This is a genomic window from Lacimonas salitolerans (assembly GCF_042677865.1).
Lineage (GTDB): Bacteria > Pseudomonadota > Alphaproteobacteria > Rhodobacterales > Rhodobacteraceae > Lutimaribacter > Lutimaribacter salitolerans.
Genome location: NZ_JBHUDD010000058.1, coordinates 1 through 55,714, shown reverse-complemented (window position 1 = coordinate 55,714; position 55,714 = coordinate 1). Strand labels below are relative to the sequence as shown.

At 65.3% G+C, this 55,714-nt stretch carries 54 protein-coding genes, 1 tRNA gene and 1 other RNA gene (1 of these 56 cut by a window edge); 26 read left to right on the top strand and 30 right to left on the bottom strand.

Features of this window, described 5'->3' with window-relative positions:
* From ACFTOW_RS11545 to ACFTOW_RS11520, 6 genes are all read left to right on the top strand, one after another.
* Positions 1 to 596, top strand: partial view of a LacI family DNA-binding transcriptional regulator gene (locus tag ACFTOW_RS11545; RefSeq protein WP_379915795.1) — the 3' portion only. Its footprint begins 493 nt before the window's first position; the window shows 596 of its 1,089 coding nt (coding positions 494-1,089); the start codon falls outside the window, past its left edge; it ends in the stop codon at positions 594 to 596.
* A 4-nt stretch (positions 597 to 600) separates the two neighbouring features.
* Entirely contained in the window at positions 601 to 1,596 is a 996-nt protein-coding gene (locus ACFTOW_RS11540; protein WP_379915793.1) for an ABC transporter substrate-binding protein, read from the top strand.
* Positions 1,597 to 1,686: 90 nt separating this feature from the next.
* Positions 1,687 to 2,490 carry an ABC transporter permease gene (locus ACFTOW_RS11535; protein WP_379915790.1) on the top strand — a complete coding sequence of 268 codons (804 nt, stop codon included), beginning with the start codon at positions 1,687 to 1,689 and terminating at the stop codon, positions 2,488 to 2,490.
* Positions 2,491 to 2,494: 4 nt separating this feature from the next.
* A complete protein-coding gene (locus ACFTOW_RS11530; RefSeq protein ID WP_379915788.1) occupies positions 2,495 to 3,283 on the top strand; it encodes an ABC transporter permease in 789 nt (262 codons plus the stop codon).
* Positions 3,280 to 4,314: an ABC transporter ATP-binding protein gene (locus tag ACFTOW_RS11525; protein ID WP_379915786.1), complete on the top strand. Its 1,035-nt coding sequence runs from the start codon at positions 3,280 to 3,282 to the stop codon at positions 4,312 to 4,314. Before ACFTOW_RS11530 ends, ACFTOW_RS11525 begins: the two co-directional genes overlap by 4 nt.
* Positions 4,315 to 5,130, top strand: a complete 816-nt coding sequence (locus ACFTOW_RS11520; RefSeq protein WP_379915784.1) for a phosphodiesterase — start codon at positions 4,315 to 4,317, stop codon at positions 5,128 to 5,130. It abuts the gene before it with no gap.
* 125 nt (positions 5,131 to 5,255) lie between these two features.
* Here the strand turns inward: ACFTOW_RS11520 and ACFTOW_RS11515 are convergent, their stop codons facing one another.
* The 4 genes from ACFTOW_RS11515 to ACFTOW_RS11500 form a co-directional block, all read right to left on the bottom strand.
* Entirely contained in the window at positions 5,256 to 5,441 is a 186-nt protein-coding gene (locus ACFTOW_RS11515) for a Trm112 family protein (protein ID WP_379915782.1), read from the bottom strand.
* On the bottom strand, positions 5,438 to 6,085 hold the full coding sequence (locus ACFTOW_RS11510; protein ID WP_379915780.1) for an LON peptidase substrate-binding domain-containing protein: 648 nt from the start codon (positions 6,083 to 6,085) through the stop codon (positions 5,438 to 5,440). Before ACFTOW_RS11510 ends, ACFTOW_RS11515 begins: the two co-directional genes overlap by 4 nt.
* Positions 6,086 to 6,111: 26 nt before the next feature.
* Complete coding sequence (locus tag ACFTOW_RS11505) at positions 6,112 to 7,035, bottom strand: tetratricopeptide repeat protein (RefSeq protein WP_379915778.1); 924 nt, start codon at positions 7,033 to 7,035, stop codon at positions 6,112 to 6,114.
* 456 nt (positions 7,036 to 7,491) lie between these two features.
* Positions 7,492 to 8,274, bottom strand: coding sequence for an exodeoxyribonuclease III (locus ACFTOW_RS11500; protein ID WP_379915776.1), 783 nt, complete (start codon positions 8,272 to 8,274; stop codon positions 7,492 to 7,494).
* A 161-nt stretch (positions 8,275 to 8,435) separates the two neighbouring features.
* On the opposite strand from ACFTOW_RS11500, the gene ACFTOW_RS11495 reads away from it, so the two are divergent.
* From ACFTOW_RS11495 to speD, 3 genes are all read left to right on the top strand, one after another.
* Complete coding sequence (locus tag ACFTOW_RS11495; protein WP_379915774.1) at positions 8,436 to 10,205, top strand: bifunctional helix-turn-helix transcriptional regulator/alpha/beta hydrolase; 1,770 nt, start codon at positions 8,436 to 8,438, stop codon at positions 10,203 to 10,205.
* 85 nt (positions 10,206 to 10,290) lie between these two features.
* Positions 10,291 to 10,851, top strand: a complete 561-nt coding sequence (locus ACFTOW_RS11490) for a PACE efflux transporter (protein ID WP_379915772.1) — start codon at positions 10,291 to 10,293, stop codon at positions 10,849 to 10,851.
* Positions 10,848 to 11,267, top strand: coding sequence for an adenosylmethionine decarboxylase (gene speD, locus ACFTOW_RS11485; protein ID WP_379915770.1), 420 nt, complete (start codon positions 10,848 to 10,850; stop codon positions 11,265 to 11,267). Before ACFTOW_RS11490 ends, speD begins: the two co-directional genes overlap by 4 nt.
* A 42-nt stretch (positions 11,268 to 11,309) precedes the next feature.
* On the opposite strand, the gene ACFTOW_RS11480 is transcribed toward speD, so the two are convergent.
* Positions 11,310 to 11,385, bottom strand: a tRNA-Ala gene (locus ACFTOW_RS11480).
* Between the two features lie 84 nt (positions 11,386 to 11,469).
* Positions 11,470 to 11,799, bottom strand: a complete 330-nt coding sequence (locus ACFTOW_RS11475) for a TIGR02300 family protein (protein WP_379915768.1) — start codon at positions 11,797 to 11,799, stop codon at positions 11,470 to 11,472.
* A 108-nt stretch (positions 11,800 to 11,907) separates the two neighbouring features.
* On the opposite strand from ACFTOW_RS11475, the gene ACFTOW_RS11470 reads away from it, so the two are divergent.
* The gene (locus ACFTOW_RS11470) at positions 11,908 to 12,600 is read left to right on the top strand and encodes a M48 family metallopeptidase (protein ID WP_379915766.1); all 693 of its coding nucleotides are present in this window, start codon (positions 11,908 to 11,910) and stop codon (positions 12,598 to 12,600) included.
* 31 nt (positions 12,601 to 12,631) lie between these two features.
* Positions 12,632 to 13,279 (top strand): GntR family transcriptional regulator, encoded by a 648-nt coding sequence (locus ACFTOW_RS11465; RefSeq protein ID WP_379915764.1) that lies wholly within the window; start codon positions 12,632 to 12,634, stop codon positions 13,277 to 13,279.
* Here ACFTOW_RS11465 and lpxK read toward each other — a convergent pair.
* The 5 genes from lpxK to ACFTOW_RS11440 form a co-directional block, all read right to left on the bottom strand.
* Positions 13,276 to 14,265 (bottom strand): tetraacyldisaccharide 4'-kinase, encoded by a 990-nt coding sequence (gene lpxK, locus ACFTOW_RS11460; RefSeq protein ID WP_379915876.1) that lies wholly within the window; start codon positions 14,263 to 14,265, stop codon positions 13,276 to 13,278. The two genes, ACFTOW_RS11465 and lpxK, sit on opposite strands and share 4 nt — an antisense overlap.
* On the bottom strand, positions 14,265 to 15,485 hold the full coding sequence (locus tag ACFTOW_RS11455; protein WP_379915762.1) for a 3-deoxy-D-manno-octulosonic acid transferase: 1,221 nt from the start codon (positions 15,483 to 15,485) through the stop codon (positions 14,265 to 14,267). The genes lpxK and ACFTOW_RS11455 overlap by 1 nt, the downstream gene beginning before the upstream one ends.
* Before the next feature lie 146 nt (positions 15,486 to 15,631).
* On the bottom strand, positions 15,632 to 16,417 hold the full coding sequence (locus ACFTOW_RS11450; protein WP_379915760.1) for an inositol monophosphatase family protein: 786 nt from the start codon (positions 16,415 to 16,417) through the stop codon (positions 15,632 to 15,634).
* Entirely contained in the window at positions 16,404 to 17,750 is a 1,347-nt protein-coding gene (locus ACFTOW_RS11445) for a TldD/PmbA family protein (protein WP_379915758.1), read from the bottom strand. The genes ACFTOW_RS11450 and ACFTOW_RS11445 overlap by 14 nt, the downstream gene beginning before the upstream one ends.
* Positions 17,751 to 17,912: 162 nt before the next feature.
* Entirely contained in the window at positions 17,913 to 19,451 is a 1,539-nt protein-coding gene (locus ACFTOW_RS11440; protein ID WP_379915756.1) for a DUF2125 domain-containing protein, read from the bottom strand.
* 105 nt (positions 19,452 to 19,556) lie between these two features.
* On the opposite strand from ACFTOW_RS11440, the gene ACFTOW_RS11435 reads away from it, so the two are divergent.
* On the top strand, positions 19,557 to 20,312 hold the full coding sequence (locus tag ACFTOW_RS11435; protein ID WP_379915753.1) for an SDR family oxidoreductase: 756 nt from the start codon (positions 19,557 to 19,559) through the stop codon (positions 20,310 to 20,312).
* Complete coding sequence (locus ACFTOW_RS11430; RefSeq protein WP_379915751.1) at positions 20,309 to 20,923, top strand: enoyl-CoA hydratase/isomerase family protein; 615 nt, start codon at positions 20,309 to 20,311, stop codon at positions 20,921 to 20,923. The genes ACFTOW_RS11435 and ACFTOW_RS11430 overlap by 4 nt, the downstream gene beginning before the upstream one ends.
* A gap of 29 nt (positions 20,924 to 20,952) precedes the next feature.
* Here the strand turns inward: ACFTOW_RS11430 and ACFTOW_RS11425 are convergent, their stop codons facing one another.
* Positions 20,953 to 21,276: an HNH endonuclease gene (locus ACFTOW_RS11425; RefSeq protein WP_379915749.1), complete on the bottom strand. Its 324-nt coding sequence runs from the start codon at positions 21,274 to 21,276 to the stop codon at positions 20,953 to 20,955.
* A 109-nt stretch (positions 21,277 to 21,385) separates the two neighbouring features.
* Between ACFTOW_RS11425 and ACFTOW_RS11420 the strand changes: the two genes are divergently transcribed.
* Complete coding sequence (locus ACFTOW_RS11420; protein ID WP_379915747.1) at positions 21,386 to 22,549, top strand: TIGR03862 family flavoprotein; 1,164 nt, start codon at positions 21,386 to 21,388, stop codon at positions 22,547 to 22,549.
* Between the two features lie 2 nt (positions 22,550 to 22,551).
* On the opposite strand, the gene rnr is transcribed toward ACFTOW_RS11420, so the two are convergent.
* Entirely contained in the window at positions 22,552 to 24,825 is a 2,274-nt protein-coding gene (gene rnr / locus ACFTOW_RS11415) for a ribonuclease R (protein ID WP_379915745.1), read from the bottom strand.
* Between the two features lie 57 nt (positions 24,826 to 24,882).
* Positions 24,883 to 26,046, bottom strand: coding sequence for a succinyl-diaminopimelate desuccinylase (gene dapE / locus ACFTOW_RS11410; protein WP_379915743.1), 1,164 nt, complete (start codon positions 26,044 to 26,046; stop codon positions 24,883 to 24,885).
* Between the two features lie 296 nt (positions 26,047 to 26,342).
* Here dapE and ACFTOW_RS11405 point away from each other — a divergent pair, with 296 nt between their 5' ends.
* Positions 26,343 to 27,938, top strand: coding sequence for a Hint domain-containing protein (locus tag ACFTOW_RS11405; RefSeq protein WP_379915741.1), 1,596 nt, complete (start codon positions 26,343 to 26,345; stop codon positions 27,936 to 27,938).
* On the top strand, positions 27,938 to 29,032 hold the full coding sequence (locus ACFTOW_RS11400) for a Hint domain-containing protein (RefSeq protein WP_379915739.1): 1,095 nt from the start codon (positions 27,938 to 27,940) through the stop codon (positions 29,030 to 29,032). Before ACFTOW_RS11405 ends, ACFTOW_RS11400 begins: the two co-directional genes overlap by 1 nt.
* On the opposite strand, the gene ACFTOW_RS11395 is transcribed toward ACFTOW_RS11400, so the two are convergent.
* Genes ACFTOW_RS11395 through dapD form a run of 3 tightly spaced genes read right to left on the bottom strand, consistent with a single transcriptional unit; the run spans position 29,029 to position 30,620 of the window.
* Positions 29,029 to 29,352: a hypothetical protein gene (locus ACFTOW_RS11395; protein ID WP_379915737.1), complete on the bottom strand. Its 324-nt coding sequence runs from the start codon at positions 29,350 to 29,352 to the stop codon at positions 29,029 to 29,031. The two genes, ACFTOW_RS11400 and ACFTOW_RS11395, sit on opposite strands and share 4 nt — an antisense overlap.
* Before the next feature lie 10 nt (positions 29,353 to 29,362).
* Positions 29,363 to 29,758, bottom strand: coding sequence for a rhodanese-like domain-containing protein (locus tag ACFTOW_RS11390; protein WP_379915735.1), 396 nt, complete (start codon positions 29,756 to 29,758; stop codon positions 29,363 to 29,365).
* Positions 29,759 to 29,792: 34 nt separating this feature from the next.
* A complete protein-coding gene (gene dapD / locus ACFTOW_RS11385; protein ID WP_379915733.1) occupies positions 29,793 to 30,620 on the bottom strand; it encodes a 2,3,4,5-tetrahydropyridine-2,6-dicarboxylate N-succinyltransferase in 828 nt (275 codons plus the stop codon).
* Positions 30,621 to 30,788: 168 nt separating this feature from the next.
* Between dapD and ACFTOW_RS11380 the strand changes: the two genes are divergently transcribed.
* Positions 30,789 to 31,631 carry an LOG family protein gene (locus ACFTOW_RS11380; RefSeq protein WP_379915730.1) on the top strand — a complete coding sequence of 281 codons (843 nt, stop codon included), beginning with the start codon at positions 30,789 to 30,791 and terminating at the stop codon, positions 31,629 to 31,631.
* A gap of 24 nt (positions 31,632 to 31,655) precedes the next feature.
* Here the strand turns inward: ACFTOW_RS11380 and ACFTOW_RS11375 are convergent, their stop codons facing one another.
* The 5 genes from ACFTOW_RS11375 to ACFTOW_RS11355 form a co-directional block, all read right to left on the bottom strand.
* On the bottom strand, positions 31,656 to 31,865 hold the full coding sequence (locus tag ACFTOW_RS11375; RefSeq protein WP_379915728.1) for a hypothetical protein: 210 nt from the start codon (positions 31,863 to 31,865) through the stop codon (positions 31,656 to 31,658).
* Positions 31,866 to 31,977: 112 nt separating this feature from the next.
* Positions 31,978 to 32,697 carry a gamma-glutamyl-gamma-aminobutyrate hydrolase family protein gene (locus ACFTOW_RS11370; protein WP_379915726.1) on the bottom strand — a complete coding sequence of 240 codons (720 nt, stop codon included), beginning with the start codon at positions 32,695 to 32,697 and terminating at the stop codon, positions 31,978 to 31,980.
* Complete coding sequence (locus ACFTOW_RS11365) at positions 32,694 to 33,623, bottom strand: amidoligase family protein (protein ID WP_379915724.1); 930 nt, start codon at positions 33,621 to 33,623, stop codon at positions 32,694 to 32,696. Before ACFTOW_RS11365 ends, ACFTOW_RS11370 begins: the two co-directional genes overlap by 4 nt.
* A gap of 22 nt (positions 33,624 to 33,645) precedes the next feature.
* Complete coding sequence (gene rlmN / locus ACFTOW_RS11360) at positions 33,646 to 34,842, bottom strand: dual-specificity RNA methyltransferase RlmN (protein WP_379915722.1); 1,197 nt, start codon at positions 34,840 to 34,842, stop codon at positions 33,646 to 33,648.
* A gap of 239 nt (positions 34,843 to 35,081) precedes the next feature.
* Entirely contained in the window at positions 35,082 to 36,410 is a 1,329-nt protein-coding gene (locus tag ACFTOW_RS11355) for an amidase (RefSeq protein ID WP_379915720.1), read from the bottom strand.
* A 90-nt stretch (positions 36,411 to 36,500) separates the two neighbouring features.
* Here ACFTOW_RS11355 and ACFTOW_RS11350 point away from each other — a divergent pair, with 90 nt between their 5' ends.
* From ACFTOW_RS11350 to rpsO, 4 genes are all read left to right on the top strand, one after another.
* Positions 36,501 to 37,721 carry an FAD-dependent monooxygenase gene (locus ACFTOW_RS11350; protein ID WP_379915717.1) on the top strand — a complete coding sequence of 407 codons (1,221 nt, stop codon included), beginning with the start codon at positions 36,501 to 36,503 and terminating at the stop codon, positions 37,719 to 37,721.
* Between the two features lie 86 nt (positions 37,722 to 37,807).
* Positions 37,808 to 38,392 carry a glutathione S-transferase family protein gene (locus ACFTOW_RS11345; RefSeq protein ID WP_379915715.1) on the top strand — a complete coding sequence of 195 codons (585 nt, stop codon included), beginning with the start codon at positions 37,808 to 37,810 and terminating at the stop codon, positions 38,390 to 38,392.
* 125 nt (positions 38,393 to 38,517) lie between these two features.
* Entirely contained in the window at positions 38,518 to 39,822 is a 1,305-nt protein-coding gene (locus ACFTOW_RS11340) for a lytic murein transglycosylase (protein WP_379915713.1), read from the top strand.
* A 136-nt stretch (positions 39,823 to 39,958) separates the two neighbouring features.
* The gene (gene rpsO, locus ACFTOW_RS11335; RefSeq protein WP_379915711.1) at positions 39,959 to 40,228 is read left to right on the top strand and encodes a 30S ribosomal protein S15; all 270 of its coding nucleotides are present in this window, start codon (positions 39,959 to 39,961) and stop codon (positions 40,226 to 40,228) included.
* Between the two features lie 52 nt (positions 40,229 to 40,280).
* Here the strand turns inward: rpsO and ACFTOW_RS11330 are convergent, their stop codons facing one another.
* A complete protein-coding gene (locus ACFTOW_RS11330; RefSeq protein ID WP_379915709.1) occupies positions 40,281 to 40,778 on the bottom strand; it encodes a GNAT family N-acetyltransferase in 498 nt (165 codons plus the stop codon).
* 46 nt (positions 40,779 to 40,824) lie between these two features.
* The gene (locus ACFTOW_RS11325; protein WP_379915707.1) at positions 40,825 to 41,952 is read right to left on the bottom strand and encodes an S-(hydroxymethyl)glutathione dehydrogenase/class III alcohol dehydrogenase; all 1,128 of its coding nucleotides are present in this window, start codon (positions 41,950 to 41,952) and stop codon (positions 40,825 to 40,827) included.
* Positions 41,953 to 42,212: 260 nt separating this feature from the next.
* Between ACFTOW_RS11325 and ACFTOW_RS11320 the strand changes: the two genes are divergently transcribed.
* A complete protein-coding gene (locus ACFTOW_RS11320; RefSeq protein ID WP_379915705.1) occupies positions 42,213 to 43,874 on the top strand; it encodes a Y-family DNA polymerase in 1,662 nt (553 codons plus the stop codon).
* 101 nt (positions 43,875 to 43,975) lie between these two features.
* Here ACFTOW_RS11320 and ACFTOW_RS11315 read toward each other — a convergent pair whose 3' ends face one another.
* Positions 43,976 to 44,449: an SRPBCC family protein gene (locus ACFTOW_RS11315; RefSeq protein ID WP_379915703.1), complete on the bottom strand. Its 474-nt coding sequence runs from the start codon at positions 44,447 to 44,449 to the stop codon at positions 43,976 to 43,978.
* A gap of 80 nt (positions 44,450 to 44,529) precedes the next feature.
* A complete protein-coding gene (nudC, locus tag ACFTOW_RS11310) occupies positions 44,530 to 45,522 on the bottom strand; it encodes an NAD(+) diphosphatase (RefSeq protein ID WP_379915701.1) in 993 nt (330 codons plus the stop codon).
* Between nudC and ACFTOW_RS11305 the strand changes: the two genes are divergently transcribed.
* From ACFTOW_RS11305 to ACFTOW_RS11290, 4 genes are all read left to right on the top strand, one after another.
* On the top strand, positions 45,515 to 47,581 hold the full coding sequence (locus ACFTOW_RS11305; protein ID WP_379915874.1) for a bifunctional 2',3'-cyclic-nucleotide 2'-phosphodiesterase/3'-nucleotidase: 2,067 nt from the start codon (positions 45,515 to 45,517) through the stop codon (positions 47,579 to 47,581). The two genes, nudC and ACFTOW_RS11305, sit on opposite strands and share 8 nt — an antisense overlap.
* Before the next feature lie 43 nt (positions 47,582 to 47,624).
* Positions 47,625 to 47,723: signal recognition particle sRNA small type (gene ffs, locus ACFTOW_RS11300), an RNA gene on the top strand.
* A 382-nt stretch (positions 47,724 to 48,105) separates the two neighbouring features.
* The gene (locus ACFTOW_RS11295; RefSeq protein ID WP_379915700.1) at positions 48,106 to 48,570 is read left to right on the top strand and encodes a putative pterin-binding protein; all 465 of its coding nucleotides are present in this window, start codon (positions 48,106 to 48,108) and stop codon (positions 48,568 to 48,570) included.
* 505 nt (positions 48,571 to 49,075) lie between these two features.
* The gene (locus ACFTOW_RS11290; protein WP_379915698.1) at positions 49,076 to 51,220 is read left to right on the top strand and encodes a PAS domain-containing hybrid sensor histidine kinase/response regulator; all 2,145 of its coding nucleotides are present in this window, start codon (positions 49,076 to 49,078) and stop codon (positions 51,218 to 51,220) included.
* Positions 51,221 to 51,465: 245 nt separating this feature from the next.
* Here ACFTOW_RS11290 and ACFTOW_RS11285 read toward each other — a convergent pair whose 3' ends face one another.
* The 4 genes from ACFTOW_RS11285 to ACFTOW_RS11270 form a co-directional block, all read right to left on the bottom strand.
* The gene (locus ACFTOW_RS11285) at positions 51,466 to 51,975 is read right to left on the bottom strand and encodes a hypothetical protein (protein WP_379915696.1); all 510 of its coding nucleotides are present in this window, start codon (positions 51,973 to 51,975) and stop codon (positions 51,466 to 51,468) included.
* A gap of 213 nt (positions 51,976 to 52,188) precedes the next feature.
* Positions 52,189 to 53,145 carry a hypothetical protein gene (locus ACFTOW_RS11280; protein ID WP_379915694.1) on the bottom strand — a complete coding sequence of 319 codons (957 nt, stop codon included), beginning with the start codon at positions 53,143 to 53,145 and terminating at the stop codon, positions 52,189 to 52,191.
* 136 nt (positions 53,146 to 53,281) lie between these two features.
* The gene (locus ACFTOW_RS11275; protein ID WP_379915692.1) at positions 53,282 to 54,619 is read right to left on the bottom strand and encodes a CsgG/HfaB family protein; all 1,338 of its coding nucleotides are present in this window, start codon (positions 54,617 to 54,619) and stop codon (positions 53,282 to 53,284) included.
* 89 nt (positions 54,620 to 54,708) lie between these two features.
* The gene (locus ACFTOW_RS11270) at positions 54,709 to 55,362 is read right to left on the bottom strand and encodes a hypothetical protein (RefSeq protein ID WP_379915690.1); all 654 of its coding nucleotides are present in this window, start codon (positions 55,360 to 55,362) and stop codon (positions 54,709 to 54,711) included.
* Between the last annotated feature and the right edge of the window lie 352 nt (positions 55,363 to 55,714).

The following is a 55,714-nucleotide window of genomic DNA, read 5'->3' as shown; positions in this document are numbered from 1 at the left end:
ATTTTCAGGCGGCCCGAGAGGTCGCACGACGGTTTGCCGATCTTGGCCACAGGCACACGGCTTTCTTGTCCTTGCGGTTCTCAAGCTCGGACCGGTCGCGCAACCGCTATGCCGGGTTTCATGCCGAATGCCGCGCGCGGGATCTTCCGGACCCCGCCCTGATCGAACTGGGCGAGGCCGAGGCCAATACGCCCGAGCTTTTGGCGGAAATCCTTGCCTCTCTCGGGGAACTGACCGCCATCTTTGCATCGAATGACTTTCTTGCCATCGCGGTCCAGAAGGCGGCGCGCCTGATGGGCAAGAGCGTGCCGCATGACCTGTCTGTCATAGGGTTCGACGGGATCGAGATCGGCCGCCTGCTCGACGCGCCGCTGGCCACGATCGAGACCGCACCGAATGCCATAGGCCGTCAGGCCGCGCAGACACTTTTGGAAATGATGCAAGGAAAGGCCTGCATGCAGCGACCGCCTTTGCCCTTCGATTTCCGTGCAGGTGCCACGCTTGCTCGCCCCCGCACGGAAAGCTGCGACGACGACCAGGGTGCCACCTGGCCGCCGTCCGTTCACTCGCTCAAGACCGATCTCAAACAAGGATGAACCCATGAAACATACTGTTCTTTCGGCGCTTTTCGCAACCGCGATCGCCGCGCCCGCGTTCGCCGAAGATGCCATCTGCTACAATTGCCCGCCGCAATGGGCCGACTGGGCTTCGATGCTCAAAGCCATCGACGAAAAGCTCGACATCCAGATGCCCCATGACAACAAGAACTCCGGCCAGACCCTGAGCCAGCTTCTGGCCGAGCGCGCCGCGCCCGTGGCCGATGTGGCCTATTTCGGCGTGACCACCGGCATCAAGGCCGGCAACGAAGGCGTCGTGACGCCCTACAAGCCCGCAGGTTTTGACGAAATTCCCGATGGTCTGAAGGATGCTGACGGCAACTGGTTCGCGATCCACTATGGCACGCTGGGCTTTTTCGTGAATGTCGACGCGCTTGCCGGGGCACCCGTGCCGCAGTGTTTTGCGGATCTGACCAAGCCCGAGTATCGCGGCATGGTCGGCTACCTCGATCCGTCCTCGGCCTTTGTCGGCTATGCCGGTGCGGTGGCGGTCAACATGGCATTCGGTGGCGATCTGGGCAATTTCGACCCCGCAATCGAGTATTTCAACGAACTGGCAGAAAACGACCCGATCGTGCCCAAGCAGACGTCCTACGCGCGCGTGGTTTCGGGCGAAATCCCGATCCTGTTCGACTATGACTTCAACGCCTATCGCGGCAAATACGAAGAGGACGGGAATTTCGAATTTGTCCTTCCCTGCGAAGGCTCGGTCCGCGTTCCCTATGTCATGAGCCTTGTGGCGAATGCGCCGAACGAGGATGCAGGCAAGCGCGTTCTCGATTTCATCCTGTCGGATGAGGGTCAGGCGATCTGGACCAACGCCTATCTTCAGCCCGCGCGCCCGGTAGACCTGCCCGCCGAGGTGGCCGAGAAGTTCCTGCCGGCCTCTGACTACGAGCGCGCGGTTGCGGTGGATTACGCCGAAATGGAGCGTGTGCAGGCCGCCTTCGGGGATCGTTATCTGAACGAGGTAGACTGATACCCGGTTTGCCATCGGGGCGGCGCGCCATCCGCGCCGCCCGTCTCGCCCCTCCGCCTCCATCCCCCAAACTTCTAGGGTATCGGTGCCGTGACAACACGCCAATTCGTCCTGCTGTGCCTATTGCCACTGGCGATTTTCACCCTGGCCTTTCTGGCCATCCCTCTTGCGCGTCTCATCCTTGCATCCGGCGAAGGCAAGGACGGGTGGGCGATCTACCTGACAATTCTTCAAACGCCGCGCTACCTGTCGACCTTGATCCAGACGGTCGTCGTGTCGCTGTCCGTCACGGCGGCTGCCCTTGCGATTTCGACCACGGCGGGTCTGTTTCTGGTGCGCAACCGCTTTGTCGGGCGCAGCGTGGTCTTGTCGGTGCTGACGCTGCCGCTGGCCTTTCCCGGCGTGGTCGTGGGCTTCATGATCATCCTGCTGGGCGGGCGGCAGGGCCTCGTCAACCAGATGCTTCCGGGCCATTGGGTCTTTGCCTATTCCGTGTTCGGCCTGTTTCTGGGGTATCTCTACTTTTCGATCCCGCGCGTCCTGCTGACGGTCATGGCCTCGGCGGAAAAGATCGACCCCGCGCTGGAAGAGGCCGCCCGGACGCTGGGTGCGCCGCCGCACCGGATTCTGCTCGACGTGCTTCTTCCGGCGCTGTCCCCCGCGCTGATTGCGGCCGGGGCCATCGCCTTTGCCACGGCGATGGGGGCCTTTGGAACCGCCTTCACGCTGGCGACCGATATCGACGTGCTGCCGATGGTGATCTACACCGAGTTCACCCTGTCCGCGAACATCGCCATGGCCTCGGCCCTGTCGGTAATCCTGGGTCTCGTGACATGGGCGATGCTGTTGATCGCGCGCAGCTTTTCGGGTGATGCCGTGGCGGCGGGGGGTTGAGACGATGAAATCCCTCACCAAGGTCCTCCCGCTTGCCGTCACCTTGCTGGCCTGTGCGTTCCTGTTCGTGCCCATCGTGTTGTCGGTGCTGGCGGGCGTGACCGTAAACTATTTTCAGGGCCTGTCGTCGGGTCTGACCCTGAAATGGGTGGGCCAAGTCTGGGATCTGTATTCCGGCAGTATCTTTCTGTCGATCTGGCTGGCGGTGGCCTGTCTGGTGGTGACGCTCGTGCTTGGGGTGCCGGCGGCCTATGCCTTGGCGCGCAATCCCGGCCGGGCGTCGCGCATCCTCGAAGAATTCATCTCCCTGCCACTGGCCATCCCCGGTCTGGCAATCGCGTTGGCACTGCTGCAACTCTACGGCACCTATCACGGCTTTCGCACCCATTGGAGCTTCATCCTCGTCGGGCATGTTCTTTACACATTGCCTTTCATGGTGCGGTCGGTCCTGTCGGTGCTGGCGGCCATCGACCTGAAAACGCTCGAGGAAGGGGCCGCATCGCTGGGGGCTGGCCCGGCGCGACGCTTTGTCGATGTCGTGGTGCCCAATGCGATGCCGGGAATCTTGGCCGGTGCGCTGACCGTCGTCACGCTCTCGATCGGGGAATTCAACCTGACCTGGATGCTGCACACGCCGCTCATGAAAACCCTGCCCGTGGGGCTGGCCGACAGCTATGCCTCGATGCGGCTCGAAGTCGCCTCGGCCTACACGCTGGTCTTTTTCCTGATGATCGTGCCGCTTTTGATGGCCATGCAATGGGCCAGCGCCCGCGCCCAGAGGATTATGCAATGACACTGCTGCTGACCAACGTCGCCAAGACCTTTCCCGGTGGGACCAGGGCGCTCTTGTCCACCGATCTCGACATCGAACAGGGCGAGATTGTCTCGCTTCTGGGGCCATCGGGCTGTGGCAAGACCACCCTGCTCAGGATTGTCGCAGGGCTCGAGGCCGCCGATGCGGGCGGGCGCGTCCTGTTCGACGGCGAGGATGTGACGGCCCTGCCGGTCGAGCGTCGCAAGATCGGCATGGTGTTTCAATCCTACGCCCTGTTTCCCAACATGTCGGTGCGCGGCAATATCGGCTACGGGCTGAAAATGCAGAAGCTGCCCAGGGCCGATATCGCCGCGCGGGTGGATGAGGTGATCGCGCTGTGCCAGTTGCAACCCTATGCCGACCGGTCGATCGGAGCGCTCTCCGGGGGGCAGCGACAGCGCGTGGCGCTTGCCCGCGCCATTGCACCGCGCCCGCGCGTCCTGCTTCTGGACGAGCCGCTGTCGGCGCTGGATGCGTCGCTCCGCAACCAGTTGCGCGATGAGCTGGCCCTGCTGTTGCGGCAGTTCGGCATCACGGTCATCTTCGTCACGCATGATCAGAACGAGGCCATGGCCATCGCCGACCGCGTGGCTGTCATGAGCCAGGGCAAGGTGGCCCAGATCGGAACGCCAGAGGCGCTATACCGCAATCCGGCCACCGGGTTCGTGGCCCGCTTTGTCGGTGATGCGATGCCGCTGACGGGACGCATCACCGCAGATCGACTGCATCTTGATGGCGGCACCCTTGCCCTGCCGAAAGCAGCCGAGGGATACCAAGCCTTCGTCCGCGCCGAGGATGTGCGGATCGACAATGACGGGCCGATTTCGGCCCGCGTCGAGACTGTCACCTTTCTGGGCACGCATTACCGCATTGCCCTGTCGGGCGTCGTCCCCGGCACGCTTTTTGCTCTGCACGGCGGGCTGAGCGCGCCGAAACCGGGCGAGACCGTGCGCCTGTCCATTGCGCCGGGGGCCATCCTGACCCTGCCCCCAGAAGACGTGGACGCCTGAATGGCCTGCTTCATCCAAATCACCGACACGCACGTCGTCGCGCCGGGCGCCTTGGTCTGCGGCCAGTCCGACACGGCAACGGCCCTGCAACGGGCCATTGCCACGATCAATGCAAAACGCCCCCGGCTTGGCGATGTCGATTGCGTCATCGTCACGGGCGACCTTACCGATCACGGCACGCCCGAGGAATACGCGCATTTCTCGGCGCTAATGGGCGCGCTCGATCTGCCCTGGCTGGCGGTGCCCGGAAATCACGACCAGCGTGACGCAATGCGCACGGCCTTTCTAGGTGAACCATGGATGCCGGACGGCGGACCGATTCACTGGGTGCGGAATTTCGGCCCGTTTTCCGTCATCGGTCTGGATACGCTGCTGGAGGGCGCCCATCACGGCGACCTGGCGCCAGAGGGGCTGGCCTTTCTCGACGCAGCGCTGACGCAGATGGGCGATCAGCCGGCCATTGTTGCCACGCATCACCCCTGGATGCACGCCGGCATCCCCGCGATGGATGCCGACAACCTGCGCAACGGCGCGACGCTGATGAAGCGGCTCGAGGCCCATCCCGCCCCCGTGCGCATGATCTCGGGTCATGTCCACCGCTCGGTGACCGGCCAGATTGGCCGTGTGACCTGCCAGATCGCGCCCGCGACCTGCCATGCCGTTCTGACCGATCACCGTGCAGGGCACGATCCACAGCTGATCCTGGAGCCGGGCGGTATCACGGTCTGCCGCTGGATCGCAGACCCCGGTCCCGGTCTGGTGTCCGACATCATCCCAACGGGCACCTACCCCGGCCCATGGTCGTTTGCGGATTGACCCGTGTGGGTTGGCCCTGACCCGGCATCAACGTTGCGCTTAGGGGCATATCTGCAAGGCAGCTTTCGTTTTTCCGAAAAGCAAGCTCGCCGTTTAAAGGGTGTCCTCGCGCCCATGCATGCCGCTCAGTCCAGCCGCCGCGCCTCGTCGATCAACATGACAGGGATGCCGTCCCGGATCGGAAAGGCCAGATGCGCGGATTTCGACACCAGTTCCTGCCGGTCGGCGTCATAGGTCAGCCGCGCGCCGGTCTTGGGGCAGATCAGCGCCTCCAGCATGCGGCGGTCAAAAGGCTGTGCCTCGTCGGTCATTGCATCACCTCGTCGCCATCGCCACCGCGCAGGGCGTATTCCAGCAGCCCCATCATCGTCTCGCGCCGCGTGGTCAGGCAAGGGGCTTCCAGCAGCGCCTGCTTGTCCTCGGGGTCGAAATCCAGCAGCATCGACAGCGAATTGATCAGCAATTCGTCATCCGCCTCGCGCAGGGAATCCCAGTCGGTGTTCAGGCTGCGCGCCGCGAAATACCGCGCCAGCAGGTCCATCAGAGCATCGCGGTTGAACCCCTCGTCGGTCTCATCCCCGCCCTTGTCGCGCTCGAACCCCTGCCAGTTGACCCGGATGCGTCGGTAGGGGGTAAAGCCTTCGATCTCTTCCACCACGCGGAACCGCGAGATTCCGGTCAGGGTGATCATGTAGCGCCCGTCCTCGGTCTCGGACAATTGCGTCACCCGGCCCGCACAACCGATCTGGTACAGGCCCGGCCCCTTGTCCGTGCCGCGCCCCTTGGAGGGCTGCACCATCCCGATCAACCGGTCCGGCACTTTCAGCGCGTCGTCCAGCATCGCCAGATAGCGCGGCTCGAAAATATGCAGCGGCAACCGCGCACGCGGCAGCAGCAGGGCCCCCGGCAAGGGGAACACCGGGATCATGTCGGGAAGGTCGAACCGTTTTGTCATACCCCAGACCTAGCCTGCCGGATCGGTCAGGCAAATATCATCGAGCTGAGTTTTCGACGTCCGTTCAGAACCACCGGATCATTGGGTTTTAGAGCCTCGAAAATCGTGAACAACTGCGTCTTGGCCGCCCCGTCATTCCACTCGCGGTCGCGCCGGAAAATCTCCAGCAGTTCGTCCACCGCGCCCTGCGCATCGCCCGCGGCATAGAGCGCCTGCGCATAGTCGAACCGCGCCTGATGATCGTCGGGTGCGGCCTCGACGGCGGCGCGCAGGTCGTCCAGCGGCCCTGCCCCCGCAGCCTGCCGCGCCAGTTCCAGTTGCGCGCGCGCCGCCTCGATGGGGGCGCTGGTGGCGATTTCGGCAGGCGCCCCGTTCAGCGTGGCCTCGGCCTCGTCCAAGTGACCGGCGGCGATATGGCAGCGCACCATCCCCGAATAGGCCACCGCATGCATCGGGTCCTCGCCCAGGATGGCGGCAAAGGTCTGCATCGCGTCGTCCAGCGCGCCCTGCTCCAGCATCTCTTCGGCCGCGGCGACCGCGTCGTCCAGCCCGCCGCTGGCGTCACCGCCCGCCGCCTGCACGACGCGCTCGACAAAGGCCTTGATCTCGGATTGCGGCTGCGCGCCCTGGAACATGTCCACGGGCCGGCCCTGATAAAACGCCACGACCGTCGGAATGGATTGCAGCGGCAGCCCCTGCTGCGCCAGCGCGGTGGCGAGGCGCTGCGCCTCGTCCACATTGACCTTGACCATGCGCACGGCCCCCTTGGCGGCGCGCACGGCGTCCTCCAGCATCGGGCCCAGCGTCTTGCACGGGCCACACCAGGGCGCCCAGAAATCGACGATCACCGGCACCTCGGCCGATCCGTCGATCACCTCGGCCATAAAGGCCTCTTCGCCCACGTCCTTGATCAGATCGCTCTGCGGCTGCGCGCCACCCAATTCCAACATATCGCCCTCGGCTCCTTGTGGCTTGTTCACAAGCTAGATGGAACACGGACGCGCCGGATGCAAGGGGCAGCGCCCGCCCAAGGCCTGCCGCAAGACCGCAAACACGTCATCCCGGCGCGTGTGACCTTGGCGGTGCGGTGGGTTGGCACCCACCCTACAGCCCTCTCGGCTGAGCGCCCCACCCATCCGTAGGGTGGGTGCAAACCCACCACGCACCGCCGACACCCGCAACCGTAGGGTGGGTGCAAACCCACCAAAACGCCGCCGCAGGCGTCAGCGTGATCCGCGTTTCGTTCAAATCATAATAACCGCATACCAGACATATGCCGGTCATTGCCTGCCCGTTGACGCCGCTGGCGAAATCCGTCGCGACCTTGCGCACACGTTTCTGCGCAGCCACCCGCGCCATGCGCATGGGATGTGCATGACCCGTGCATCATCTGTGCATCGGCGAAATCACAAGTCAAACGTTGCGAAAACCGGGGCGTGGTCGCTGGGTTGCTCCCAGCCGCGGGCGTCGCGCAGGATGCGGCTGGAGTGGCCGGCGGCGGCGATATCTCCGGTGGCCCAGACGTGATCCAGACGGCGGCCCTTGTCGGCGGCAGACCAGTCCTTGGCGCGGTAGGACCACCAGGAATACAGCGGCCCGTCGGGGATATCGGCCCGCGTGATGTCGACCCAGCCGCCCGCCTCCTGCGCCTGCGCCAAGTGGTCCACCTCGATCGGCGTGTGGCTGACGATCTTCAGCAACTGCTTGTGATTCCACACATCATCTTCGCGCGGAGCGATGTTCAGATCGCCCACGAGGATGGATTTTCCGGGCCGGTCGCCATGAAACCAGTCGCGCATCCCGGTCAGGTAATCCAGCTTTTGCCCGAACTTCTCGTTCACCGCGCGGTCGGGCACATCGCCACCGGCGGGGACGTAGAAGTTGTGGATGGTCACGCCGTTTTCCAGCCGCCCGGCGACGTGGCGGGCATGGCCAAGGGCAGCAAAATCCATCTCGCCCGCATCCTCGATCGGCAGGCGTGACAGGATGGCCACGCCGTTATACCCCTTCTGCCCCCGCGCAATCCGGTAAGGATAGCCCAAGGCGCTGAAATCAGGCATCTTTTCGACCGGAGACTTGCACTCCTGAAGGCACAGCACATCCGGCCCCTCGTCGCGCAGCAACCGCTCGACCAGACCCGCCCGCAACCGGACCGAGTTGATGTTCCAGGTGGCAAGGGTAAAGGGCATGGCGGACTCCTGTGATACGGGTTTGACCCGGGCGTAGCACAGGTGGACCAGCGCCGGAATACATCCGGTTGCGGTTTGTGTCGGGGGGGCTGCACTGTGCCGTCACATGTGCCGTGCTATATTCCGGGCCAGCATGAGCATTGCCGAGATGCCTTTGACCGATGAGCAAGTCCGATCCGCCCGCACCAGAGCCGATAGACCAGAACCTCGCACGGCAGGACGCCCGGGATCTGCTGATTTCCCACCTCTATGACATCGCCGTCGATCCCACGAGCTACGTCGGATTGCGCGACTGGTGGGACAGCGTCATCCGGCCTGCCTGGCCGGAGGGTCGGGCGGTTGCCCTGGCCGATCTCGACAGCGGCACGAAGGCGCATCTGCGCCGCGCCGCAACCCTGCTGGATCAGGCAGAAAACCGGTCAAACCAAGAGCCTGTTGCCGCGCTGCTTGATCTCTTCCGGTCGCGCGCCGCATTTGTTCTGGACGCATCGCTTGTCATACGGGCGACCACGCCTGCCGCCACCACGCTTCTGGGTCTGACCGTCGGCAGCGAACTGCCAGGATCAGTTGGTCACGGCCATGGCACGCAGGATCTGCGGTCCGTTCTGAAATCGCGTCTGCGGGCAGATGCCGCCGCGACGGGTGTTTTCCGGCTTGAGGGTGCGGGGATTGATCGGCCGATGGTGGTGTTTCTGCGGCCTCAGACCCTGCCGGACACCACCACGGGATTGCTGGTCGTGATTGCGGATTTCGTCTGGCAACCCGGCACAGTCGCGACCCTGCGCGCGGCCTTCGATCTGACCGAGGCCGAAGCCGACGTGGCGCGGCTGGTGGCCGAAGGCCGGCCTGCCAAGGAGATCGCCCGCCGGCGCGGTGCCTCGCCCGAGACGGTGCGCAAGCAGGTGCAGGCCGTTTTTCGCAAGACCAACACCCGCTCGCAGGTCGAACTGAGCCGCGCCGTTCTGTCGGTGGCCGACATTGCTGTCTACACCGAAGCCCGCACGCGCGCCGAAGCGCCCCCGACCACGCCCCACCTGCCCTTGGTCCCGGTGTCGCGGGTCACGGGATGCGACGGGCGCGGGCTGGAGTATCTGGTGCTGGGCGACAGGACCGGTCGCCCCGTGCTGCATCTTTCGCAGGATTACGGATTTGTGCGCCTGCCCGCACCCGCCGAGGCCGAAGCCGCCCGGTTGGGTCTGCGCCTGATCACACCGATCTATGCCGGCTACGGTGGCTCTGATCCGCTGCCAAGGGGCGCGGACTATGCCTCGGCCACCGTCGCCGACCTGTTGAGCGTGCTAGACGCCGAAGGCGTGACACGCGCGCCGATCCTTGCCAGCATGATGACCTATCATGCGGTGCACCTGATCACCGCCGCACCGCAGCGGTTCAGCGCGCTGGTTCAGGTGCCCGCGACCTTTCCGCTGGAAACCCGCGCCCAGTTCGAGCGTATGGACAAGTGGCACCGCTTCATCAACGGGGCGGCACGGTTCACGCCCGGGGTGTTGCCGTTTTTCGTCAAGGCCGGATTTCACCTGGCCCGCCGTCTTGGCAAGCACGATTTTCTGCACGCAGTCTATGGCGATTGCCCCGGAGATATGGCGACCTTGGCGGACCAGGCCGCGCTTGAAGCCCTCGTGGCAGGTTCAGAGGTGGCGTTGGGTCCAGGGGTCGATGCGCATGGTCCTTTTGCCCGCCAGGTGATCGCAAGGGCGGCCGAGCCTTGGGCCGACCGGCTGCGCGCCCTCGAAGGCCGCCTGCCGGTTTACGCGCTGCAGGGCCGCGACGATCCCTATTGCCCTCCAGATACCCTGGCCGAGATGCGCGCGGCCTATCCGTGGGTGCAGATCGAGGAAATCGAGAATGCGGGCGAGCTGTTGTTGTTCTCGCATTGGCGCCGGGCACTTGCGCTGATCGCCCCTTACGCCTGATCCATACTCCAATCGGGTGATATCGGTTTGCGCGCTTGCCCGATACCCTGATTCCCATTGCATGACCGATAGATAGGTGCACGCGATGACCCTCCGCTCTGCGCGCGAGCGCCTGTTTCAGACACTTGCCTTCGAACTTGGCGGGCTGGCCCTCGTGGCACCGGTCTACGGGTTTGTCATGGGGGCCAGCGCCGTTGCCTCGGTGCTGTTGGTTGCGGCGACCTCGGTTGTCGTCATGGCATGGTCGCCCATCCACAATCATCTTTTCGACGCGGCAGAGTGGCGTCTTTCGGGACGGGTGGCCAGCGAACGGCCATCGCGCTTGCGACTGGTCCATGCGGTATCGCATGAGGTGTCGACCACGATCGTCACAGTGCCGGTGATCATGCTGGTGGGTGGTCATGGCTTCTGGGAATCGCTGATCATCGACATCGCCATGACCCTGTTTTACGTGGCCTACACCTATGTCTTTCACGTCGCGTATGATTGGTGGCGGCCGGTTCGGCCTGCCGCGGCGGCGCTTGCCGCTGTCGCTGATGTGGCCCCCGATGACGCATCGCACCGGCGGCTGCGCCCGCTGACAGAACCTGACCAGCCCACTGATGCCAACCTCCCTCGTCTTGCCGAAAGGACCGTGCCCGAATGACCGCCATCCAGACCGCCCCGATCGCGACCGAGACTTTCGGCGTTCACCTGATGCTTGACATATATGATGCCGAGCCTGCGCGTCTGGCCGACAGCGACGGTCTTGACCGCCTGCTGACAGACCTGATCGCGGCCCTGCGCATGCACCCCATCCACGAAACCGTGGTCGTCGAAGTCGGACCGAAGAATCGCAAGGACCCTGGCGGTCTGAGTGCCTTTGTGATGATCGCTGAAAGCCATATCAGCATTCACACCTTCCCGCGACGCCGCTTTGCCAGCATGGACATCTACACATGCCAGAGCGACATCGACAGCACCTTGGCGCTGACCATGATCAGCAGCGGCTTCGGCAGCGCGAATATCGACTGTTTCCGGCAACCGCGCGGCATACGTTATCCGGCCAGGGACGTTGCCTAGGCTGGCGTGGATGCTGGATCGTCGAAGGAGTAAATGTAGGTTTGGTGGAGCCTAGCGGGATCGAACCGCTGACCTCCTGCATGCCATGCAGGCGCTCTCCCAGCTGAGCTAAGGCCCCATCAATGCAGACCCTTGGGCCTGTTCGCCGCTGTCTAGGCAAAGGCGCGGGCGGGATCAAGCGGAAAATTCCGCCCTGCGCATGTCAGGTTTCGGTATCGTCATCCGCGGCCACATCGGCCAGTTCGTCCAGCGACACGTTGTCGTCATCTTCGTCGTCATCCAGAAGATCGTCGTCCAGTTCGACCTCGACGTCGTCTTCGTCCAGCACATCAGACTCCGAATCGGTGTCCTTTGCCTTCATCTTCTTGGTCTGCGCGTCTTCGGCATCCGCTGCGATCATGCTGCGCTTGCCGGTGTCGATCGTGACCACTTCGCCCGTGTAGGGGCTGACGATCGGGTTCTTGTTCAGGTCATAGAACCGTTTTCCCGTCGTCGGGCACAACCGCTTGACGCCCCATTCTTCCTTGGCCATGAGACCCCTCTTTGCATCTGATCTTGTCGGTGATCCGCGTCCCCTGCCATAACACTGTATAAGTGTCAAAGGCTATGTCGCGGATACGACACCCCAACCCGAGGCGATATGGGACAGCACGTTCTTCCCGGCAACCCCCCGGTTGCCCTTTTGCTGAAGAAATCGGCGCAGGCGCGGCGGATCTCGCTGCGCGTGTCGCGGCTGGACGGTCGCGTGACGCTGACCTGCCCGAAAGGCGTGACCGAGGCCGAGGCGCTGGCCTTTGCCCGGTCCAAGGCCGCGTGGCTGCGTCGGGCGCTGGCGGATCAGCAAGGGCCTGTCGCAGTGGGTTACGGGGCCGAAGTGCCGGTGCTGGGCCACATGCGGCAGATCAACCCCGGACCCGGGCGCGCAGTACAGATCACCGACACCGCGCTGCTGGTGCCGGGACCGGCCGAACAGACAGGCGCGCGGGTGCAGGGATTTCTGAAGAACCACGCGCGCGACCGGTTGTCCGCCGCCGCCGACCGCTATGCCGGCACCCTTGGACGACCCTATGCGCGGATCACCCTGCGCGACACGCGCTCGCGCTGGGGATCATGCACCGCCGATGCCGGGCTGATGTTTTCCTGGCGGCTGGTCATGGCCCCCGAACCCGTGCTGGATTATGTGGCCGCGCACGAGGTCGCGCATCTGGCCGAGATGAACCACTCCGCCGCGTTCTGGGCCGTGGTGCACCGGCTGTATGGCGATCACCGCACCGCGCGCGGCTGGCTGCGCGAGAACGGGCACAACCTGCATCGCTATCGCTTCACCGATTGACGGGCGCGCGGTTTGTGATCACAGATACGCCATGCTGATGAACACCCGCCCCGATCCGACCCCCGCCGCCCACGACCGCGTCTACCGTCGGCTGCGCACGCTCATCATGCATGGCGAGATCGCGCCGGGTCACGCGCTGACCCTGCGGGGCATCGGGCAGGACTTCGGCGTGTCGATGACCCCCGCGCGCGAGGCGGTGCGCAGGCTGGTGGCCGAAGGCGCGCTGACGTTGTCCAGCTCTGGCCGCGTTTCCACACCCGAACTCAGCCCCGACCGGATCGAGGAACTGGCCGCCCTGCGGTCGCTGATCGAGGTGGAACTGGCCAGCCGCGCCCTGCCGCGCGCGCATATGGCGCTCATCGAACGGATGGCCATCATCAATGCCAGCGTGTCCGAGATGGTCGTGAAGCAGGATGCCGTCGGCTATATCCGCACGAACCTGGAGTTTCACCGCGCGCTCTACCTGCGCGCGCAGGCGCCTGCGATGCTGGCCATGGCCGAAACCGTGTGGCTGCAGCTGGGTCCGACCATGCGCGCGCTTTATGGTCGGTTGCGCCAAAAGGAGCCGCCGCACAATCACCGGCTGATCCTTGCCGCGCTGAAGGCGGGGGATGAGCCGGGTCTGCGGCTGGCCGTGCGTTCGGATGTCACGCAGGGGCTGCGGATGCTCGCGCGCTAGACCAGCGCCCGCAACGCGGCACGCAAGGCGCCGTCATCCGCGATCCGCAGGCGCACCGGCAGGGTGATCACCTTGGTGCGGAACTCGGGCGGCAGGCGCACCGCGTCCTTTTCGGTCGTGACCAGTTGCGCGCCGCGCAGACGCGCCTCGTTCTCCAGCCGGGTCATCAGGGCGCGGCTGAGCGGCTGATGATCCTCCAGCGCCTCGGCCCGGACCAAGTTGGCCCCCAGCCAGCGCAGCGTGGCAAAGAATTTCTCGGGGTGGCCAATGCCTGCAAAGGCCAGAAACGGCGTATCGGTCCAGTCCATACCCGTCTGCAACGGCTCCAGCGCGCCGCGCAGATGCGGCACCGTCACCGCATCGCCCCAGACCGCATCAAACCCGGCCTGCGCCGCCGTGTCGCCGATGGACAACAGCAGATCAGCCCGCGCCATGCCCGCAGCCACCGGTTCGCGCAGCGGCCCGGCGGGCAGGCAACGGCCATTGCCAAAACCCTTGGCCGCATCCACCACGACCAGCCGCAGGTCCTGTACCAGCGCCGGGTTCTGCAACCCGTCATCCAGCACGATCACCTGCGCCCCCGCCGCCTGGGCTGCGCGCGCCCCTTCGGCCCGGTCCCGTGCCACCCAGACGCGGGCAAAGGCGGCCAGCAGCAGAGGCTCGTCGCCCACGTGGCGGGCGGTGTGACGGGCGGGCTGCACCTCGACCGGGCCTTGCAGGGTACCGCCATAGCCGCGCGACACCACATGCGGGTCCAGGTGCAGATCGCGCAGCGCCTCGACCACGGCGATCACGGTGGGTGTCTTGCCGGTGCCGCCCGCGTTGATGTTGCCCACGCAGATCACCGGCACATCCAAGCGCACAGAATTGCCCCGTGCCAGCCTCCGTGCCGTGGCCCGCGCGTAAACCGCCCCGAGCGGCGCAAGCAGGCGGGCCGGCAAAGCCGGCCGGTCTGGCGGTGTGAACCAGAAACCGGGCGCGCGCATCATATTCCGGCCTCCAGCAGATCCAGCGTGTCTTCGACCAGCGCCAACAGGCTGTCCGTCGCCTCGGCCCCGTCCGAGATCACCTCCCATGCGGCATGGGCCATCTGCGCGGCGCGATCCGGGGCGGTCAGCCGGATGACCGCCGCCTGCAACGTCGGCGCGTCCTTGACGATACGCGCCGCCCCCGCCGCCGCCAGTCGCGAATAGGCCCCCATGTAACGGCTGACGTTGGGACCATACAGCACCGCGGACCCAAGTGCTGCGGGCGCATAAGGATCGCGCCCCCCCGCACCGGGCATTAACGAACTGGCCATCAAGGTGACCGGTGCCGCGCGATACCACAGGCCCATCTGTTCTGCGCTGTCGGCCAGCAGAACCTGCGTGGTTTCCACCGGGCGGTCTCCGCGAGACCAACGCGCCACGCGCCAGCCCTCGTCATCCAGCGCGGCGGCGAACCCCGGCTCGTGCGTCGGATCGTCGGGGACGATGACCAGCAAGAGCCGATGCGCCAGGCTCAGCGCGGCGCGATGGGCCTCGGTGATCACCGGCACCTCATCGGGCTGCACATGGGCGGCCAGCCACACCGGCCTGCCTTGAAACGCGCCGGTCAGATCCTCGTGTGTTTCCTCGTCGCAGGGCAGCGCGGCGCTGCCCTCCTGCAAGGGGCCGGACACCGAGATCGCCTCATGCGGCACACCCAGCCGAAGCAACCGGTTGCGCGCGGCGGCATCGCGGACAAACACCATGTCAAAAGCTTCCAGCGTGCGCCGCACCAGATCGGGCAACCAGCGCAGGCGGCGAAACTCGAACGCATCCTCGTGGGCGTTGGCCAGGTACATCGCCATGCCCCGACGGCTGGCCGCGTCGATCAGGCCGGGCCGCAGGTGACCGCGCGTCCAGATGCACAGATCGGGCCGCCAGTGATCCAGAAACCTGTCGATCGCATCCCGGCTTTCGGGGGGCACGGGGCTGGTGCTGCAGGTCGGCGGCAGATCCGTGGACAGGGTCACATCGTCCTCATGGGTCAGCACAAAGGCCAGATCGCCACGCGTCTGGCCCAGCCGTTCAAACAGCCGCACCAACGCGCGCGCCTCGGACACGTTTGCCGCATGACCCCAGACCAGAGGTCCGGGCCCGCGTATGCCCTGCGGATGATAGGCACCGCCACCGCTGCGCGCCGCCAGCGCCAGATACGCGGAAAGACCCAGAGACCGCCCCATCCCTGGCTATCCCGGCACGCAACTGCGGGCCGACCTGCTGGCAGGGGTGGCAAACAGGCGCGCCTGTGGAGTCATGGTCTGGTCCTTTGTCCAAGCGTGGACAACCTAGGCGGTCCTGCCGCCCGGCACAATCCGCGCCGTTGCGATCAACCCGGCCGTTGCGCCAGTTGCTCGCGCAATTGGCCATGCAGCACGGGGCCCGCCGCCACCACGCCGTTGACCTGCGGATGGGGGTTGTTGAAGCGCAGCGGTTGGCCCCGCCGGTCACTGACCCGCGCGCCCGCCTCATCCAGGATCAGCGCACCCGCCGCGATGTCCCACTCCCAGCTTGGCCGCAGCGTCAGCATCGCGTCGAACCGGCCTTCGGCCACCAGGGCCAGCCGATACGCCAGCGAGGGCCGGTAGGCGCGTTGCACATCGGGGACCGGGCCAAGCCAGTTGCCTGCGTCATAGTTGGGCTTGGCGGCGATCACGCTGGCCCCGGCCAGATCGGCACGGGTGGTCGCCCGGATCGGCAGATCGTTGAGCAGCGCCCCCGCCCCACGGGCAGCGGCGTACATCTTGTCCTTCATCGGCAGATAGATCGCGGCGGCAATCGGCACGCCATCCTGCACCACCGCCAGCGAATGCGCCCATGTGCCCGAGCCTTCGATGAAGCTGCGCGTGCCGTCGATCGGATCGATCACGAAGGTGCGCCGCCGTGTCAGGCGGTCGCGGGTGTCCTCGGATTCCTCGGACAACCAGCCATAATCGGGCCGCGCCGCGCGCAGCATATCGTGCAAGGTGGCGTTGACCGCGTGGTCGGCATCCGTCACCGGGCCTGCATCACCGGGCTTGTGCTCGATCTCCAGAGTCTGCCCCACGAACCCGCGCGCCACCGTGCCCGCGCGACGGGCGGCGGCGACCAGCAGCGCCATGTCAGCTTCCGGCAAGGGTCATCCCTTCGACCAGAAGCGACGGCACCACGCGGCTCAGCCATGGGCGGGCATCGTTGGCGGGCACCAGCGTCATCAGCATCTCGCGCAGGTTGCCCGCGACGGTGCATTCGTTGACCGGATAGGCGATCTGCCCGTTCTCGACCCAGAAACCGCTGGCCCCGCGCGAATAATCGCCGGTGTTGGGGTTGATCGTCGATCCGATCATCGAGGTGATCAGCAGCCCGGTGCCCATATCGCGCAACAGGTCCGCGCGCGTCCTGTCGCCCTGCGTCAGCGCCACGTTCCAGGTGCTGGGGCTGGGCGGCGAGGACGTGCCGCGCGCGGCGTTCCCGGTCGATGGCATGCCAAGCTTGCGGCCGGCGGACAGGTCCAGCGTCCAGCCGGTCAGCACGCCGTCCTGCACCACGGCACGCCGGGCTGTCGGCAGCCCCTCGGCATCGAACGGGCGCGAGGCGGTGGCGCGCGGGCGCAGCGGGTCTTCGATCAGCGACAGATGCGCGGGCAGCACCTGCGCCCCAAGTGCATCGCGCAGCCAAGACGCGCCGCGCGCGATCGCGGCCCCGTTTGTGGCAGCCAGAAGATGCCCGATCAGGCTGGCCGCGATGCGTTCATCATAAACGACAGGATAACGGCCCGTGGGCGGTTTGCGCGCGCCCAAGGCGGCCACCGCCCGTTCGCCCGCGCTCCGGCCGATGTCAGCCGCCGCGCGCAGATCGCCCTGATGGATGCGGCTGTCGCCATCGTAATCCCGCTCCATCCCCGTACCCGTGCCCGCGATGGCCACGGCAGACAGGCTGCGCTGCGTGCGGCTGTAGCCGTTGGAGAACCCGTTTGTCGCTGCCAGCCAGACATCCCTGCGGCCATAGCCCGCACTGGCCCCCTGTGCCTGCGTCACGCCCTGCACCGCCAGCGCCGCCGCCTCGGCCTGTTCGGCATCGCGTTGCAAGGCCTCGGGATCGGGCTCGGGCGTCGGATCGGACATGTCCAGCGCCGCAATATCGGGCGATTGCGCCAGTTGGCCCGGATCGGCCAGCCCGGCATAAGGATCCTCGGGCGCTTCGCGCGCCATCGCCACCGCGCGTTCGGCCATTTCCGCCAGCGTTTCCGCCCGCGTGTCCGAGGCCGAGACATTGGCCTGCCGCTGCCCGACAAAGACCCTCAGCCCGATATCCGTGCCCTCGGACCGCTCGGCCTGCTCAAGCACGCCGCCGCGCACGTCGATCGACAAAGATGTGCCCGCCAGCGCGATCGCATCCGCCGAATCCGCCCCCGCCCTCCGGGCCGCCGTCAGCAGGTCATCGCAAAGCGTGGCAAGTGCATCGGTCATCGGCCTCTCCTGTGCTGGTCTCTGCACAGGGAGGTAGAGCCATGACAGCCGATGCACAAGGCCGCGGGCTGTTATAGATGCGCCTCCCCTCCCCCTTGCGGGGAGGGGCCGGGGGTGGGGGCGCCCCTTGTGGCTCGCGTCATCCCCCTATGCTGGACAGGCTCAGCGCAGACGCTGCCCGTTGGCCAGAACCTGCCCGGCCTCGTTGACCTCGATCTTCGAGGTCAGCGTATCCTCGCCATCGCCCGGCACGGCGAACAGGCCCATCATCATGCGCGCGCCCATCGCCTGCTCTTGCGGCAGCATCCCCATGTTGACCAGCGTATCCAGCAGGGTGTTGCCACCCACCAGCCTGAGGTCGAGCGCGCCTTCGGGGCGGGGCATGCCGTCAAAGGTGGTGGTGTCGGTATTGTCAAAGGTGAAATCCCCCACACCGGTCAATTCGGCACCCGCCAGCCGTACGATCAGGCTGGAAATGCTCAGTTCGCGCAACTCGCCCGGTGCTTCGTCGCTTTCCATCGTCTCGGGCGCCATCAGCGGCGCGTCCAGACGCGCCTTGCCCTTCAGGTCCAGCGCCACGGTGGCCGGATCGCGCGGCAACTGGCCCGCCGGGTCGAACATCTGCCAGATCATGTCGGACATGGTGAAATCGCCCAGCGTCAGGGTCAGGCCGAAATCCTGCGGCTCTTCGCCCGGGGTGACCGGCACGGTGAAATCCAGCAGGCTTTCCGCCATCGCCAATTCGACCGGAAAGGGCAGCTCGGCCGACTCGGCCCGCAGGTTCAACCCCCTAGCCCCAAGGGTGTAGCCCATTTGCCCGGCATCCATCCGCACCGACACCTCGCCCGATTCCGAGCTTGCCGTGCCTTCCACTGCGTCGTCTTCTTCGACAAAACGGAACTCGGTCCGCCCGCCGGAATGGGTGAATCCGCCATCAACGGCCATACCGGCCTCGATCATGGCATTGGGGTCGTCGCTGTCCAGCGGCTCCAGCGGCGTGGCAAGGGTGCCGTCGAACTCGGGGCTGGTCAGTTCACCCTTCATGGTCAGGCGGCCACCGTCATCCTCGGGGCTGACCATATCCAGTTCATAGGCCAGCGCGCCCATTGTCATGCGCTGCGCCACGCGACGCAGATCATCCAGCTTGACCGTGCTTTGCCCCTGCATGTCGCGGATGGTGAACTGCGCCGTGTCGATCTGAACCGACTCACCCTCGACGGCCAAAGACGACAACGCGACGCTCATTTCATCGGCGCTGTAGTCATAGAACATGTCGCCGGGCGACCCGGATACGGTCATGGCAAATCCGGTCTGACCATAATCGATGGTTCCCGACACATCCCCCTCGTCCTCGGCGTCCACCGCGAAATCCAGTGTCGACATCTCGGGCATGGTCACGCTGACCGTGCCATCGCCATTGTCGGTAAAGGACATGTCCGGCGCTTCGAATGTGGCCGTTCCGGCGTCCTCGGGCATCTGCATCGTCATGCTGATCCCGGTCACGGTCAGACGGCCCGCATCCTGCGCCTCTTCGGCGGTGATGCTGTATCCGAACCCTTCCATATAGCCTTTGAAATCCGCCCAAACCTGCCCTGCGGTCACATCCGCCCAGGCCGCCGGAGCGGTCATCATGCCAATTGCGACGCTGACGCCGCCAAATGTCTTTGCAAAACCCATTTCGATCCCTCTCAGAATACCCAAGCCCAACTTCTGCCCTCCTCCTCTCAGGGTCAAGGGGGGACGGGCTGGACCGGGGGACACAGGCGGTTTACCACGGTCACGACCAAGCATGCAGGAGATTGCCAGATGGCCGACCTTTCCGGAAAGACCGCGCTGATTACCGGCGCCAGCCGCGGTATCGGCGAAGCAACCGCGCGGCTGTTCGCCGCCCATGGCGCGAACGTGGTGCTGACCGCCCGCAGCAGCGATGACATCACCCGGCTGGCCGCCGAGATCGGCACGCAAGCGGTGGCCCAGCCCTGCGACGTGGCCGATTACGAACAGGTCGCGGCCGCCGTGCAGGTGGCGCAAGACCGCTTTGGCGGTCTGGACATCCTGATCGGTAATGCCGGCGTGATCGAACCCGTGGCCCATATCGCCACCGCCGACCCGGCGGGCTGGGGGCAGGCCATCGACATCAACCTCAAGGGCGTGTTCCACGGCATGCGCGCGGCCATGCCGGTGATGCAGGCGGCAGGGGGCGGCACGATCATCACCATCAGTTCGGGCGCAGCCCACAATCCGCTGGAAGGCTGGAGCCATTATTGCGCGTCCAAGGCCGGGGCCGCGATGATGACCCGCGCCGCCCATCTGGAAGGGGCCGACAAGGGCCTGCGCATCATGGGCCTGTCGCCCGGCACCGTGGCCACCCAGATGCAGCGCGAGATCAAGGCGACCGGCATCAACCCGGTGAGCCAGATGGACTGGTCCGATCACATCCCGCCGGAATGGCCCTCGCAGTGTCTGCTGTGGATGTGCAGCCCCGACGCCGATGACTGGCTGGGGCAGGAAATCTCGCTGCGCGATCCGGCGATCCGCACCCGGCTGGGGCTGGGCGCATGATCGATCTGGACAACGACGGCGACCTGTGGACCGTCACCATCAACCGCCCAGACAAGGCCAATTCCCTGACGCCCGAGATGCTGGAACGCCTGTGCCAGATCGCCGAAGGGGCACAGCCCGCCCGCGCGCTGATCCTGACCGGCACCGGCAAGGTGTTCAGCGCCGGTGCCGATCTGGAGGCCGCCAAGGCCGGGCTTGCGACCTCGCCTTTGTGGGAGCGTCTGTCCGCCGCAATCGCCGCCTTGCCCGGCCTGACCATCGCCGCGCTGAACGGCACGCTGGCGGGCGGCTCGAACGGCATGGCGCTGGCCTGTGACCTGCGCATCGCGGTGCCGGGGGCCAAGTTCTTTTATCCGGTGATGAAACTGGGCTACCTGCCGCAACCTTCCGACCCGGGGCGCTTGGCCGCGCTGGTCGGACCGGCCCGCGCCAAGCTGATCCTGATGGCAGGGCAAAAGATCACCACGGACGAGGCCTTTGCCTTCGGCCTGATCGACCGCATCGTCGCGCCCGAGGATCTGCTGCCAACCGCCCGCGATCTGGCCGCCGACACGCTGGCCGCCAAACCCGACATCGCGCAGGGCATCAAGGTCATGTGCCAGACCGGGTGATCGTGCTGTCTGGAGTCTCCGGGCGGCGGTTACCGACCCCGCCGCCGCCCCGGCACTTTCGACAGGAAGCCGGGCGGGCGCTTGGCCACCCATTTGGCAAAGGCCGCCAAACGCGGATGTGCGCGCAAAGCCTCGGGCGTGTTATAGACTCGGGCAAGCTCGGCCTCGCTCAACGTGGCATGGATTTCCTTGTGGCAGATGTGATGCAGCAGGACGACCGGCCCGCCCTTGCCGCCTTTCAGCCTCGGGATCAGATGATGCGCCGATTGCGGGACGTCGGGCGGGATCTCGCGTCCACAAAGCGCGCAAATCGGGTGCCCGCCGGGCCCTGTCTCTTGTATCGCCTGTTCCATCCCGGCAAGAGATGAGTGCAATACCGGTCCGGGCAAGGGATAGACCGATGAAACACCAACAAGGGCCAAGGCCCGCACATCAGGCTTCGCTGCAATGCGAAGGCCGCGGATGACCGACGCCCTGATCATAGGCGCAGGGCCTGCCGGGTTGATGGCCGCCGAGGCGCTGGCCCGTGCGGGGCGTCGCGTTTTGGTGACCGACGCCATGCCCAGCCCGGCGCGCAAGTTCCTGATGGCGGGCAAGTCCGGGCTGAACCTGACCAAGGACGAGCCGTTTGACGCCTTTGTTGCCGCCTATGGCAGCGCCGCCCCGCATCTGCACCCGATGCTGGCGCAGTTCGGCCCCGATCAGGTGCAGGCATGGGCGCGCGATCTGGGGCAAGAGGTGTTCACCGGCACATCTGGCCGTGTCTTCCCCACCGCGATGAAGGCATCGCCGCTGCTGCGGGCCTGGCTGGCGCGGCTGGACAGACTGGGCGTGACGCTACACCGTCGCTGGCGCTGGACCGGGTGGGACGGGGACGCCGTGACCTTTGACACCCCCGAGGGGCAACAGACGCTGCGCCCCGCTGTTACCGTGCTGGCCTGTGGCGGTGCCAGTTGGGCGCGGCTGGGGTCGGATGGCGCGTGGGCCGACTGGACCGATGGCACCGTCCCGTTCCAGCCGTCGAATGCCGCGCTGGCCTTGCCCTGGACCGATCACATGACCGCGCATTTCGGCGCACCGCTGAAGACCGTGGAATGGCAGGCGGGCGGCATCACATCGCGCGGCGAGGCGGTGATCACGGCACACGGGCTTGAAGGGGGCGGGCTATATACTCTGACCCCCGCGCTGCGCGCAGGTGCCGCGCTGACGGTCGACCTGCTGCCCGATCTGGGCATCAACGCCATCGGCGCGCGTCTGCCGCGCGGCAAGACCAAGGCCCGCCTGGCGCATTGGCTGAAAAACACGCTGCGCCTGCCCCCGGCCAAGATCGCGCTGTTCTTCGAGATGACCGGCGGCGCCGCGTTACACATGGATCAATGGGCGCAAACGCTGAAATCGCTGCCGATCCGCATTGCCACGCTGCGCCCGCTGGATCATGCGATTTCCACCGCAGGCGGCCTGCGGTTCGATGCGCTGGATGCGGGGCTGATGCTGCGCGACCGGCCTGGCACCTTTGCCGCCGGTGAAATGCTGGATTGGGAGGCCCCGACCGGGGGCTACCTGCTGACCGCCTGTTTCGCCACCGGGCTGTGGGCCGGGCAGCACGCTGCGCGCTACCGCGCCTGAAATCAGCGCGGCTTGCGCTTGATCTTGCGTTTCAGCTTGGCATCCTTGCGTTTGGCCTGCCCCAGCTTGCGCTTGACCGGGCCGCCGCGCCCGCCGCGCGCAGGGCGTCCACCGCCGCCGCCACCGGGCATGGTTGCCCCGTCCAGCTCCAGCAGTTCCAGCGCGATGCCACCCGTCACCGGTGCGGCCTCGACCAGCTTGACCCGCACGCGCTGGCCCAGCCCGATGACGATGCCGGTATCGGACCCCATCAGCGTGCCTGCGTCGCGGTCGAAATGGAAATACTCGGCCCCCAGATTGCGCATCGGGATCAGCCCGTCCGCGCCGCTTTCGTCCAGCTTGACGAAAACACCGAACTTGGCGATCCCCGAGATGCGGCCCGTAAAGGTGCTGCCAACCTTTTCGGACAGGAATGCGGCCAGATAGCGGTCGGTCGTGTCGCGTTCGGCCACCATCGAGCGGCGCTCGGTGCCGGATATATGCGTGGCGGTCTGTTCGAGGCTTTCGATCTCGTCCCGGCTCAGCCCGTCCTTGCCCCAGCCATGGGCGGTGATCAGCGCGCGGTGCACGATCAGGTCGGAATAGCGCCGGATCGGCGAGGTGAAATGTGCATAGGCCTGCAAGGCCAGCCCGAAATGGCCGAAATTCTGCGGGCTGTAATAGGCCTGCGTCATCGCCCGCAGGGTCGAGATATTGATCAGCTCGTCGTGATCCGTGCCCTCGGCCTGCGCCAGCAGGCGGTTCAGGTGCTGGGTGTGCAACACCTGACCCTTGGCCAGAACCAGCCCCGCCGATTGCGCGGTTTCGCGCAGCGCGTCCAGCTTTTCGGGGCTGGGTTCCTCGTGCACGCGGAACAGCAGCGGCGAGCGGCGGGCGATCAGTTCCTCGGCGGCGGCGACATTGGCCAGCACCATGAACTCTTCGATCATCTTGTGCGCATCCAGCCGCTCGGCAAAATCGACCGAGGTGACCTTGCCCGCCTCCGACAGCACGATCTTGCGCTCTGGCAGGTCCAGCTCCAGCGGCTGACGCCGCACCCGCGCCGACACCAGCGCCTGATAGGCGTCATAAAGCGGGTCGATCACCGTTTCCATCAGCGGACCGCATTGGTCATCGGGCGTGCCGTCGCGGGCGGCCTGCACCTGCTGGTAATTCAGCGAGGCGGCAGACCGCATCAACCCACGCACAAAGCGATGCCCGATCTTGGTCCCATCGGCAGACACCTGCATCCGCACCGCCAGACAGGCGCGCGGCACGCCTTCGTGCAGGCTGCACAGATCGCCCGACAGCCGGTCGGGCAGCATCGGCACCACACGGTCGGGAAAATAGCTGGAGTTGCCGCGCTTGCGCGCCTCGGCGTCCAGCGCGGTGCCGGGCCGCACGTAATGGGCGACATCCGCGATGGCGACCCAGATCACATGGCCGCCCTCGTTTTTCGGATCATCGTCGGCGTGCGCCCAGCAGGCATCGTCATGGTCGCGCGCATCCCAGGGGTCGATCGTGACCAGCGGCATGTCGCGCAGATCCTCGCGGCCTGAAAGGCCCGCGGGTTTCATGCCATCGGCCTCGGCCACCACATCGTCGGGAAAGGCGTCGGGAATGCCGTGCTGATGGATTGCGATCAGGCTGACCGCCTTGGGTTCCGACGGATCACCCAGCCGGTTCACGATGCGCGCGCGCGGCAGGCCCATGCGGGCGCGCGGTCCGGCCTGCTCGGCCTCGACCAGTTCGCCATCCAGCGCGCCACCGGTGGCCCCGGCGGGCACCTGCCATTCCTTGCCGTCGCCCTTGTCGATGGGCAGGATGCGACCGCCCTCGGAGCCCGCCCGAAACACGCCCAGAACCCGTGTCGGGTTCTGCCCGATGCGGCGGATCAGCCGCGCCTCGTAATGGTGGGCCTCGCCCTTGACCTCTTGCAGGCGGCCTAGGATGCGGTCGCCCGGCCCCAGCGCAGGGTCTGACGCGCGCGGGATCAGCAGCACAACCGGCTCTTTCCCCTCGCCCTGCCACTCCAGAGGGCGGGCATACAGATCGCCATCCAGCCCGGGGGCCGACACTTGCAGCACGCTGACCGGCGGCAGCTTGTCGGGATCGCGGTAGGTCTTCTTGCGCTTGTGCAGATGGCCCTCATCCTCAAGTTCCTTGAGGATGCGCTTCAGGTCGATCCGCGCAGCGCCCTTGATGCCAAAGGCCTTGGCGATATCGCGCTTCGCGGTGAGGGTCGGGTTGTCCGAGATCCATTGCAGGATCTCGGGCTTTGTGGGCAGCTGGCTCATTCCGGTGACGTAGCACAGGCGCGCAGGGTCGTCATGCGGGAAAACGGCAGGCCGCGGCTAGCCCGCGAAATAGTCGCGCAGGATGCGGGTGTAGATGGATTTGAGCTGATGCACCTGTTCGGCGGGCACGCGTTCGTCCACCTGATGCATGAACCGGCCCACCAGCCCGAATTCCACCACCGGGCAGTGATCCTTGACGAACCGCGCATCCGAAGTGCCGCCCGTGGTGCTGAGGTCCGGCGTCACGCCGGTTTCCGCCTCGACCGCCTTGGATACCAGATCAGACAGCGGCCCCGGCGGGGTCAGAAACGCCTCGCCCGAGATTTTCACGCCCATGTCCACGGTCACGCCGAACTCTTGCGCGACGCGGTCGCACTCGGCGCGCAGCCAGTCGGTCAGGCTGGCGCCGCTGTGGGTGTCGTTGAACCGGATGTTCACGGTGGCGCGGGTTTTCGCCGGGATCACGTTGCTGGCCGGATTGCCGGTGTCGATGGTGACCACGGCCAGCGTGGACGGATCGAAATGGTCGGTGCCGCGATCCAGTTCGTGACTGGCCAGCCGGTCCATCAGCCGCGCCATGGCGGGCAGCGGGTTGTTGGCGCGGTGCGGATAGGCGGAATGGCCCTGCACACCTGTCACAGTCACATGCGCGGTCATCGAGCCGCGCCGCCCGATCTTGATCATGTCGCCCATACGCTCGGGGCAGGTGGGCTCGCCCACGATGCAGGCCGCCATGCGTTCTTCATTGGCCGCCATCCAGTCCAGAAGGGCGGTGGTGCCATCGATGCTTTCGGCTTCCTCATCGCCGGTGATTGTCAGGATCACCGCGCCGTCGGGCGGGGTGTCGCGCACGAAATCGATGGCGGCGGCGACAAAGGCGGCCACGCCGGACTTCATGTCGGTCGCCCCCCGGCCCCAGATCACGCCATCCTCGACCACGCCGGAAAACGGCGGCTTGCTCCATGCCTCGGCATCACCCACCGGCACCACGTCGGTATGACCGTTGAAGCCGAAGCTGCGCGCGTGGCCCCTGTCGCCCCAGCGCGCGAACAGGTTGCACACGCCGCCGCGATCAACGCGGGTGCAGGTGAACCCGGCTGCGGTCAGCAACTCCTCCAGCAGCACCAGTGCGCCGCCTTCCTCCGGTGTGACCGAGGGGCATTGGATCAACCGCGCGGTCAGGTCAGCGGCGTCGATGCGGGCGGGCAGGTCTTTGGGCATGGGCTACTTTCCTGATCGAGGCATTTCCCTGTGGGTAGCGCGCAGAAAGGACAGACGCAAATGTGGCCAAAATACCGCAAGACGATCCCCATTCTACGAATCCAGCCCAGTCAATGACTTAACAGAACATGCAAAGCCGTGTTAACGTTTTGGCAACAATAAACCCGAGGCAGGGCTGCTTTTGATGATCCGGAAAACCGGGCGCGAAGGCGTGATTGACGAGTGAACCTGTGGGCCGGTGGCCCATTTGCCGCGTTGTCTTTTGACCTGTCTCATCCCGGGCATGAGGCAACAGAATGGTCGCACCATGCGAGCTTCCTATCAATACACGGGCATCTGCCAACGAGATGGCGCAAACCATGTTTGGCGACGGGGTCACGATCGTCAGCGCCTCGTACACCGGCGACCGCGATTCATCGGGCATCTTCACGAATGGCGACAGCGTCTCGCCCGGGGTCACGCCCAGCGACCGGGGCGTGATGTTCTCGACCGGCGATCTGGAGGGGTTCACCAACAGCCCCGGTTTCTGGTGGAATCCCGGCCAGGCAAACCAGAGCAACAGCACCACGACCAGTTCCAGCGGGCCGAACGGGGTCAGCCAGTTCAATCAGGCGGCCGGCGCATCGACCTTTGATGCGTCCTACATGGATGTCGATTTCATCCCCACCGGCGATGTGATGACGATGCAGTTCGTATTCGCGTCCGAGGAGTATCCCGAATACGCCACTGGCATCTATCAGGATTTCGTCGGTGTCTGGATCAACGGGTCTCAGGTGGATCTTGAGGTGGGTGATGGCGATATCGACCCCAACAACCTGAACGCAGGTTCCAACACAAACCTGTTCGTCAGCAACATGAACAGCGACTACAACACCGAGATGGACGGGTTCACGGTCACGATGACCCTGACCATCCCGGTGAACTCCGGGCAGGTCAACTCGATCCGCATCGGCATCGCCGATGTGCTGGACGCCAATTACGATTCTACCCTGCTGATCGCCGCGGATTCGGTGCAGACCACGCTGGTTGCACGGGCCGACACCGGCACCATCTATCCCAACGGGTCCGTCACCACCGATGTGCTGGCCAATGACGTCAACGTCACCGGCGGCAGCCTGACCATCACCCATATCAACGGTCAGGCGGTGGTGGCCGGCAGCACGATCACGCTGGGCACCGGGCAGAGCGTGACGCTGAATGCCGATGGCACGCTGACCACCACGGGTGACGGCGACGTCGAGACGGTGAATTTCACCTACAAGGTCCAAAGCAGCACGGGCCAGACAGATACCGGCTTTGTCACCATAAACTCGATCCCCTGTTTCGTGGCAGGCACTCTGATCCTGACGCCGTCGGGTCAGGTGCCGGTGGACTGGCTGACGCGTGGTGACATGGTGATGACCCGCGATGACGGGCCGCAGCCCCTGCGCTGGGTCGGCAGCCGCACGGTGCCCGCCACCGGGCAGTTCGCCCCGATCTGCATCCGGGCCGGTGCCTTTGGCACGCATGAGGAGTTGTGGGTATCACCTGAACACAGGATTCTGATCCGCGATGCGCTGGCCGAGTTGCTGTTTGCCGAACCCGAGGTTCTGATCGCCGCCAAGCATCTGGTGAACGACCGGTCCGTGCGCCGGATCGAGGGCGGCATGGTCGAATACTGCCACCTGATGTTCGACCGTCATCAGGTGGTGATCTCGGAAGGGCTGGAAACCGAAAGCTTCCTGCCCGGTCCGCAGGCCGCGCACAGCTTTGCTCCCGATACGCTGGCCGAGATCTGCGCGCTGTTTCCAGAGCTCGACCCTGAAACCGGCACCGGCTACAGCCCTGCCGCCCGGCGCACCCTGCGCGCGCACGAGGCGCGGTTGTGGATGGCGGAACGGCGGGTCGCATAATGGCCTGGATCGCGCTGACCGATCACGCCGATCACCGGTTCTCGAAATCCGGCCTTGGCTGCGACGCGGGCCGCGCACCCACTGCGCGGATCGCCGACGACGGGCTGCTTGTGCGCGGCTCGATCCTGATCGAAACGCATCTGGCCAGCGATGGCCGCCCGCTGCAACTGCTGTCCTATCGTGGCGGTCCGCCGTGGAATTGCAGCCTGTCGGTACAGTCCATCCCCGATGGCGGCGTCGTTCTGGTGATGGGGCTTGGCGGCGATCTGCTGCACGCCGTGGCGCGGCTTGATGGTGTGGGCGCAGGCGAAACCCTGCGCATCACCTACAGCTGGGATGCGCCCGCGCGATGGGCACGGCTGGCGTTGGAGCATGTGGGGACGGGCCATATCGCCATGGTCGACATGGCCAGCCCAAGCCCCCTGCCGCTGTGCGAGTTGCGCAAGATGATGGCCGATCCGTTGCAACGCCGTCTGGACCGGCACGTTCGGTTCATGGCCGTGTCGACCGCGATCGAACCCATCGGCCCGACCCCGGCCATCACCGCCCATGTGCCCATCGCAACCCCATGGGGCCCGCGCGAGGTGGCGCAGTTGAAACGCGGCGACGTGGTCACTTCGGCCACGGGCGAGGGCGTGCCGGTGCTGCACACCCTGCGCCGTGTAGTGCCCGCGCGCGGCTCGTTCCGCCCGATCCGCCTGCGCGCGCCCTATTTCGGATTGCGCCGCGACATCCTTGTGGCCCCCGATCAGCGGCTGGTCATCGGCGGGTCCGAGGTGGAATACATGTTCGGCCGCGAAAGGGTTCTGGTGCCTGCACGGCATCTGGTGAACGGGGTTTCGGCGCTCTATGCCAGCGGCGGCATCACAGTGGCCTATCACGGCCTGATCCTGCCGGGCTGCGAGGCGGTCAGCGCCGCAGGCGCGCCGCTGGAATCCCTGTTCATCGGGCGCATCCGCCGCAAGCCGGTGATGCTGGCCGCCAGCCTGCTAGCCGCGCTTGACCGCAACACCCTGCCCGAACATGCGTTGTCCACCTATCCGGTCCTGCAACCGTTCGAGGCGATCACGCTGGCCGAAAGCCGCGCGGCCTAGTCGTAGAACGGCGTCATCTGGGCCACGATCACCGCGTTCTCGGCCAGCGCACGATCCATCAGCGCGCGTTCGTCGGCGTCGATCTCGTCACCCGCCTCCAGCCGCTCGTCCAGCGTGCCGTGGCCGGTCACGTCCAGCGGGGCCGCGTCGGCCTGTTTCAGGATCGCCACGGTTTCGCGCACCGCTTCGGCCTCGTCCACGCCGCTGGCATAGCATACCAGCCCCGCCCCAGTCGCACCATCGGGCAGGCCGTCACCGGCCTTGCGCCCCAGTTGCACCACCAGCGTGTAGACCTGCTGCGGCTTCTTTTCCTTGGTCATGTCGACCCTTTCAGCGGGCGGGTTTCTGTGGCTTTTCGCCCACAGGGCCGCCGGCCTGCTTCCAGCCCGAAAACCCGTCGGTGATGTGACTGACGGTCAGGCCCATCTCTTGCGCCACCTGCGCCGACAGGGCCGAGCGCCAGCCCGATGCGCAGTAGAACACGAAGCGGTTGCCGGACTGGAACTGCGGCTTGGCATAGGGGCTTTCGGGGTCGATCCAGAATTCCAGCATCCCGCGCGGGCAATGGAACGCCCCGGGGATCATGCCTTCACGCTCCAGCTCGCGCGGGTCGCGCAGATCGACAAAGGTCACCGCCTCGTCGCCATGCAGGTCCAGCATCTCGGCGGCGGGCGCATGGTCCACCACCTCGTTGGCCGCAGCCACCATATCCTTGACCCGTTTCATACCGATCTCCCTTGTTTGCCTCGTTTCGTGCGGATCAGTCGCGCAGCAGCTCGTTGATGCCTGTCTTGCTGCGGGTCTGCTCGTCCACCCGCTTGACGATCACCGCGCAATACAGGTTCACGCCGTTCTTGGACGGCATCGAACCGGACACCACCACCGAATAGGGCGGCACCTCGCCATACATGACCTCGCCGGTGTCGCGGTCGATGATCTTGGTCGACTTGCCGATATAGACGCCCATCCCCAGGACCGAGCCCTCGCGGATGATGCAGCCCTCGACCACCTCCGAGCGCGCACCGATGAAACAGTTGTCCTCGATGATCGTCGGGCCGGCCTGCATCGGCTCCAGCACGCCGCCGATCCCAACGCCGCCCGACAGGTGCACGCCCTTGCCGATCTGTGCGCAGCTTCCCACGGTGGCCCATGTATCGACCATCGTGCCGCTGTCCACATAGGCGCCAAGATTCACGAAGGACGGCATCAGCACGACGCCCGGCGCGATATAGGCGGATTTGCGCACGATGCAGTTGGGCACCGCGCGAAAGCCTGCGTCCTTCCACTGTGCCGCATCCCAGCCGGCGAACTTGCTGTCCACCTTGTCCCACCAGCCGCCGCCCTGCGGGCCGCCGGCCTGAACCTCCATATCCTTGATCCGGAACCCCAGCAGCACGGCCTTTTTCGCCCACTGGTTCACGCGCCAGTCACCGTTCTCCTGACGTTCGGCAACGCGCAGCGTGCCGGAGTCCAGCGCGTCAAGCGTGTCCTCGATCGCCTCGCGGGTTTCGCCGGTGGTCGCGGGCGTGATGGTATCGCGCGCGTCCCACGCGGCTTCGATGGCGGCTTCGAGTTGGGCGTTGGACATCGGGCGTCTCCCTCGTTGGGCATTTCGGTTGACCCAGCGCTATAAGGGCAGGCGCGGTCGCACGCAATGCGCGGGTTGCAGGCACCGCCTGTCCCACCCGCGTTCTGGCCAAGCCCCGAAAAACCCGATAGGCCAGCATTAAGCAATGAACATGCAGGATAGCCCTTGATGAAAGACGACCGCCGCAGCCCGTTCCGCGATGCCGGCACCGACAGAGCCACCGCCCGCGAAGTGCCGGATACCCCGCAGACGCGCGCGCCGGCCTATCGTCTGGCCTTTGCCGATGACGAATTCCTGTGCCGTGACGAACTGCGCCCGGTGCGCCTGCAACTTGAACTGCTCAAACCGCAGATGATGCTGGACGAATACGGCGTCGAGTCCACCGTGGTGCTGTTCGGCGGCGCGCGCATCCCGTCACCTGACGACCGTGACAGCGCGCGCACCGAAACGCTGGCCGGTCTGGCCGAGTATTACGAGGAGGCGCGCAAGTTTGCCCGCCTTGTGACCGAGGCCTCCCTGAACACCGGCGGGCACAAGAACATCATCTGCACCGGCGGCGGCCCCGGCGTGATGGAGGCCGGCAACCGCGGCGCGGCCGAAGCGGGTGGCATTTCCATCGGGCTGAACATCGTGCTGCCGCATGAACAAGCCCCGAACGAGTATGTCACGCCTGACCTGTGTTTCAACTTTCACTATTTCGCCATCCGCAAGATGCATTTCCTGATGCGCGCCAACGCGGTCTGCGTCTTTCCCGGCGGCTTTGGCACGCTGGACGAGATGTTCGAATCCCTGACCCTGATCCAGACCGGACGGATGCGGCGGGTGCCGTTCCTGCTGTTCGGGCGGGCGTTCTGGGAAAAGATCATCAACTGGGACGCGCTGGCCGAGGCCGGCACGATCAGCCCCGATGACCTGGACCTGTTCCGCTTTGTCGAAACCGCGGACGAGGCGCTGGCGATCATCAACGACTGGGGCGAGACCAGCCCGCGCGGCGACATTCCCGGGCGCTGACGCGCGCCCGGCACAGCGCCTGCGTCACTCGACCGGGCGTTCCAGCGGCAGGTCGCAGACCTCGACGCCGTGCGGCAATGTCACCAGTTTCAGGCAAGTGCCCGCCTTGCGCAGGTCATAGCCATAGCCTGCCAGCCGGTGCTTCCACTCGCGGTCCGACAGCGATTTCCGCCGCTCGACGGTTACGAAATCCCGCACTTGCGCGGTGGCTACCTGATCTTTGCCGATAAACATGGGCGATACCTTTCATGCGTTGCCTGTAAGGAAACGATGACCGCGGATCATGGCGGGGATTGTTCACGATCTGGGTGATTTCAGGGCAAATGCCGGGTTTTGTTTACCAGTTTCAACCGTTGCATGCATCGTGGCCGACGGCCCCGATCTGTGCCGCCCCCGCACGACGCGCATGGGCGGCGGTCACCAGCGCCCGGAACAGCGCGCGTTGACGGCGGGCATAGAACAAATGCTCGGGGTGCCATTGCACGCCGACGGCAAAAGGATCGCTGACACGTTCCACAGCCTGCACCATGCCGCCCAGATCAGTGGCCGCAACGCGCAGACCATCGCCTAGATCCTCGACCGCCTGACTGTGCAGCGCATTGACGCGCATCTTTTGGGTGCCGCTGATGTCGGCCAGTCGCGTATCCGGTGCGACCTGCACAGTCTTGCGGGGCAGGATCGTGCGGACAAACCGGCTGTCACGATAGACGCCATAGGCATCCTGATGCAGCGACCCGCCCATCGCGACGTTCAGCATCTGGCTGCCCCGGCAGATGCCCAGAACCGGTATGCCCCGCGCCAGCGCATCCTCGATCAACCCCCGCTCCAGCGCGTCACGCTCGGGGTCCAGACGGGCCGAGGTGACCAGCTTGCCGCCGTAAAGATCGGGCGAGATATCGTCGCCCCCGCCGATGATCACGCCATCCACGTCGCCAAGATCGGCAGCGCGCCCCGCGCCCCAACGCAGGCCACGCCCCCCCGCCAGCCACAGGTTGAAGGCCACCAGCGGAAAGATGCGCCACCCCGACCGGTTCGAGGTCGTGACACCGATGACAGGACGGCTCATGCCGATATCCCGGCCCTGTGCAGGATCTCGCCGCAGCGCGTGGCCCAGGGTTCGCGCGACAGGGTAATCGACCCGTGCCCGTCCTGCCATGCGTTGGCCAGCCGGGCCAGCAGCGCGTCGTCCTGCGCCACACGCTCGACCGTGACCCAACGCAGCCATTCATCGGGCAGGCCCCATTCGGCCTCGTCGATCCGGCAATCGGGCAGGCGAAAGTGGAATGTGGGCCGCGCCGATGTGGCTTCGCCCAACGCGCCCTTCACCCTTTCGGGCGCCAGATGGGCAAAGACCGGCAGCATGTCGAGGCCAAAGTTCCGCGAGGGGCAATGATCAAGATAGATCGCGATCAGATCGGACAGGCCGACCTGTCCTGCCTTGACCAATGCCCGCACGAAGGAGGTGGGATAGGGATCGGTAAAGGGCAGGACATGGCGCGTGTCATCGATTGGCATGCTGTCGCGCAGCCAGTCCTCGATCAGTGCATAGGCCAGCAGGGGCCGCCGGATGTCTGCCACGTCGTCCGAGGCGATCTGGACGTTGAAATGGATGCCGAACCCATAGGCCAACCCCGCACCGCTGCCCATGGCGCCGGCATCGCGCAGCGCCTCGACCAGGGTTTGCAGATGGGCCATCCCGTCCATGTCCAGCGGTTCGGTCACCAGCTCCACCGGGATCACCTCGCGCCCGAGGCGCAGCAACTCGTCGCGCAGCGCCGTCCGCTGGGCCTTGCGCAGGGCGGTGTCCAGATAGACCTCGACCTTGCCGATGGCGCTGTCGGTTACGGTCCAGAACGGGCCATCGCCCTGCTGCGCCGCACCGCCCAGAGTGTCGGTGACGATCTGTGCCACGCGATCCTCGGGCAGGCCGCCGAACTCGATCTCGACCCCGATCAGGCGTGTCGACCCGTCAGCAGCAGTTGGCTGTGGCAAAGAGGCAAACCCGGGCATGCGATCAGGGCTGCGCACCGGTTTCCGCCGCGATCTGGGCGCGGGACTTGCGCGCGCGCTCGGTGGCGGATTTGAGCTGCCCGCAGGCGGCCATGATGTCCTCGCCGCGCGGGGTGCGGATGGGGCTGGCGTATCCGGCCTTGTACAGGATGTCGGCGAATTTCTCGATCCGCGCCCAGTCGCTGCGCTGATAAGGCGCGCCGGGCCATTCGTTAAACGGGATCAGGTTGATCTTGGCCGGGATGCCCTGAATCAGCTTGACCAGCCGCCGGGCATCCGCGTCGCTGTCATTCACGTCTTTCAGCATGACATATTCAAAGGTGATGCGCTCGGAATTGCTGGCCTTGGGATAGGCGCGCAGGGCGTCCAGCAGCGTGGAGATGTTCCAGCGCTTGTTGATCGGCACCAGGCGGTCGCGCACATCATCGGTGGTGGCGTGAAAGCTGACCGCCAGCATGCAGCCGATTTCCTGCGCGGTGCGGGCGATTTCCGGCACGACGCCGCTGGTGGACAGGGTGATGCGCCGCCGCGACAGGGCGATGCCTTCGCCATCCATCGCGATCTTCATCGCGTCGCGGACGTTCTCGAAATTGTACAGCGGCTCGCCCATGCCCATCAGAACGATGTTGGACAGCAGGCGCGGGCCGTTGTCGCCGGTGCCCTGCCCCGGTTCGGGCCATTGCCCCAGATCATCACGCGCCAGCATGATCTGGCCCACGATCTCGCCCGCGGTCAGGTTGCGCACCAGTTTCTGCGTGCCGGTGTGACAGAACGAACAGGTCAGCGTGCAGCCCACCTGCGACGAGATGCACAGCGTGCCGCGATCCTCCTCGGGGATATAGACCACCTCGACCTCGTGCCCGCCGGCGATGCGGATCAGGTACTTGCGGGTGCCATCCGCGCTGACATGGCGCGAGACCACCTCGGGCAGGGCGATGGTGAAATTCTCGGCCAGTTTCGCGCGATACTCCTTGGACAGGTTCGTCATGGCGTCGAAATCGCGCACACCCCAGTGATAGAGCCACTGCCAAAGCTGGTTCACCCGCATCTTCGCCTGCTTTTCGGGTGTGCCGATCTCGATCAGCGCCGCGCGCATCTGGTCGCGGGTCAGACCGACAAGGTTGACCGGCCGCTCGGCCATCTTGCGGGGGATCGTCAGCACATCCTGCGTGACGGGGGCGGTTGGTGTGATTTCGGTCATGGCGCGCTGGTCCTTCGTGTCAGGGCGGCGTGGTACAGGAAATCGGCGCGGATGACAAAGGAATCAAGGGGCGCGACCCAAAGGAGCGCGGCCGCGCCGCGCGCAGCCTGTCTCGCCGGTGGCCAGGGCCACCGTCTCGGACCGCCTGTGGCGATGGTGTGGCCTTGTCGGCGCGGTGCGCCGGTGGCCCCTGTCGGAGCCTCCGGCGGGAGTTTACCTGGCAAGATGAAGGGCTGGACCTATGCCAGCGCCTGTTCCGCGGCGGCAGACAGGCGCAGCAATCGCTCTTCGGTCATCTGCGGGGCCATGAACATGATCCCGCAGCCCGGTGTGCCGGTGGGCAGGGTCGTGGCGCAGAGCCCCATCAGGTTGCCCACGCGGGTGTTGCGCAGGGTCAGCAGGTTCTCGGTGACGAAATAGTCACCCTCGGATTGCAGCCGCGCCACGTCGGGCGGCAGGTTGGGTGTCGTGGGGCAGATCACCGCGTCGAACCCGGCCATGCGGGCCTGCCACCGGGCGCGGTAGCGTTCGAGTTTCACACAGGCCTCGACATAATCGGGCCCCGAGAAATTCGCCCCTGAGCGGAAGCGTTCGCGCACCTGTTCGTGCATCAGGTCGGGCGCGGCCTCTATCGTTTCGCGCCAGCGGCCATAGGCCTCGGCGGTGTAAAGCACCGGCGCCAGTGTCATCGCCTCGGCCAGTTCGGGCGATTCGACGGGTTCCACCGTGGCCCCGGCCTTTTCCAGCCGTGCCACAGCCTCGTTGTAGGCGGCCAGCGGCGCATCGCGGACATCCGGGATGACGCTGGTTTGCAGGGCGGCCAGTCGCATGCCCTTGAGCGAGACATCGTGCAGGTCGGCCGGGCGCGCGCCCTCCATCACGGCGAGCAGCAAGGCGGCATCCTCGACCGTGCGGGTCAGCGGGCCGATGGTGTCGAACTTTTCCGCCAGCGGCACGACGCCCTGCAGTGACAGCCGGGTGGCGGTGGTTTTCAGCCCTACCAGATCGTTCCAAGCCGCGGGCACGCGCACCGATCCGCCGGTGTCGCTGCCGATGCCCGCCGCGGCCAGCCCAAAGGCCACCGAGGTGGCCGCACCGGAGGACGAGCCGCCGGGGGCCAGCGCGGGGTCGTTGACATTGGGCGGCGTGGCAGTGACAGGGTTTACCCCCAGCCCGGAAAACGCCAGTTCGGTCATGTGGGTCTTGCCCAGACATACCAGCCCCGCGGCGGTGGCGTTGCGCAGCACCCAGGCATCGCGGTCCGGCACGCGGCCCTTGAGCAGGGCGCTGCCGGCTTCGGTCGCCACGCCCGCCGTGTCGAACAGGTCTTTCCAGCTGATCGGCACGCCATCCAGGGGCGAGCGGCGCAGACCGGCCTTTGCGCGGTCGCTGGCAGCGCGTGCCTCGGCCCGCGCGCGGTCAGCGGTGAGGCGGGCATAGATGCGCGGCGTATGCTCATGCGCGTCGATTGCCGCAAGAAAAGCCTCGGTCAGGTCGACCGGGTCGATCTTGCCAGCCTCGATCGCGCGCCCCAGCTCGGCGGCGCTTGTCGTCAGCCACTCGTCCATGTTCTGTGTCCCCCGTTTGTCACGATTTGTCGCGACGGTAGCGGCACAGAGGCGCATGGACAATCCCGATTGGGCGCGCATACTTGGGCCATGACATATGACAGCGATATCCTGATCGTCGGCGGCGGGCTGAATGGCCCGGCCCTGGCACTGGCCGCAGCGCAGGCGGGGCTTTCGTCGACGGTGATCGACGCGCAGCCCAAGGCGGCTTTGCAGGATGCGGAATTCGACGGGCGGGCCTATGCGCTGGCGCTGGGGTCGGTGCGGATGCTGCGCCACCTGGGCCTTTGGGACGCGGTGGCCGAACACGCCCAGCCGATGCTGGAGATCAAGGTCAGCGATGGCCGCGCGGGCGAGGGGCCGCTGTCGCCCTTCTACCTGCATTTCGATCATGCCGAGCTTGAGGAAGGTCCGATGGGCCACATGCTGCAGGACCGGCATCTGCGCCGTGCGTTGCTGGACGGGATGGCGGCCACGAACCGCATTTCCCCGCTCAATGACGAAACGGTTGTCGCGCAGGACGCGGACGCGCAGGGCGTGACGGTCACGCTGGCCTCGGGGCGGGTCTTGCGCGGCAGGCTGCTGGTGGGGGCGGATGGCCGCGCCTCGGGCACTGCCGTGCGGGCAGGCATCCGGCGCAGCGGCTGGGATTACGGGCAGACCGCGCTGGTCTGTGCCATCGAGCATGAAAAACCGCATGGCGGCATCGCGCATCAGTTCTTCATGCCACCCGGGCCGCTGGCGATCCTGCCGCTGCCGGGCAACCGGTCGTCCATCGTTTGGTCGGAAACCCATGACACCGCCGCGCGGTTCATGGCGCTGGACGATGATGCGTTTCTTGAGGTGCTGCGCCCGCGCTTTGGCGCGTTCCTTGGGCAGATCAGCCTGGCCGGCAAGCGGTTCAGCTATCCGCTGAACCTGACCGTGGCCAACGCGTTCATCGCCGACCGGCTTGCCCTGATCGGGGATGCGGCGCACGGAATGCATCCCATCGCAGGACAAGGACTGAACGCGGGGTTCCGCGATGTGGCAGCCCTTGCGCAGGTGCTGACCGAGGCCCGGATGCGCGGCGAGGATATTGCCAGCCCGCTGGTGCTGGAACGGTATGCCGGGTGGCGGCGGGCGGACATCACCGCGCTGGCGATGACCACCGACCTGACCAACCGGCTGTTTTCCAACGACAACCCGCTGCTGCGCCTGGCGCGCGACACCGGCATGGGCGCGGTCAACGCCCTGCCCGGATTGCGCCGTGGGCTGATGCGGCGGGCGGCGGGTCTGACCGGCGATCTGCCTGCGTTGATGCGCGGATGATCTGACGCGGCGTCACACCGCACCCTCTGGCAATTCGCTGCGATCTGCGCTTACCTGCCGCTGAAAATGAACAGAGGGGAAACGCCATGTATACGGTTATCGGCGGGGTGCAGAGCCGCGCTTTTCGCGTCATCTGGACGCTGGAGGAGCTGGGGCAGGACTACGACCATATCGAGTGCAAGCCGCACTCGCCCGAGGCGATGGCGGCCAACCCTTCGGGCAAGATCCCCGCGCTCCGCGTGGGCGACGATGTCCTGACGGATTCGACCGCGATCCTGACCTATCTGGCCGGCAAGCATGGCGCGCTGACCCATCCGGCAGGCACGATTGCACGGGCGCGGCAGGACGGGCTGATGCATATGGTGCTGGACGAGATCGACGCGGTGCTGTGGACCGCCGCGCGCCACAGCTTTGTTCTGCCCGAGGACCGGCGCGTGCCTGCGATCAAGCCATCCCTGATGTGGGAGTTCGAGCGCAACAGCAAGCGGCTGGCCGAGTGCCTTGAGGGACCATTCCTGATGGGCGACACGATGACGATCGCCGACATTGTCGCGGCGCATTGCCTGAACTGGGCGTTCTCGGCGAAATTCCCGATCGAGGACGAACGTCTGCTGACCTACGGCAAGGCGATGCGCGGGCGCGACGCGTTCAAGCGCGCGGCGGGCAAGTAAACCAGCCAGTTCCAAGGCATGGGGCAGGGTTCCGCGCAGACCCTGCTCTGCCTTGCAAGATGGCTTTTCGCAAGACCGCAATCGCGCTAGTTTTGTTCCCAAGAATAAAACAATAGGGGCGAGCAATGCGAAATCGGTTTTATATGCCTGCGATCATAGGTTTGTCTCTGGGGATCGGGCCCGGCTGCGCCAGTCCGGTGGCAGAATCGCTGCGGCCCGAGGCGCGGCCTTCGGCGAACATATCGCAGACGGGTCAGTCGACGCGACCGGAAGCGCGGCCATCCGGCCAGACAACGGAAACACCTTTGTCACCCGAAGATCCCGCATTCCAGCGCTGGGTCGAGCAGTACAAGGCCCGCGCCATTGCGCAGGGCATCTCGCCTTCTGTCGTCAACAACGCCTTTAGCGGGGTGCGCTACAACGCCGATGTGATCTCGAAAGATCGCAATCAGGCCGAGTTCAAGCGCCAGATATGGGATTATCTGGATTTCGCCGTCTCCTCGGACCGGGTGGAAAAGGGCCAGCGGGCCCTGCGGGCCAACAACCGCGTGCTGGAGCAGATCGAACGCACCTATGGTGTGGAAAAGGAAGTGGTCACTGCCGTCTGGGGGCTGGAAAGCTACTATGGCGAGCGGCGCGGCACGCTGGACGTGATCGAGGCGATGGCGACGCTGGCCTATGACGGGCGGCGCGGCGCGTTCTTTGAAAAGCAGTTGCTGGCCGCCCTGCAGATCCTGCAATCGGGCGATGTGGCCCCACGCGACATGAAGGGATCATGGGCGGGCGCGATGGGCCACACGCAGTTCATTCCCACGTCCTATCTGGCCTATGCGGTGGATATCACCGGCGACGGGCGGCGCGACATCTGGTCGGACAACCCGGCGGACTCGCTGGCGTCCACCGCCGCGTATCTCAAGCGGTTCGGATGGACAAAGGGCCAGCCCTGGGGGGTCGAGGTGCGCCTGCCGCAGGGGTTCAGCCCCACCGATGCCAAGCGGATGCCCTCGGACTGGGCCGCGCAGGGTGTGGTGGCCATGAATGGCCGCGCGGTGCCCAATCACGGATCGGCGCGCATCCTGTTGCCGGCGGGCACACAGGGCGCGGCCTTCATGGTGTTCGACAATTTCAACGTGATCAAACGCTACAACAATGCCGATGCCTATGCCATCGGCGTCGGCCATCTGGGCGACCGCATCGCAGGCGGGCAAGAGATACAGACACCCTGGCCGCGCGGGTATGATCCGCTGAATTTCGAGCAGCGCCAGGACATGCAGCGCCTGCTGCAACGGCGCGGTTTCGAGATCGAAAAGATCGACGGTATCGCGGGCCCCAACACCGTGGCCGCGATCCAGGCCTTTCAGCGGTCGGTCGGAGTGACGCCTGATGGCTATCCCAGCCAGCAGGTTCTGCAACTGCTGCGCACGCGCTAGGCTCTTTTCATCCGCGCCGATATCCCCTATACGCGCGCATCTGCACTGGGAATCCCTTTTCGGTGCGGATGCTCCATAGGACCCTGCTGGACGACATCCCGGCTTGTGCCCTGAACCCTTTAGACAGGAGACCCCGATGTCGATTACCGTAGAAGAAAAAGCCAAGGTCATCGCCGATTTCGCCACCAAAGAAGGCGACACAGGCTCGCCCGAGGTGCAGGTTGCGATCCTGACCTCGCGCATCGCAACGCTGACCGAGCACTTCAAGACCCACAAGAAAGACAACCATGGCCGTCGCGGCCTGCTGATGATGGTTGCCCAGCGCCGCAAGCTGCTGGACTACCTGCGCGCCAAGGACGAAGGCCGCTATCAGGACCTGATCAAGCGTCTGGGCATCCGTCGCTGATCGGCACTGTCACGGAATTCCGGAAACGCCCGCCCCAACCGGCGGGCGTTTTTCATTCTGCGGTCAGGTCGCGATACATCACCAGCGCGTCGACATACCCGTGATCGGGATGCCGGAAGGCACCGGGCAAGCGCCCCACGATGTCAAACCCGGCCCCCTGCCAGATCGCGATCGCGCGGGTGTTGGTGGACACCACGAAATTGAACTGCATTGCGCGAAAACCCATGTCGCGGGCGGTAGACACCGCATGATCCAGCATCGCCCGCGCCACGCCGCGCCCGCGTGCGGCGGCATCGGTGACAAAGCCGCAGTTGCACACATGCGCCCCGCCGCCACCCTGATTGCGCGTGATGTAATAGGTGCCCAGCGCCACGGCATCCGCATTTGCCACGAAAACCCGACGCCCTGCCCCCGTCCAATAGGCCAGCGCCGCCGGGGCGGAAATATCCGTGTCGATGGAATAGGTGTCGCCCGCGCGGAACACGGGCATCAGCATCGCCTGCACCGCGTCCGCATCGGCTGGTGTGTAGGATCGGATGATCAGCGCCATGGCCCCTGTTGCGGGGTGGGCAATTGTGCCCACCCCGCCTGCCTGTTCAATACATCACGACCGAGCGGATCGACTCGCCCTTGTGCATCAGGTCAAACGCCTCGTTGATCTGCTCCAGCGGCATGGTGTGGGTGATCATCGAGTCGATCTCGATCTTGCCATCCATGTACCAATCGACGAATTTCGGCACGTCGGTGCGGCCCTTGGCCCCGCCGAACGCCGTGCCCTTCCAGACGCGGCCGGTGACCAACTGGAACGGGCGGGTGGAAATCTCGGCCCCCGCAGGTGCCACGCCGATGATCACCGAAACGCCCCAGCCACGGTGCGAGCATTCCAGCGCGTCGCGCATCACCTTGACGTTGCCGGTGGCGTCAAAACTGTAGTCGACGCCGCCGATATGATCGTTGCCACGCTGGGTCAGCCTGACGATCTCGGCCACGGTATTCTCGACCTTCGAAGGGTTGATGAAATGCGTCATGCCGAACTTGCGCGCCATCTCTTCCTTGGCGTCGTTCAGGTCCACCCCGATGATGATGTCGGCACCCGCCATGCGCAGGCCCTGGATCACGTTCAGCCCGATCCCGCCAAGTCCGAACACCGCCGCCGTCGAGCCGATTTCAACGCCTGCGGTGTTGATCACAGCGCCGATGCCGGTGGTCACGCCGCAGCCGATATAGCAGATCTTGTCGAAGGGCGCGTCATCGCGCACCTTGGCCAGCGCGATTTCCGGCATGACCGTGTGATTGGCGAAGGTCGAGCAGCCCATGTAGTGATAGATCGGCGTGCCATCCAGCATCGAAAACCGCGTCGTGCCATCGGGCATCAGGCCCTGCCCCTGCGTGCCCCGGATCGCGGTGCACAGGTTGGTCTTGCCCGACAGGCAGGAATAGCACTGCCGACATTCGGGCGTATACAGCGGGATCACGTGATCGCCGGGCTTGAGCGTGGTCACGCCCTCGCCCACCTCCAGCACCACGCCGGCGCCCTCATGCCCCAGGATGGCCGGAAAAAGCCCCTCGGGGTCCGCGCCCGAGCGGGTGAACTCGTCGGTGTGGCAGATGCCGGTGGCCTTTATTTCCACCAGAACCTCGCCCGCCTTGGGGCCTTCCAGGTTCACTTCCATGATTTCCAGCGGCTTGCCGGCCTCAAGGGCCACGGCGGCTTTGGTGCGCATATGCTTTTCCTCCAAATTGCGGTCGGGGATACCGTTAGCCAAACCCGCAGCGGATGCAACCGCCCGGTCACGGGGTTGCGCATGGCGCGGGTGCGAGACCATGCCGTTCCCCTGCGGCTGACACCACGTAGGGTGGGTGCCACCCCACCATCACCGCCCCATCACGTCACCCCATTAACCGGCGATCAGGGTCACAGGGGGCATGGACTCGAATCACGCGCGGCAGTACCAGAACAAAAAAAGAACATGCCTGCTGCCCCATGTCCCGCAAACGCGCGCTCTCACTCTGGTTTCCGCGTCTGGGTGCCGAACGTCTGCTGCGCGCGCTGCGCGTGCCGGACTGGTCGGTGCCCTTTGCGGTGCTGCGCGATACCGGGCAGATGCAGGTGATCGCCGCGCTGTCGCAGGCCGCCAGCGCGGCCGGGCTGCGCCCCGGTCAGCCGCTGCGCGATGCGATGGCGGTCTGTCCCGGCCTGATGACCCGGTTGCAGAACCCACAGGCCGAGGCGGCGTTTCTGGCCACGCTGCGCCGCTGGGCGACGCAGTTTTCACCCTGGGTGGCCGAACAGCCACCCGATGCGCTGATGCTGGACATCACCGGCTGCGCGCATCTGTTCGGCGGTGAAGAGGCGCTGATCGACCGGATCGGCGCGGATTGCGCCCGCCACGGGTTGAGCGTGCAATGCGGCATCGCCGACACGCCCGGCGCGGCCTGGGCGCTGGCGCGGTTTGCCGGGGGGGCGGCGGGCCATACCCGCAGCGGCGACGCCATCGACCAGGAAGCGCGCGCCACCCGGTCGCGTGCGATCAAGCGGCGGCATTGGGAGCGCGGCGGAGCAACCCCGATCCGCGATCATGTGCAGGCCCCGCGCCACCGCATCGCCGCCCCCGGCCAGACCCGCACGGTGCTTGATCCGCTGCCCGTCACCGCCCTGCGGCTTGAGGCCGAGACGATTGAAAAACTGTCGCGCCTCGGCCTGCGCCGGATCGGCGATCTGGCGGGCCAGCCGCGCGCGGCGCTGGCGCGGCGGTTCGGCATCGGGCTGGTGCAGCGGCTGGATCAGGCGCTGGGGTCCGCGCCCGAACCGATCAGCCCCGCGCGCGCCGACACCGCGCTGGCCACCCGCCTGACCCTGCCCGAGCCGATCGGGCTGCAGGGCGACATTCTGGCCGCGCTGGACCGGCTGATCCCGCGGCTGTGCACCCTGCTGCGCGACCGCGGCCTGGGCGCGCGGGCGGTGCGGCTGCAGGCGTTTCGCGCCGATGGCACGATGGGGGCCGTCACCGTCGGGCTGGCCCGTCCCACGCGCGAGGCGGACCGCATCCGCCCGCTGCTGGCGATGAAGCTGGACGAGATCGACGCAGGCTTCGGCATCGACATGCTGCGGCTTGAGGCGGTGCAGACCGAGCCGCTGCACGACACCACCCATTCGGGCCATGCCGAGGCGGCCCTGGCCGCGCAGGGCCGCATGGGCCAGCAGACCGCGATGGAGGATCTGATCGCCCGGCTGGGTGCGCGCATCGGGCTGGAGGCGATCACCCGGCGCCACCCCGGCGACAGCCATATTCCCGAAAAGGGCGCGCAGGTGCTGGCGGCTGCCTGGTCGGCCCCGCATGACGGGCCCTGGCCGCACCCGCCGGTGCCGCGCCCGGCGCTGATCTGGCGGCCCGAGCCCGTGCATGCGCCCGACCGCCCCCGGCTGCCCCGGCAGTTCCGCTGGCGCGGGCGGGATTTTGCCGTGACGCACGCCACCGGCCCCGAGCGTATCGCGCCGGAATGGTGGCTGGACGATCCAGACTGGCGCAGCGGCACGCGCGATTACTGGGTGGTCACCACCGACAGCGGCGCGCGGCTGTGGCTGTTCTTTGCCCATGGCGCGGACCTGAGCGCGGGGTGGTTCTGTCAGGGCAATTTCGGCTGACCCGCGCGGCAGGGTGGCCAGCATGCCCCCACCCCCGGCCCCTCCCCACAAGGCGGAGGGGGATGCTCAATCGCGAAAGGCGGAATATCTGGCCAACAGGGTCAGCCGGTGCGGTTGCCACCGTGCCGGTCCTCGATATCCTTGGCGAAATCGGCCACCCGCAGATGAAACTTGCGCGTCAGGTTGCTGCGCGCCAGTTTCAACGACTGGATCAGCAGCCGTGCGGCCAGCGTCTTTGGCGTCAGTTTCAGCGACACGCTCATGCGGGTGCGCTGGCGTGACAGGGCGACCAGATCGATCACCATCTGCCCTTCGATATTGGGGGAGGTGCCGTCGAACACCAGTTGGTTGGGCGGATCATAGGTGGACAGGGTCACACCCATCTTGCGCTCGCGCCCGCGCAGCATGAACTTGGCCCGCCAGGCCATGCCGACCCCGGGCACCCGCATGTTGTCCGTGCGCTGCACCTCGGCCCCGCGACGCATGGCGGCGCGTTCGAAACTGTCGAAATCCGACACCATCGCGAACACGGCGTCGATGGGCGCGGCGATGTCTTCCTTGCTGGCGAATTTCATGTCACTGCCCTTTGAGTTCTGCCTGATGCGGTCTTGCGAGCCTTGGCCCGGGATCGTTGCGCGCTTGGGGAACTGTTGCCTTAATCCAGCCTGTCCGCAACCCAGTTGCGCAGCAAAAACCCTGCGATCGCGCCTTTTCGGGGCGGCAGGATCAGCGGGTGTTGCCCTGCAAACACGTCCAGCATCTCTTCGCGGGTGATCCAGAGGGCCTGTTCGATCTCGACCGGATCAATGGTGATCTCTTCGCTTTCCGCCTCGCCCCGGCAGCCCAGCATCAGCGAGGCGGGAAACGGCCAGGGCTGGCTGGCCAGATAGCTGACAGCACCCACGCGCACGCCGGCCTCTTCCCAGACCTCGCGGCGCACCGCGGCCTCGATGGTTTCACCCGGCTCGACAAAGCCAGCCAGCAGCGAGTACATCCCCTCGGGCCAGCCGGGGCTGCGCCCCAGCAGAACCGAATTGCCGCGCGTGATCAGCATGATCACCACGGGATCGGTGCGCGGGAAATGATGCGCACCGCAGGATGGGCAATTGCTTTGCCAACCGGCCTGGCTGATGGTGTTTTCCGCGCCGCAGCGGGCGCAGAACCGGTGACTGCGATGCCACAGATACAGCGCACGCGCAGTTGCGGCCAGTTCGGCATCGCGCGGGTCCAGCCGGGTCATGACGGCGCGCAGCTCGCGGAACCGGTGGGTCATCGGCAGCGCCGGATGGTGCTGTTCGCTGCGGTCCAGAAAGCTGTTGAAGGCGCTGTCATCCACCGCCTCGGGCGACCAGCGCGACAGGTCATGGGCAAAGACCGCGTGACCCTCTTCACGGCCCAGCAGGATGGGGGCGACATCACCCGCCTCGGCCCACAGCGGATGATCCAGCGGCAACCGCACCAGCGCGGCCCCGGGGCGGCCCTGCCCCTCGGGCGGGGTGTCGGCGATCAGCGGCTTGCCCCGCCACATCGCGATCGCGCGGCTGCCCGGCGCGGCCCGGGCGGCGGCCAGGGCGGCACTGTCGCCGCGCCATTCCGCCGCGCGGTCTAAATCCGATCCGCCAAAGGTGACCGTTTCCGCGATGCGCATGGGCGTGATCCTGTTTCCGCTGACTGACGCTTCGACATTGCCAGCCCGGATCGGGAAAGAAAACCCGTCTGCATCAACCCCCATCTTGCGGGAGATGGCAAAGCTGTCTACCACTGGAGGTATATTCGCCATGATGCGGCAGTCGCTTGGGGAGGCTGTGCGTGCATGGCCCGGACAGGCAAATCGGGGCGTGACTCCAGGTACCAGTTCTTCCGTCAGGGGCGAGCCCGCCCCAATCGGCCTGCGCCTGCTGGTGACAAGCGACCTGCACGGCCACCTGATGGCCTATGACTACGGTGCCGACCGGCCACAACCCGGTGTCGGATTGCTGCGCACCGCCAGCCTGATCGCGCAGGCCCGCGACGAGACCGCCAACAGCCTGCTGATCGACAATGGCGATTTCCTGTTCGGCAACATGCTGGCCGATGCCTGGGTCACTGAATCCGTGTCGCGTGCAGCCCATCCCATGATCGCGGCGATGAACGCGCTGCGCTATGACGCGGTCGGGCTGGGCAACCACGAGTTCAACTTCGGGCTTGAGGTTCTGGCCGAGGCACTGGCCCCCGCCACCTTTCCGGTGCTCTGTGCCAATGTCACGCCGCTGCATGCCGATGTGCCCTTTCGCGCCCGACCGGGCATGATCCTGCGACAGAAGCTGCTGGACGAGGACGGACAGGCGCAAGACCTGGCCATCGGATTGGTGTCGGTGCTGCCGCCACAGGTAATGCAATGGGATGCCGCCCATCTGGCCGGGCGCGTCGCGGCAGGCGGCATGCTGGATGCCGTGCGGCACGAGGCGGCGGCACTGCGCGCGGCGGGGGCCGATGTGGTGATCGTGATGAACCATTCGGCGCTGGGCGACGGCACGCCCGCGCCCGAGGCCGAGAATGCCGGCCTGGCCATCGCGCGCCTGCCGGGGGTCGATGTCGTTCTGTGCGGGCACCGGCATCAGCTTTTCCCCGGCCCACATTACGAGGGCCGCGAGGATGTGGATGCACAGGCCGGCACCCTTACCGGGGTGCCTGCCGCGATGCCGGGCTGCTGGGGGAGTCATCTGGCAGTGCTGGATCTGGAACTGACGCAAGGCAACGCGGGCTGGCATATCACCCGCCACCGGACAGAGCTGCGCGCCATCGCCCGGCGGGTGAAAGGCACGCAGCTACCACGCACGGAGGATGCGCCCGATCTGGCCGCGATCGCCGCGCCCGTGCACCACGCCGCCCGCGCAAGTATGGATATGCAACTGGGCCATGTGGACCATGCGCTGCACACCTATTTCTCGCGCGTGGGGCCCTGCCCGGTCAGTGCGCTGGTGGCGGCGGCACAGGCCTGCGGCGCGCGGCGGATCGTGGGCGACACTGACCTGCCAGTGCTCAGCGCGGTCGCCCCGTTCCGATGCGGCGGCACCGGCGGCCCCGAGAACTTTACCGACCTGCCTGCAGGGCCGGTGCGCGTGCGCGATATCGGCGCGATCTATCCCTATCCCAACGCCCTGCGGGTGCTGCGAGTGACCGGCGCGCAGGTGACCGACTGGCTGGAGCAGGTGGCCGCCCAGTTCCACCGGCTGGTGCCCGGCAGACCTGATCAGGCGCTGCTGGACGACAGCTTCCCCAGCTACAATTTCGATATCCTGCACGGGCTGACCTATCGGTTCGACCTGTCACAGCCCGCGCGGTTCGACCTGAACGGCAACCTGTGCGACGAGTCCGCGCACCGCCTGCGTGACATTCGCTGGCAGGGGGCCGCGATCGACCCAGCGGCCGAGTTTCTGGTGGCCACCAACAGCTATCGCGCGCATGGCGGCGGCAATTTTGTCGCGTTGACCGGGGCCGATATCGTGGTCGAAAGCGATCAGCCCGTGCCGGACCTGTTGCAGGATTTTCTGCGCGCCGGGCAGGCCGCGCCGGACGACTATGCCGATGTCTGGCGCTTTGTCCCCCTGCCCGGCCTTCACGCCCGGTTTCGCAGCGGGTCGGGTGCACTGGCACATATGGGCGCGGGCGTATGCCCCGACGGGATGGATGACGACGGCTTTGCCCGGTTCATCCTGCATCTGTAAGCGATGGGTTGCGAATCCGCAGCGCCCCGCCTATATCACCGATTGAGAGGTTGGCGCGGGCAGGCACCTCGCCAACCCGGTCAGGTCCGGAAGGAAGCAGCCGTAACGAGCCCCGCTTGGGTCGTTGTCCAGCCTCTCACCTTTCCCCCTCATACGTTATTGAAAACGCTGGGAACCCTTACTTTTCAAGGGCGCGTGCCACAAACCCTGCTACAGACCGGATCGTCGCGTCGAGAATGAACGCCGCCCGACAGGTCAGGCGAAGTGACCTGTCCCGCGGACGGTGCCTTGTTCATCACGAGACACTGCAGGTTGGTGTGAACTTATGTCAGGCCTCTCGTTTTGAACGGGCAACCAGCGGAAAACAGACCAGCCAGCAAAAGATGTCGGCGACATACCAAAGATTTTTTGCCCGATACGGAGGAACAGTATATCCGGCTGCTGTATTCCAAGTTGCCGTGGTCCTGAAGGGTTCGAGGAACAAAATGCGAAACAAAATACTGTCTTTGGTTGTCATGCTTTTGATGACAGTCCAGCCCTCCCTTGCTTTTGCAGAGTCCAACGTCAACAACCCCGGTGACGCCCTGTTGACAGCCGAAGTCACCGAGTCCGCCGAGAAAACGACGCACGTCTTCGGAATAGAGCATCTAGACGCCTTGCCGCAGACAAGTTTTGAGACAAGCACGATCTGGACCGAAGGTGTTGTCACATTCTCAGGCCCCGCGCTGTCGGCCGTCATCGAGAGTATTGGGGCTTCGTCAAAGACCATCAGGGCCTTTGCCTTGAACGACTACAACATGGTGATTGCAGAAATCGGGTCAAGCGATGCCTATCCTATCGTGGCCACGCGCATGGATGGAGAAAGGTTTTCAGTCCGGGAGCGAGGGCCGCTGTGGCTGGTCTATCCTTACGACAGCCATCCCGATTTCCGGGATGAAAGGGTATATGCACAGAGCATCTGGCAGCTTTACAAGTTGACGTTGGACTGACTTGCTGTCGTTTTCAAACCACGAAACGGACGTGTCGACGGGGCAGATTCAGCCCCGAATGATGTTTTTCACCGCGACGACCCTTGCGGTTCTGGGCCTGGTGGTTTTGCTGTATCTGGCACAACAATCGCATACCAAGATCAACGATTTCCGCTCTTCCCAACTGGATAATTCGACCTGGCTGGTTGCACAGCTTGAGGTGGATCATCTGAAACTACAGCGCGCGATCCTGATCGACACGCTACGAGCGGAACAAACCGGCGATTATCGGCCCGCCCGTGACGCTTTTCTAGCCTTTGATATCTACTACAGCCGTGTGCAGGTTTTGTCGGCGCGCTTTTCCACCCTGTCGGAATTCAAGGGTCTGAACGACGCTTTCAACCAACGCTGGCAGGTCGTCGAAACAGACCTGGCGCAGATGGCGCGCATTTTCGATGACACAACCAAATGGGACGCTGCACGATTGCACGGCTTGCAGACGCAGATGGAGCGGCACGCCGACAATGTGCGCCAGATCACCGTTCTGGCGCTGAAATACATCACGACGGCGTCCTCGGACAGGTTCGACAGCAACATGAGCATGGCACGGTCGTTTGCCTTCGTGGCGGTGTTCATGGTCGTGGTGTTGGGGATCATCATTGCCATCGCGGGCAAGCTGGCCAGCGACCTTGCGCAGCGAACGCGCGGGCTGAGCCGGATGTCGACCACGCTCAAGCGCACATTCAACGCGGCACAGGACGCGATCGTACTGATGGACGCCAACGGCAAGATCACATCATGCAACAGGGCAGCCCAGGATCTTTTCGGCAGGGACCGTGACCAGATGGTAGGCCGCGAGGCCTGCCGTTCGTTGGTGCTTCCTCGTTTTGCGGACAAGTTCAGGCAAGAGTTCGGCTCTCTGGATGAGCCTGACAGAACGAGCCTGCTGAACCGTGGGCCCATGCGCATACTGTGCAACCGGGAGAACGGCTCTGAATTCATAGCCGAGGTCGTCTCGGTCCCCGAGATAGACGGGCAGGGAAAACCGATCGTCATCTCTTTCTTCCGAGATGTCAGCAAGCAGGCGCAAACCGAACAACTGCTGCGCAACGCCAAGCTGGAGGCCGAGCGGCTTGCCCGCAACAAGGAGCGGTTTCTGGCGGTCGTAAGCCACGAATTGCGCACCCCCCTGCATGGCATAACGGCCGCATTGGAGTTGATGTCAAACCCGCAAAGCAGGAACGAAGAGTTGCAAGACCTCGTGTCCACGGCGCAGGTTTCGGCCACGTCGGCGCGGGAGATACTGGACGAGGTGCTGGAAGCGACCGAAGTGAACCTGGGCAAGAACCTCAAGGGCCTTGACGCATTTGACCCGTCAGCCCTCGTGTCCGAGATCATCACGCAGGTGCAGCCGGTTGCCACGTTGAAGTCTACCACGGTGACGTTCGAAAACAGCTGGTCCGGGGCATCCCAGATACTGGTCAACCGCAAGGCGTTTCGCTATGCCCTGATCAACCTTGTGCGCAATGCCACGAAATTCACCGAGAACGGGACTGTCGAGGTAAGGATGTGCGAAAGCCCCACGCAGCCAGGGCAAATGCGCATCGAGGTCGAAGACACCGGTATCGGCATTTCGCAACACGATCAGCAGCGCATTTTCGAGGATTTCGAGACCGCTGAACAAGGTCCGGCAAGTGACATTTCAGGCACCGGACTGGGTCTTGGAATCTTCAAGCGCGCGGTTGAAGCCTTGGGCGGGCGCATCGGGGTGCAAAGCAGCGAAGGCTGGGGAAGCCTGTTCTGGTTCGAGTTTCCGTATCTGCAGGCACCCGACAGCAAGTCGGATCAATTCTGGTCCCACGAACCCGCGCCCATCCTGCACCGCTACAAGGTGCTTGTCGTAGACGACAACAGCATCAACCGTCTGGTCATTTCCAAGATGCTGGGGAATCTGGGGCAAGACGTAGAGTTGGCAGAAAACGGGCCAATGGCCATCGACCTGGCATCGCGAACGCGATTCGATATCGTTTTGATGGATCTGAACATGCCCGGCATGAACGGCCGCGAATGCGCCACACGGTTGCGCCAGACAGGGCTGAGCCAAAGCGCGCGCATCGTCGCCGTTACGGCCAATGTCGGGACAGCCGGCACAGAGGCGGGTTGTGACGAGCGCCTTGACCAGTTCGGTTTCGAAACGATGCTTCTCAAACCCTTCTCGCTGCAGGATCTTCGGGCCGTACTTGGTCCCGTTTCCTCAAACACTGCGCAACCCGATCCGGATACGCAGGTCCAGGCAGGCCTTGCAAAAGGCACCGCACATGCGTCGGATCACTTTGTTCTGACAAACCTGCAGGATCTGAACGGGATGATAGGCACCGAGAAAACCCGGCGCATCGTCACCCGCACAATCGAGGATGCACAAGCGGCGTTGTGCGCGGTCAAGGAGGCCGAGCTGCCCGCCGCCGAGGTGGCCGATCTGGTGCACTCGGCAATCGGTAGCCTGGGTATGATTGGCGCACAACGGCTGCACGATGCTTTCAGGACGCTGGAAGACGCGTTGCGCCTGGAAGATGCGGACAGCGTGGAAATCAGCGTTCCGAGAATCGAGATCGAACTGTCGCAGTGTCAAAGCGCCCTCGAAGGCCTTTTATCTGACGCACTTTCGGCTTGAAGCGGCGACGGTGACGGGCGTTTTCTTGCGATGAAATCGGCAAAAAAAGAACCACGCCAAATTGGGGGTTGGCGTGGTTCAGGTGCCTAGGGCGAGCGAATGTGAGCAGTGACTTTCCATTGCCTGGACTAGCGGCAACAGTCCCCCCTAGGGTTGAGTTATTCCCCTTCACGGCCCGTGTTCGCAAATCATCTTTAGGTATCATATAGATATCCAAAGGATCGCGATCCGTCGGCGCGATCGGGTCACCTTGTCAACCCGGCGACCACGTCGGACACCCCGGCCCGGATCTCGCCGGTGTTGACCGCGCCGATGGCGGTTGCGGTGATCGTGCCGACCGATGCATTGACGCGGGCCATCGTGTTGGTGACCCTGCCCTGAACCGCCAGCGCGTTCGAGGCGATGTTGAGGGCCAGCTTGGCACTGCGGTCAGTGCCGCCCAACTGCGTGACCTGCCCTTGATAGGAGGCTGTGGCGCTGGTCGTCGCCTGATCTACCGCCGCGTTTGCGCCGGCCTGGATACCCGCGGTCTTGTCTTGCATCCGGTCCAGAAAAACAGCGCCCGAATTGACACCGCCAAGCCCCAGACCGGTCTGATTGCCGACGTCCCAAACCCCGAGACCGCTGGTGACATCCATGGCATATGTGGAAAAATCGTGGGGGCGCACCGGATCGACCCCAAGGATTATGTTGGTGATCGAGCCGTCGATTCCGGTAAGGGCCGGATCGAACCGCCGCAGAAAATCGGCGGACATTGCGGCGTTGACATAGGTACCGGTCAGGGGCGCGCCATTCCAGGCGGCCAAAACGCGTTCAAGCACCGTCTCGGAGCGAGCGGTGCCGGTAGAAATCATGGTCGCCGCGATGCAGCAGAAAAGGGATATTCGGGGGATGTCTTTTCCTCCGACAATCAAGCCAGCGGTGTTTTGAGTAAAGGGGGCGGGCAGGCCGCCCCCTCTGGTAGCGTATTATTCGGTTGCGACAGCCGCGCCACCCGAAGTCGAGCCGACGATGCCGGCCACGGCTGCGTCCACGCCGGACACGATCGTGCCGGTGTTGACCGCGCCCAGTGCGGTGGTCGACAGATCGCCAACCTTGCCGTTGACCCCAGTGAGAGTGTTGTTGACCGAGCCGATCACGTCAGTCGCGTTCGATGCAATGTTCAGCACGATCGCGCCTGTGCCTTCGGAACCGCCCAGTTGGTCCACAACGGCATTGATTGCGCCGGTGGTCGAGGTCTTGGCTTCCTCAACAGAAGAGTTCACGCCAAGCGTGATGTCGCCGGTGTTGACCGCGCCCAGAGCCGTGGTGGCCATGTCGCCGAATTCAACAGTTGGCAGCACAAACTCGATGGCCGAAACATCGCCGACTGATGCGGTCTGAAGCGCCTCATCCAGCCCTTCGATCACGTTGTTAATCGAACCGTCGATCGCGTTCAGGATGGTACCCGTACCCGGGATGACGGTAAGCACCGACGCGGTCGCTGCCGTCAGAGCGGACTGACGTGCGAAGGCTTCTGCGGCTTCGCGAGTCACGAAGGCGTTTGCCGGAACCGAAAGACCGCCGCCGAAGTCGCCTTCGACCACGAAACGGAGGTCGTCGCCTTCTCCTACTTCGGTGATCCCTGCGATCAGGTCGTTTGCGGCGGTGTCCACGATGTTGTCGAACTGAGCCTGCGTGATGGTGATTGCCCCGTCGCCATCTTCGGCAATACCGTCGACGAACAGGCCGGTCGGAACAACGTACTGGTTTTCACCGCCGATGACACCGATGTTCTCGGCGATGTTTGCGAAGGTGCCGTTGACCGATGCCAGGTTGGTGGCGTTGTCGATCTGGCCCAGAACACGCTCCAGCACGGATTGTGCCGATGCGGCGCCGGCGAATGCCATCGTTGCGACGGCGGTAGTTGCGAGAAGTCTTTTCATGACTCGTCCTCTTGTAACGTTCCTCACAGCTCCCCCTTGGGCCATGATGTTTTCCGGGTTTCGTCAGGGGGCCCGGGTTTTCCCTCTCTGTTTCAGAAAGGGTTCTCGTGCGTCGATGCCGCTGCGTGGCTTGACGTCATTCGGGGGCCCCCATCCGTTGTTCCGCGGCTGAGCCGGGGATGGGGGCGGCAGAGGGTCGAGGGGACGACGGGGCAGGAATGGTCGCCCCCTCTGCGGGCGGTGTGGGGACGCCCGGTTCGGTTGTTTCGCTGTCGGGTGTGGGGCGTGGCTGCTCCATCCGCTTGGTCAGGTCTTCCTGCGCCTCGGAGACGACGGTCATCGCCCGCTCGACCACCAGCGCGGCGGCATCCCCGGACGGACCGTCAAGGCCCAGTTCCGCCGCGCGCTGCAGGATCTGCACTGCCCCGCGCAGCAGTTCGGTCGCCTCGGCGGCCTTCTTTGCGGCCTCGTTGGTATTCTCGGCCGCAAGCGACTCCTCGGCGGCGGCAACGGCGCGCGCGCCGAAAACCATCACGTGATTCGCCAGTTCCTTGACCTGCTCGTCGATGCTGCGGGCGGCTTGGGGTCGCTGCTGCTGCGGCGGCGCTTGCGCGGCCATCCGGGCGGCCTGCTGTGCCTCGCGGGCCGCCTCGCCGTTGCGCACAGCGTTTTGCAGCGCGTCGGGATCCGAGGTGCCGGTGTGTTCGATAGCGCCGTAGAACGGGCTGACCTTTTCCTTGCAGGGCGCAAAGGTGGACACGTTCATCAACTGGCCCAGCAATTCGAATGTCGCAAAGCTCAGCATCTGGCGCAGGGCGAAATGCACGGCCTCGCGCTCTTGCCCGCCCATTTCCAGGCTGACCAGCGTTTCGCCAAAGAACCGGCCCATAGACGCGCCGACCTCGCGCGAGAATATCTGCTTTTGTAAAGGCACGTTGGCGACGATGCGCCCGGTAAAGGCATCGGTCATCGTCAGGTCCAGCCCGATCAGGATGCGGTTCTGGCGATACCGCGGCCCCGCCCCGGCAAGCTGCACGCTGAAACCGCCACCGGGGATGAAATCGAGGCTGTTGATGCTGCCCGAGATGTAGAAGTTCACCGGCATCTGCTGGGTCAGGTCGCGGATGCCCCATTGGGTTTCGACAATCGGAATATTCGGGTCACGGCGGTTCACGACCGTTACCCCGGCACGAAACAGCGACGACTGAACCATCTCACCGGCACCTTGGGTCACGAACTTGCCGGTCGCGCCCTCGGCATAGCTTTCCTTGCCGGTGGCATCGACGATCTGCCCCACCGCGAAGGTGATCCCGGGCTGCACCTTGCCACGCAGGCAGGTCAGAGCCTCGTCAAAGGCGGTCACCACATCCTCGATCGGCGGGCCATCAACAAGATCGGCGTTATCGCCACGCGCCGAGGTCACGCCCGGTGGCACGAACGCGCACCCGGAAACGCCCAACGCGGCAATCGCCATTAACAACCATCTGCCCTGCAAAATCTTCGCTCCGATAGCGGCATTGGGCCCCACTGCCCGACCGCCTGTTTTTGTGAGAATGCGCCGGTTTAGTCGGCGCAAGTCATGTCGCGCCCGGTCGAGTTGACACTGATGTCGATTCCCGACGGCGAGGCGATCGAGTCGTAGCTGCTGGTTTCCTGTTGGATGCTGCCATCCACGCAGCCTTGGGTTTCTGCGGCGTTCGTGGCCACGATCTCGTTGTTGCTGCCAACAACGTCGATGTTCGTGGTGCCGGTGTTCATCGAGCCGATCGAGTTCGTGTTCTGGCCGATGCGGTCACCGTTCAGTTGAAAGTCGATCGTGCCCAGTTCGAGCACTTCACCAGTCACTTCCTGATAGCTGGAGCGGTTGTCGTTGTAGTACTCGTTGTAGTTGGTCACGACCGTTGACGGACCCGCAGTCATCTCGGCCTGGCGGATGGCCTGCGCCTGTTGCAACGACAAGCTTCGGTCAGATGGCGTGGGAAACCCCCAACCAACGGACCAGTTTTGACCAGCCGAGGAAAAGGACTGCGCCTGCCCCTTTGTCAGGGGAAACAAGACGAGGCACGCAGCAACAAATCCGATGCGCATCAGTGTGGAGGCTTGGGGGGTCATCGCATCACTCCGCTGCAGACACGCCACCAGGACCCGCCGAAGCAGACCCGCCACCATCAGCAGCCGATGCGCCGCCAGGTCCTGCCGAAGCAGACCCACCGCCATCGGCCGCCGACGCACCGCCGGATCCTGCCGAGGCAGACCCACCGCCCGACGCGCCTGAGGTACCGCCCGGCCCGCTGGATGACGACGCACCGCCACCTGCACCCGAGGTTCCACCCGGTCCGCTGGACGTGGATGCACCTCCGCCCGCACCCGAAGTGCCGCCAGATCCGCTGGACGTGGATGCACCACCACCCGTGCCCGAGGTTCCGCCAGGTCCGCTGGACGTGGATGCGCCACCACCCGTGCCCGAGGTTCCGCCGGATCCGCTGGACTGTGAATCGGCATGCAAAAGTGACCCACTTGGGTGGGTTATGATCATCTAAAACTGACCCACCTGCATTGTTAACATCCG

Bases quoted from the DNA above. Each gene is read 5' to 3' on its own strand.
- ACFTOW_RS11540 (WP_379915793.1), top strand. From the start codon at position 601: ATGAAACATACTGTTCTTTCGGCGCTTTTCGCAACCGCGATCGCCGCG.
- ACFTOW_RS11530 (WP_379915788.1), top strand. From the start codon at position 2,495: ATGAAATCCCTCACCAAGGTCCTCCCGCTTGCCGTCACCTTGCTGGCC.
- ACFTOW_RS11525 (WP_379915786.1), top strand. From the start codon at position 3,280: ATGACACTGCTGCTGACCAACGTCGCCAAGACCTTTCCCGGTGGGACC.
- ACFTOW_RS11520 (WP_379915784.1), top strand. From the start codon at position 4,315: ATGGCCTGCTTCATCCAAATCACCGACACGCACGTCGTCGCGCCGGGC.
- ACFTOW_RS11515 (WP_379915782.1), bottom strand. From the start codon at position 5,441: ATGACCGACGAGGCACAGCCTTTTGACCGCCGCATGCTGGAGGCGCTG.
- ACFTOW_RS11510 (WP_379915780.1), bottom strand. From the start codon at position 6,085: ATGACAAAACGGTTCGACCTTCCCGACATGATCCCGGTGTTCCCCTTG.
- ACFTOW_RS11505 (WP_379915778.1), bottom strand. From the start codon at position 7,035: ATGTTGGAATTGGGTGGCGCGCAGCCGCAGAGCGATCTGATCAAGGAC.
- ACFTOW_RS11500 (WP_379915776.1), bottom strand. From the start codon at position 8,274: ATGCCCTTTACCCTTGCCACCTGGAACATCAACTCGGTCCGGTTGCGG.
- ACFTOW_RS11495 (WP_379915774.1), top strand. From the start codon at position 8,436: ATGAGCAAGTCCGATCCGCCCGCACCAGAGCCGATAGACCAGAACCTC.
- ACFTOW_RS11490 (WP_379915772.1), top strand. From the start codon at position 10,291: ATGACCCTCCGCTCTGCGCGCGAGCGCCTGTTTCAGACACTTGCCTTC.
- speD (WP_379915770.1), top strand. From the start codon at position 10,848: ATGACCGCCATCCAGACCGCCCCGATCGCGACCGAGACTTTCGGCGTT.
- ACFTOW_RS11475 (WP_379915768.1), bottom strand. From the start codon at position 11,799: ATGGCCAAGGAAGAATGGGGCGTCAAGCGGTTGTGCCCGACGACGGGA.
- ACFTOW_RS11470 (WP_379915766.1), top strand. From the start codon at position 11,908: ATGGGACAGCACGTTCTTCCCGGCAACCCCCCGGTTGCCCTTTTGCTG.
- ACFTOW_RS11465 (WP_379915764.1), top strand. From the start codon at position 12,632: ATGCTGATGAACACCCGCCCCGATCCGACCCCCGCCGCCCACGACCGC.
- lpxK (WP_379915876.1), bottom strand. From the start codon at position 14,265: ATGCGCGCGCCCGGTTTCTGGTTCACACCGCCAGACCGGCCGGCTTTG.
- ACFTOW_RS11455 (WP_379915762.1), bottom strand. From the start codon at position 15,485: ATGGGGCGGTCTCTGGGTCTTTCCGCGTATCTGGCGCTGGCGGCGCGC.
- ACFTOW_RS11445 (WP_379915758.1), bottom strand. From the start codon at position 17,750: ATGACCGATGCACTTGCCACGCTTTGCGATGACCTGCTGACGGCGGCC.
- ACFTOW_RS11435 (WP_379915753.1), top strand. From the start codon at position 19,557: ATGGCCGACCTTTCCGGAAAGACCGCGCTGATTACCGGCGCCAGCCGC.
- ACFTOW_RS11430 (WP_379915751.1), top strand. From the start codon at position 20,309: ATGATCGATCTGGACAACGACGGCGACCTGTGGACCGTCACCATCAAC.
- ACFTOW_RS11425 (WP_379915749.1), bottom strand. From the start codon at position 21,276: ATGGAACAGGCGATACAAGAGACAGGGCCCGGCGGGCACCCGATTTGC.
- ACFTOW_RS11420 (WP_379915747.1), top strand. From the start codon at position 21,386: ATGACCGACGCCCTGATCATAGGCGCAGGGCCTGCCGGGTTGATGGCC.
- rnr (WP_379915745.1), bottom strand. From the start codon at position 24,825: ATGAGCCAGCTGCCCACAAAGCCCGAGATCCTGCAATGGATCTCGGAC.
- dapE (WP_379915743.1), bottom strand. From the start codon at position 26,046: ATGCCCAAAGACCTGCCCGCCCGCATCGACGCCGCTGACCTGACCGCG.
- ACFTOW_RS11405 (WP_379915741.1), top strand. From the start codon at position 26,343: ATGGTCGCACCATGCGAGCTTCCTATCAATACACGGGCATCTGCCAAC.
- ACFTOW_RS11400 (WP_379915739.1), top strand. From the start codon at position 27,938: ATGGCCTGGATCGCGCTGACCGATCACGCCGATCACCGGTTCTCGAAA.
- ACFTOW_RS11395 (WP_379915737.1), bottom strand. From the start codon at position 29,352: ATGACCAAGGAAAAGAAGCCGCAGCAGGTCTACACGCTGGTGGTGCAA.
- ACFTOW_RS11390 (WP_379915735.1), bottom strand. From the start codon at position 29,758: ATGAAACGGGTCAAGGATATGGTGGCTGCGGCCAACGAGGTGGTGGAC.
- dapD (WP_379915733.1), bottom strand. From the start codon at position 30,620: ATGTCCAACGCCCAACTCGAAGCCGCCATCGAAGCCGCGTGGGACGCG.
- ACFTOW_RS11380 (WP_379915730.1), top strand. From the start codon at position 30,789: ATGAAAGACGACCGCCGCAGCCCGTTCCGCGATGCCGGCACCGACAGA.
- ACFTOW_RS11375 (WP_379915728.1), bottom strand. From the start codon at position 31,865: ATGTTTATCGGCAAAGATCAGGTAGCCACCGCGCAAGTGCGGGATTTC.
- ACFTOW_RS11370 (WP_379915726.1), bottom strand. From the start codon at position 32,697: ATGAGCCGTCCTGTCATCGGTGTCACGACCTCGAACCGGTCGGGGTGG.
- rlmN (WP_379915722.1), bottom strand. From the start codon at position 34,842: ATGACCGAAATCACACCAACCGCCCCCGTCACGCAGGATGTGCTGACG.
- ACFTOW_RS11355 (WP_379915720.1), bottom strand. From the start codon at position 36,410: ATGGACGAGTGGCTGACGACAAGCGCCGCCGAGCTGGGGCGCGCGATC.
- ACFTOW_RS11350 (WP_379915717.1), top strand. From the start codon at position 36,501: ATGACATATGACAGCGATATCCTGATCGTCGGCGGCGGGCTGAATGGC.
- ACFTOW_RS11345 (WP_379915715.1), top strand. From the start codon at position 37,808: ATGTATACGGTTATCGGCGGGGTGCAGAGCCGCGCTTTTCGCGTCATC.
- ACFTOW_RS11340 (WP_379915713.1), top strand. From the start codon at position 38,518: ATGCGAAATCGGTTTTATATGCCTGCGATCATAGGTTTGTCTCTGGGG.
- rpsO (WP_379915711.1), top strand. From the start codon at position 39,959: ATGTCGATTACCGTAGAAGAAAAAGCCAAGGTCATCGCCGATTTCGCC.
- ACFTOW_RS11330 (WP_379915709.1), bottom strand. From the start codon at position 40,778: ATGGCGCTGATCATCCGATCCTACACACCAGCCGATGCGGACGCGGTG.
- ACFTOW_RS11325 (WP_379915707.1), bottom strand. From the start codon at position 41,952: ATGCGCACCAAAGCCGCCGTGGCCCTTGAGGCCGGCAAGCCGCTGGAA.
- ACFTOW_RS11320 (WP_379915705.1), top strand. From the start codon at position 42,213: ATGTCCCGCAAACGCGCGCTCTCACTCTGGTTTCCGCGTCTGGGTGCC.
- ACFTOW_RS11315 (WP_379915703.1), bottom strand. From the start codon at position 44,449: ATGAAATTCGCCAGCAAGGAAGACATCGCCGCGCCCATCGACGCCGTG.
- ACFTOW_RS11305 (WP_379915874.1), top strand. From the start codon at position 45,515: ATGCGCATGGGCGTGATCCTGTTTCCGCTGACTGACGCTTCGACATTG.
- nudC (WP_379915701.1), bottom strand. From the start codon at position 45,522: ATGCGCATCGCGGAAACGGTCACCTTTGGCGGATCGGATTTAGACCGC.
- ACFTOW_RS11295 (WP_379915700.1), top strand. From the start codon at position 48,106: ATGACAGTCCAGCCCTCCCTTGCTTTTGCAGAGTCCAACGTCAACAAC.
- ACFTOW_RS11285 (WP_379915696.1), bottom strand. From the start codon at position 51,975: ATGTCCGCCGATTTTCTGCGGCGGTTCGATCCGGCCCTTACCGGAATC.
- ACFTOW_RS11280 (WP_379915694.1), bottom strand. From the start codon at position 53,145: ATGAAAAGACTTCTCGCAACTACCGCCGTCGCAACGATGGCATTCGCC.
- ACFTOW_RS11275 (WP_379915692.1), bottom strand. From the start codon at position 54,619: ATGGCGATTGCCGCGTTGGGCGTTTCCGGGTGCGCGTTCGTGCCACCG.
- ACFTOW_RS11270 (WP_379915690.1), bottom strand. From the start codon at position 55,362: ATGGCGGTGGGTCTGCTTCGGCAGGACCTGGCGGCGCATCGGCTGCTG.